The organism is Streptomyces fulvoviolaceus (genome assembly GCF_000718165.1).
GTDB classification, from domain to species: domain Bacteria; phylum Actinomycetota; class Actinomycetes; order Streptomycetales; family Streptomycetaceae; genus Streptomyces; species Streptomyces fulvoviolaceus.
Map to the genome: position 1 here is coordinate 1 of NZ_JOEY01000021.1, position 57,671 is coordinate 57,671.

At 70.4% G+C, this 57,671-nt stretch carries 48 protein-coding genes (1 of these 48 running past the window's edge); 35 read left to right on the forward strand and 13 right to left on the reverse strand.

Going from position 1 to position 57,671, the window contains the following annotated elements; all coding sequences use genetic code 11:
• The coding region (locus IG08_RS0122440) for a helix-turn-helix transcriptional regulator (RefSeq protein ID WP_043454906.1) at nt 1–790 on the forward strand (790 nt) is incomplete at its 5' end.
• 31 nt (nt 791–821) lie between these two features.
• Here IG08_RS0122440 and IG08_RS0122445 read toward each other — a convergent pair.
• Nucleotides 822–1,487, reverse strand: a complete 666-nt coding sequence (locus tag IG08_RS0122445) for an SDR family NAD(P)-dependent oxidoreductase (RefSeq protein WP_030605361.1) — start codon at nt 1,485–1,487, stop codon at nt 822–824.
• 284 nt (nt 1,488–1,771) lie between these two features.
• On the opposite strand from IG08_RS0122445, the gene IG08_RS0122450 reads away from it, so the two are divergent.
• Entirely contained in the window at nt 1,772–2,164 is a 393-nt protein-coding gene (locus IG08_RS0122450; protein ID WP_052424831.1) for a nuclear transport factor 2 family protein, read from the forward strand.
• Between the two features lie 86 nt (nt 2,165–2,250).
• Nucleotides 2,251–3,159: a helix-turn-helix transcriptional regulator gene (locus tag IG08_RS0122455; RefSeq protein ID WP_030605366.1), complete on the forward strand. Its 909-nt coding sequence runs from the start codon at nt 2,251–2,253 to the stop codon at nt 3,157–3,159.
• Here IG08_RS0122455 and IG08_RS0122460 read toward each other — a convergent pair.
• Together IG08_RS0122460 and IG08_RS60200 are read right to left on the reverse strand one after the other, a co-directional pair.
• Complete coding sequence (locus IG08_RS0122460) at nt 3,128–3,523, reverse strand: Lrp/AsnC family transcriptional regulator (RefSeq protein ID WP_078655689.1); 396 nt, start codon at nt 3,521–3,523, stop codon at nt 3,128–3,130. The two genes, IG08_RS0122455 and IG08_RS0122460, sit on opposite strands and share 32 nt — an antisense overlap.
• Before the next feature lie 133 nt (nt 3,524–3,656).
• Entirely contained in the window at nt 3,657–3,872 is a 216-nt protein-coding gene (locus IG08_RS60200; protein WP_030605371.1) for a hypothetical protein, read from the reverse strand.
• 59 nt (nt 3,873–3,931) lie between these two features.
• Between IG08_RS60200 and IG08_RS0122470 the strand changes: the two genes are divergently transcribed.
• The 4 genes from IG08_RS0122470 to IG08_RS0122485 are packed head-to-tail and all read left to right on the forward strand — an operon-like array spanning nt 3,932 to nt 6,765.
• Complete coding sequence (locus IG08_RS0122470) at nt 3,932–4,147, forward strand: hypothetical protein (RefSeq protein ID WP_199820889.1); 216 nt, start codon at nt 3,932–3,934, stop codon at nt 4,145–4,147.
• Nucleotides 4,148–4,183: 36 nt separating this feature from the next.
• Nucleotides 4,184–5,707 (forward strand): tRNA (N6-isopentenyl adenosine(37)-C2)-methylthiotransferase MiaB, encoded by a 1,524-nt coding sequence (miaB, locus tag IG08_RS0122475; protein ID WP_030605376.1) that lies wholly within the window; start codon nt 4,184–4,186, stop codon nt 5,705–5,707.
• Nucleotides 5,708–5,744: 37 nt separating this feature from the next.
• Entirely contained in the window at nt 5,745–6,041 is a 297-nt protein-coding gene (locus IG08_RS0122480; protein WP_030605379.1) for a hypothetical protein, read from the forward strand.
• A gap of 10 nt (nt 6,042–6,051) precedes the next feature.
• Complete coding sequence (locus IG08_RS0122485; protein WP_030605382.1) at nt 6,052–6,765, forward strand: class III extradiol dioxygenase subunit B-like domain-containing protein; 714 nt, start codon at nt 6,052–6,054, stop codon at nt 6,763–6,765.
• A gap of 69 nt (nt 6,766–6,834) precedes the next feature.
• Here the strand turns inward: IG08_RS0122485 and IG08_RS0122490 are convergent, their stop codons facing one another.
• Together IG08_RS0122490 and IG08_RS0122495 are read right to left on the reverse strand one after the other, a co-directional pair.
• Nucleotides 6,835–7,104 carry an antitoxin gene (locus tag IG08_RS0122490; protein ID WP_030605385.1) on the reverse strand — a complete coding sequence of 90 codons (270 nt, stop codon included), beginning with the start codon at nt 7,102–7,104 and terminating at the stop codon, nt 6,835–6,837.
• Nucleotides 7,105–7,128: 24 nt separating this feature from the next.
• On the reverse strand, nt 7,129–7,398 hold the full coding sequence (locus tag IG08_RS0122495; protein WP_030605387.1) for a hypothetical protein: 270 nt from the start codon (nt 7,396–7,398) through the stop codon (nt 7,129–7,131).
• 182 nt (nt 7,399–7,580) lie between these two features.
• On the opposite strand from IG08_RS0122495, the gene miaA reads away from it, so the two are divergent.
• The 6 genes from miaA (at nt 7,581) to hflX (ending at nt 15,800) form a co-directional block, all read left to right on the forward strand.
• The gene (gene miaA / locus IG08_RS0122500) at nt 7,581–8,519 is read left to right on the forward strand and encodes a tRNA (adenosine(37)-N6)-dimethylallyltransferase MiaA (RefSeq protein ID WP_030605390.1); all 939 of its coding nucleotides are present in this window, start codon (nt 7,581–7,583) and stop codon (nt 8,517–8,519) included.
• A 108-nt stretch (nt 8,520–8,627) separates the two neighbouring features.
• Entirely contained in the window at nt 8,628–9,125 is a 498-nt protein-coding gene (locus IG08_RS0122505) for a hypothetical protein (RefSeq protein ID WP_030605392.1), read from the forward strand.
• Nucleotides 9,126–9,231: 106 nt separating this feature from the next.
• Nucleotides 9,232–10,125 (forward strand): diaminopimelate epimerase, encoded by an 894-nt coding sequence (dapF, locus tag IG08_RS0122510; RefSeq protein WP_030605393.1) that lies wholly within the window; start codon nt 9,232–9,234, stop codon nt 10,123–10,125.
• 288 nt (nt 10,126–10,413) lie between these two features.
• A complete protein-coding gene (locus IG08_RS0122515; RefSeq protein WP_030605395.1) occupies nt 10,414–12,573 on the forward strand; it encodes a RelA/SpoT family protein in 2,160 nt (719 codons plus the stop codon).
• 90 nt (nt 12,574–12,663) lie between these two features.
• Complete coding sequence (locus IG08_RS0122520; protein ID WP_030605398.1) at nt 12,664–14,169, forward strand: M1 family metallopeptidase; 1,506 nt, start codon at nt 12,664–12,666, stop codon at nt 14,167–14,169.
• Nucleotides 14,170–14,306: 137 nt separating this feature from the next.
• On the forward strand, nt 14,307–15,800 hold the full coding sequence (gene hflX / locus IG08_RS0122525; protein WP_030605400.1) for a GTPase HflX: 1,494 nt from the start codon (nt 14,307–14,309) through the stop codon (nt 15,798–15,800).
• Between the two features lie 66 nt (nt 15,801–15,866).
• Here the strand turns inward: hflX and IG08_RS0122530 are convergent, their stop codons facing one another.
• Together IG08_RS0122530 and IG08_RS0122535 are read right to left on the reverse strand one after the other, a co-directional pair.
• A complete protein-coding gene (locus IG08_RS0122530) occupies nt 15,867–17,063 on the reverse strand; it encodes a trypsin-like serine peptidase (RefSeq protein WP_030605402.1) in 1,197 nt (398 codons plus the stop codon).
• A 92-nt stretch (nt 17,064–17,155) separates the two neighbouring features.
• Nucleotides 17,156–18,379: a trypsin-like serine peptidase gene (locus tag IG08_RS0122535; protein WP_030605404.1), complete on the reverse strand. Its 1,224-nt coding sequence runs from the start codon at nt 18,377–18,379 to the stop codon at nt 17,156–17,158.
• 385 nt (nt 18,380–18,764) lie between these two features.
• Here IG08_RS0122535 and IG08_RS0122540 point away from each other — a divergent pair, with 385 nt between their 5' ends.
• The 4 genes from IG08_RS0122540 to IG08_RS0122555 all read left to right on the forward strand — a co-directional run bounded on the left by IG08_RS0122540 (nt 18,765) and on the right by IG08_RS0122555 (nt 25,917).
• The gene (locus tag IG08_RS0122540; RefSeq protein ID WP_043454913.1) at nt 18,765–20,306 is read left to right on the forward strand and encodes a diaminobutyrate--2-oxoglutarate transaminase family protein; all 1,542 of its coding nucleotides are present in this window, start codon (nt 18,765–18,767) and stop codon (nt 20,304–20,306) included.
• Nucleotides 20,307–20,587: 281 nt separating this feature from the next.
• A complete protein-coding gene (locus IG08_RS0122545) occupies nt 20,588–22,543 on the forward strand; it encodes an IucA/IucC family protein (protein WP_030605408.1) in 1,956 nt (651 codons plus the stop codon).
• A 133-nt stretch (nt 22,544–22,676) separates the two neighbouring features.
• Nucleotides 22,677–23,501 carry a GNAT family N-acetyltransferase gene (locus IG08_RS0122550; protein ID WP_030605409.1) on the forward strand — a complete coding sequence of 275 codons (825 nt, stop codon included), beginning with the start codon at nt 22,677–22,679 and terminating at the stop codon, nt 23,499–23,501.
• A 409-nt stretch (nt 23,502–23,910) separates the two neighbouring features.
• Entirely contained in the window at nt 23,911–25,917 is a 2,007-nt protein-coding gene (locus IG08_RS0122555; RefSeq protein WP_030605411.1) for an ATP-dependent DNA helicase, read from the forward strand.
• A 141-nt stretch (nt 25,918–26,058) separates the two neighbouring features.
• Here IG08_RS0122555 and lexA read toward each other — a convergent pair whose 3' ends face one another.
• The gene (gene lexA, locus IG08_RS0122560; RefSeq protein ID WP_030605414.1) at nt 26,059–26,838 is read right to left on the reverse strand and encodes a transcriptional repressor LexA; all 780 of its coding nucleotides are present in this window, start codon (nt 26,836–26,838) and stop codon (nt 26,059–26,061) included.
• Between the two features lie 573 nt (nt 26,839–27,411).
• Between lexA and nrdR the strand changes: the two genes are divergently transcribed.
• On the forward strand, nt 27,412–27,990 hold the full coding sequence (gene nrdR / locus IG08_RS0122565; protein ID WP_030605417.1) for a transcriptional regulator NrdR: 579 nt from the start codon (nt 27,412–27,414) through the stop codon (nt 27,988–27,990).
• Nucleotides 27,991–28,153: 163 nt separating this feature from the next.
• The gene (locus tag IG08_RS0122570; protein WP_030605418.1) at nt 28,154–31,048 is read left to right on the forward strand and encodes a vitamin B12-dependent ribonucleotide reductase; all 2,895 of its coding nucleotides are present in this window, start codon (nt 28,154–28,156) and stop codon (nt 31,046–31,048) included.
• 283 nt (nt 31,049–31,331) lie between these two features.
• Here IG08_RS0122570 and IG08_RS0122575 read toward each other — a convergent pair whose 3' ends face one another.
• Nucleotides 31,332–31,865, reverse strand: coding sequence for a TerD family protein (locus IG08_RS0122575; protein WP_030605422.1), 534 nt, complete (start codon nt 31,863–31,865; stop codon nt 31,332–31,334).
• A 147-nt stretch (nt 31,866–32,012) separates the two neighbouring features.
• Between IG08_RS0122575 and IG08_RS0122580 the strand changes: the two genes are divergently transcribed.
• The 3 genes from IG08_RS0122580 (at nt 32,013) to IG08_RS0122590 (ending at nt 34,338) form a co-directional block, all read left to right on the forward strand.
• A complete protein-coding gene (locus IG08_RS0122580; RefSeq protein ID WP_030605424.1) occupies nt 32,013–32,618 on the forward strand; it encodes a YdbC family protein in 606 nt (201 codons plus the stop codon).
• Nucleotides 32,619–32,760: 142 nt separating this feature from the next.
• Nucleotides 32,761–33,420, forward strand: a complete 660-nt coding sequence (locus tag IG08_RS0122585; protein ID WP_030605426.1) for a histidine phosphatase family protein — start codon at nt 32,761–32,763, stop codon at nt 33,418–33,420.
• Nucleotides 33,421–33,432: 12 nt separating this feature from the next.
• Nucleotides 33,433–34,338: an ADP-ribosylglycohydrolase family protein gene (locus tag IG08_RS0122590; RefSeq protein ID WP_030605428.1), complete on the forward strand. Its 906-nt coding sequence runs from the start codon at nt 33,433–33,435 to the stop codon at nt 34,336–34,338.
• A 439-nt stretch (nt 34,339–34,777) separates the two neighbouring features.
• Here the strand turns inward: IG08_RS0122590 and IG08_RS0122595 are convergent, their stop codons facing one another.
• Entirely contained in the window at nt 34,778–36,325 is a 1,548-nt protein-coding gene (locus IG08_RS0122595) for an MFS transporter (protein WP_030605431.1), read from the reverse strand.
• A 187-nt stretch (nt 36,326–36,512) separates the two neighbouring features.
• Here IG08_RS0122595 and IG08_RS0122600 point away from each other — a divergent pair, with 187 nt between their 5' ends.
• The 3 genes from IG08_RS0122600 to IG08_RS0122610 all read left to right on the forward strand — a co-directional run bounded on the left by IG08_RS0122600 (nt 36,513) and on the right by IG08_RS0122610 (nt 38,636).
• Entirely contained in the window at nt 36,513–37,136 is a 624-nt protein-coding gene (locus IG08_RS0122600) for a TetR/AcrR family transcriptional regulator (protein WP_030605434.1), read from the forward strand.
• Between the two features lie 82 nt (nt 37,137–37,218).
• Nucleotides 37,219–37,920, forward strand: coding sequence for a ribonuclease HII (locus IG08_RS0122605; protein WP_030605437.1), 702 nt, complete (start codon nt 37,219–37,221; stop codon nt 37,918–37,920).
• A gap of 68 nt (nt 37,921–37,988) precedes the next feature.
• A complete protein-coding gene (locus IG08_RS0122610) occupies nt 37,989–38,636 on the forward strand; it encodes a hypothetical protein (RefSeq protein ID WP_078655690.1) in 648 nt (215 codons plus the stop codon).
• Nucleotides 38,637–38,871: 235 nt separating this feature from the next.
• Here the strand turns inward: IG08_RS0122610 and IG08_RS0122615 are convergent, their stop codons facing one another.
• Both IG08_RS0122615 and IG08_RS0122620 read right to left on the reverse strand, forming a co-directional pair.
• Nucleotides 38,872–39,507 carry a hypothetical protein gene (locus tag IG08_RS0122615; RefSeq protein ID WP_030605441.1) on the reverse strand — a complete coding sequence of 212 codons (636 nt, stop codon included), beginning with the start codon at nt 39,505–39,507 and terminating at the stop codon, nt 38,872–38,874.
• Between the two features lie 294 nt (nt 39,508–39,801).
• Entirely contained in the window at nt 39,802–41,973 is a 2,172-nt protein-coding gene (locus IG08_RS0122620; protein ID WP_030605443.1) for a RecQ family ATP-dependent DNA helicase, read from the reverse strand.
• Nucleotides 41,974–42,117: 144 nt separating this feature from the next.
• Here IG08_RS0122620 and IG08_RS0122625 point away from each other — a divergent pair, with 144 nt between their 5' ends.
• The 7 genes from IG08_RS0122625 (at nt 42,118) to IG08_RS0122655 (ending at nt 53,621) form a co-directional block, all read left to right on the forward strand.
• The gene (locus tag IG08_RS0122625) at nt 42,118–43,731 is read left to right on the forward strand and encodes a DUF4192 domain-containing protein (protein ID WP_030605445.1); all 1,614 of its coding nucleotides are present in this window, start codon (nt 42,118–42,120) and stop codon (nt 43,729–43,731) included.
• 1,031 nt (nt 43,732–44,762) lie between these two features.
• Nucleotides 44,763–46,673 carry a glycogen debranching N-terminal domain-containing protein gene (locus tag IG08_RS0122630; RefSeq protein WP_234342943.1) on the forward strand — a complete coding sequence of 637 codons (1,911 nt, stop codon included), beginning with the start codon at nt 44,763–44,765 and terminating at the stop codon, nt 46,671–46,673.
• Nucleotides 46,674–46,803: 130 nt separating this feature from the next.
• Nucleotides 46,804–47,562 (forward strand): NUDIX hydrolase, encoded by a 759-nt coding sequence (locus IG08_RS0122635; RefSeq protein WP_030605449.1) that lies wholly within the window; start codon nt 46,804–46,806, stop codon nt 47,560–47,562.
• Nucleotides 47,563–47,722: 160 nt separating this feature from the next.
• Entirely contained in the window at nt 47,723–49,630 is a 1,908-nt protein-coding gene (locus IG08_RS0122640; RefSeq protein ID WP_030605452.1) for an ABC transporter ATP-binding protein, read from the forward strand.
• Nucleotides 49,631–49,791: 161 nt separating this feature from the next.
• Nucleotides 49,792–50,679 (forward strand): FadR/GntR family transcriptional regulator, encoded by an 888-nt coding sequence (locus IG08_RS0122645; protein WP_078655692.1) that lies wholly within the window; start codon nt 49,792–49,794, stop codon nt 50,677–50,679.
• Nucleotides 50,680–51,107: 428 nt separating this feature from the next.
• The gene (locus IG08_RS0122650) at nt 51,108–52,643 is read left to right on the forward strand and encodes an RNA polymerase sigma factor (protein WP_030605457.1); all 1,536 of its coding nucleotides are present in this window, start codon (nt 51,108–51,110) and stop codon (nt 52,641–52,643) included.
• A gap of 132 nt (nt 52,644–52,775) precedes the next feature.
• Nucleotides 52,776–53,621 carry a S1 family peptidase gene (locus IG08_RS0122655; protein ID WP_030605460.1) on the forward strand — a complete coding sequence of 282 codons (846 nt, stop codon included), beginning with the start codon at nt 52,776–52,778 and terminating at the stop codon, nt 53,619–53,621.
• 124 nt (nt 53,622–53,745) lie between these two features.
• Here the strand turns inward: IG08_RS0122655 and IG08_RS0122660 are convergent, their stop codons facing one another.
• A complete protein-coding gene (locus IG08_RS0122660; protein WP_030605462.1) occupies nt 53,746–53,976 on the reverse strand; it encodes a DUF7455 domain-containing protein in 231 nt (76 codons plus the stop codon).
• A 440-nt stretch (nt 53,977–54,416) separates the two neighbouring features.
• On the opposite strand from IG08_RS0122660, the gene IG08_RS0122665 reads away from it, so the two are divergent.
• From IG08_RS0122665 to IG08_RS0122675, 3 genes are all read left to right on the forward strand, one after another.
• Nucleotides 54,417–56,537 (forward strand): DNA gyrase/topoisomerase IV subunit B, encoded by a 2,121-nt coding sequence (locus IG08_RS0122665; protein ID WP_030605464.1) that lies wholly within the window; start codon nt 54,417–54,419, stop codon nt 56,535–56,537.
• 355 nt (nt 56,538–56,892) lie between these two features.
• Nucleotides 56,893–57,417, forward strand: a complete 525-nt coding sequence (locus IG08_RS0122670) for a CcdC protein domain-containing protein (protein WP_030605467.1) — start codon at nt 56,893–56,895, stop codon at nt 57,415–57,417.
• A protein-coding gene (locus tag IG08_RS0122675) for a sensor histidine kinase (protein ID WP_030605469.1) crosses the window boundary here: on the forward strand, nt 57,414–57,671 show its beginning. The gene runs 894 nt beyond the window's last position; only the first 258 of its 1,152 coding nucleotides appear in the window; it begins with the start codon at nt 57,414–57,416; its stop codon lies off the right edge, out of view. Before IG08_RS0122670 ends, IG08_RS0122675 begins: the two co-directional genes overlap by 4 nt.

Here is a 57,671-nt window from a genome sequence, read left to right on the forward strand (position 1 = left end):
CACGCCCGGGCTGCGCCGTGAGGAACTGGCCACCCTGGCCGGCATCAGCATCGACTACTACACCCGCCTGGAGCGCGGCAAGGAAACCCGCCCCAGCCCCTCGGTCGTGGACAGTCTGGCCCGCGCCCTGCGCCTGGAGGACGACGAGCACGAGCACCTGCGCAGCCTGGCGGTGCGCGCCGCGCGCACGGTGCCCGAGCAGCCGACCGCACCCAGCCGCACCGTCCGGCCCGGCGTGAAACTGCTGCTGGAGAGCCTGCGCCCCCACCCCGCACACGTCGTCAGCCGTACCAACGACCTGCTGGCCAGCAATCCGAGCGGTCTGCGGCTGCTCACCGGCATGGCGGAGTGGCCGGCCAGGCAGCGCAACATCGCCCGCTACGTCTTCCTCCACCCCGCCGCCCGGGACCTGTTCCACGACTGGAACATCCAGGTCCGCGGCTGCGTCGCCCGGCTGCGCGCCCTGGCCGGCACTGATCCGGACGCCCCCGACCTGACCCGGCTCGCCGGTGAACTCCTCCTCAAGAGCCCGGAGTTCGCCTGCCTCTGGGAGCGCTACGACGTCAAGGGCCACGCCCACGGCCGCAAGAGGTTCCACCACCCCGAGGTCGGCGACCTCACCCTCGGCTACCAGTCCATGGAACTGGAGGGCACCCCCGGACACCGCCTGGTCACCCACTACGCCGAACCCGGCACCCCCGAGTACGACGCCCTCGCCCTCCTCGACCTGCTCGGTTCCGAGCCGTCCACGTCCCGGACGGCCCCGGCCAGGGAAGCGTCAACGGGTTGACCACCGCTGCACACCCCTGACCCGACCGCCGTCAGGAGTCGAGCTCGTCGGCGAAGTGCCGGAACCCGTGCCGGTCCCGGTGGATCTTCCACAGGGTGTCCGCGAGGACGGCCGGATCCTTGCGGGGGTGCCCGGGGATGATCGCGCCGGGCACGACGAGCTGCGCGACGTGGATGCCGTCGGTGGCGAGGGTGTCGTGCAGCAGACGGCCGTACGCGCTCTCGGCGGCGAAGGCGATCGACGTCCCGGCGCGCTCGGGGTGCGGGACGACGGCGGTGCCGCCGTTGACGAACAGGACGGTGCCGCGGCCGAGTGCGCGCATGCCGGGCAGCACCTGCTGGACGGCGGCGACGGGGCCGTAGACGGAGAACTCGATCGGGCCGGTGAGGTCGGTGTGTGTGGTCTCCAGCACCGGCAACATGAAGTCCCGCTGCGGGACCGGGCTGTACTGCAGGACCTCGATCGGGCCGAGAGCCGTGCCCGCCGCGCCGAGGGCGGCCGCGAGGGCCCCGGGGTCGCGTACGTCGGCGGCGAAACCGCGTGCCGTGACGCCCTCGTCGGCCAGCTCCGCGGCCAGGCTGTCGAGCCGTTCCTGACGGCGGGCGACGAGGGCGACGGCGAAGCCCTCGCGGCCGAAGCGGCGGGCGACGGCGGCACCGAGGCCCGGTCCGGCTCCGATGACGGCGATGCTGGTCATGGTGATCCCTGCTGGTCGGGTTCGGGTTCGGTCGCTTCAGTCGTTCAGTCGTTCAGTCGTTCGGTTGTTCTGTCGGGTGGGCTGCAAGGCCGGGGCCGCCGCCGAGACTACGGCCAGTGGCACCGCGGAGATCGTCAGGCCGACCCGCATGGCGTGCGGGAAGCCGTCGGAGGGGCAGGGACGGCCCCGGCAGACCCTGCCGTGCCGGGGCGCCGTGTTCCGGGGTGTGACAGGGCCCCTCACTCCGCTGTCCCGCGGATCACCGGCTTGCCAGACTGGATCGCATGGCACATGGGCTCACAGCATCCGACCGGAGCACGGACGACGAGGTCGTCGAGGCGTACCGCGCCCACCTGAAAGCGATGACCGACGGCGACACCGACGCTCTCGACGACCTGCTCGACGACGGCTTCACCCTCACCCACATCACCGGGTACGCGCAGCCCAAGGCCGAGTGGCTGTCGCAGATGCGCGCCGGACAGTTCGTGTACCACGGGGTCGTGGAGAAGAGCGTGACCGTCGCGGTCGAGGGAGACACGGCCCGTCTGGTCGGCCGGATCGTCACGGACGCGACGGTCTACGGCGCGCATGCGGACTGGCGGCTGCAACTGGCCATGGACTACGCCCGGGAGGGAGACACCTGGACCGCGCTCCGCTCGGTGGCCACGACCTGGTGACAGCGTGGCGCGACTGGCGTTCGGGGGTGTGACAGGGCCCCTCACGTTACTGTCCCGCAGGTCACAGGGCTGCCAGACTGAACCGCATGGCACGTGAGCAGCACAGTGGCGGCAACGGCGGCAGCGAGCTGGGGCGGTTCCTGAGGGCCCGCCGGGCGCGGGTGACTCCCGCCGAAGTCGGCCTCCCGGAGGGGCCCGGGCTGCGCCGTACGCCCGGCCTGCGCCGCGAGGAACTGGCCACACTCGCCGGGGTCAGCATCGACTACTACACCCGGCTGGAACGCGGCAAGGAGACCAACCCCAGCCCGTCCGTCGTCGACGCCCTAGCCGTGGCCCTGCTGCTGGACGGCGACGAACACGAGCACCTGCGCGACCTCGCGGCCCGCGCCGCGCGCAGCGGCCCGGCCGAGCCCGCGGCGGCACCCAGCCGGACCGTGGCCCCCGGCGTCGAACTGCTGCTGGAGAGCCTGCGCCCCCACCCCGCCCACGTGGTCGACCGAACGATGGAACTGATCGCCTGGAACCCCGGCGGTCTGCACCTGATGGCCGGGATGGAGGACTGGCCGCCCGGCCGGCGCAACGTCGTGCGCTACGTCTTCCTGCACCCCATGGCCCGCACGCTCTTCGAGGACTGGGAGAACCAGATCCGCGGCTGTGTCGCCCGCCTGCGCACGCTCGCCGGCATCGAACCCGACGCCCCCGACCTCATCGGCCTCGTCGACGAACTCCTGCTCAAGAGCCCGGACTTCGCCCGGCTGTGGGAGCAGTACGACGTCAAGGGCAACACCACCGGCAGCAAGACCTTCCACCACCCCCGGGCCGGCGACGTCACCTTCGGCTACCAGATCATGGAGCTGGAAGGCACCTACGGCCATCGGCTGGTCGCGTACCACGCCGAGCCCGGGACGCCCGCGTACGACGCGATGCTCCTGCTCGACGCGGCCGCGGGCGAGCCCGCCCCTGTCAGGAAGCCGGCTTCACGGTCTTCATCGTGAAGTACGAGGTGACGTTCTTGACGCGCGGGATGGTCATGACGCGTGTGCCGAGGAAGGTCTCGCAGCCGGCCAGATCGCCGACGGCCACGCGGACGAAGCAGTCGGGGCTGCCGAACAGCCGGCGCAGTTCCAGGACCTCCTCGGCCGGTGCCAGGGTCTGCTCGAAGCGCTCGAAGCGCTCGAAGCGCTCGAAGCGCTCGACGGTCTCCGCGTCCTGGGATGCGAGGGTCAGGTCGATCAGCACCTCGAAGGACCGCCCGACGGCGGCCGCGTCGATGACGGCCCGGTAGCCGCGGATCACACCGTCCGCCTCCAGCCGCTGCACGCGCCGCAGGCACGGGCCGGTGGCACGGGCCGGTGGCACGGGCCGGTGGCACGGGCCGGTGGCACGGGCCGGTGGTGAATGGACAGGTGCAGCAACGCACTCCGACCCTTGTCACCGGTCCCCTCTCGGCCCTGGCCGCTGTCCGGCGGAAGCAGATGTCCGCGGGCCTGCGCTACTCCTTCTCCGTGTTCGCGTGCTCCCTGGAGCTGCTGCTGGTGGGCATGACGGCCACCGTCAGCCCGCTCGCGCCGATCGTCCTCGTGGTCGACTTCCGGCACGTCTTCTCCTGGACTGCGCCCTGTGCGTCCTGTTCACCGTGCTCGCCCTGGACGCGTTCCGCTCCCGCGCCGAGGTCGCCTCGGTGCCGTCGGCCCACCCGGGAGGCCACCGGTGCCTGGCACCTCGTAACTCATCGCCGTCCTCGGCAGGCTCCCCGACTCGGCGATCGTGCGGCAGCTGTCGGCGTGGCTGCCGGTGGGAGTCCTCGCGATCCTTGCCGTGACCGCTCTGCACGGCACGATCGAGTCCGCCCCGGACGCGACCGGGTACGCCCTGCTCGCGGTCGCCGCCACCGCCGGCGTCCACCGGGCCTTCGGCCGCCGCACGATCCTGGGCGTCGGCATCGGCACGGCGGTCCACGTCGTCCTCGTCAGCGCCCTGTGAGACAGGTGCTCTCCCGGGACCGCCTACCCTTGACCCATGACCAGCAGCGACCGGAGCCCGGCAGTGGATGTTCGATCATCTAAGACCTATGAAGTGCGCACCTACGGGTGCCAGATGAACGTCCACGACTCCGAGCGATTGTCCGGGCTGCTCGAGGACGCCGGTTACGTGAAGGCGCCCGAGGGGGCGGACGGCGACGCGGACGTCGTCGTCTTCAACACCTGCGCGGTGCGCGAGAACGCCGACAACCGGCTGTACGGCAACCTCGGCCGCCTCGCCCCGATGAAGACCAAGCGCCCCGGGATGCAGATCGCGGTCGGCGGCTGTCTCGCGCAGAAGGACCGCGACACCATCGTGAAGCGGGCGCCCTGGGTGGACGTCGTCTTCGGCACCCACAACATCGGCAAGCTGCCCGTCCTGCTGGAACGCGCGCGCGTTCAGGAAGAGGCGCAGGTCGAGATCGCCGAGTCGCTGGAGGCCTTCCCCTCCACGCTGCCCACCCGCCGCGAGAGCGCGTACGCGGCCTGGGTGTCGATCTCCGTCGGCTGCAACAACACCTGCACCTTCTGCATCGTCCCGGCCCTGCGCGGCAAGGAGAAGGACCGCCGCACCGGCGACATCCTCGCCGAGATCGAGGCCCTGGTCGGCGAGGGCGTCTCCGAGATCACGCTGCTCGGCCAGAATGTCAACGCGTACGGCTCCGACATCGGCGACCGCGAGGCCTTCAGCAAGCTGCTGCGGGCCTGCGGCACGATCGACGGCCTGGAGCGTGTCCGCTTCACGTCTCCCCACCCGCGCGACTTCACGGATGACGTGATCGCGGCGATGGCCGAGACCCCGAACGTCATGCCGCAGCTCCACATGCCCATGCAGTCCGGCTCGGACACGGTCCTGAAGGCGATGCGCCGCTCGTACCGGCAGGAGCGTTACCTCGGGATCATCGAGAAGGTCCGTGCCGCCATGCCGGACGCCGCGATCTCGACCGACATCATCGTGGGCTTCCCCGGCGAGACCGAGGAGGACTTCGAGCAGACCATGCACGCGGTCCGCGAGGCCCGCTTCACGAACGCCTTCACCTTCCAGTATTCCAAGCGCCCCGGAACCCCCGCGGCGACCATGGACGGGCAGATCCCCAAGGAGGTCGTGCAGTCGCGTTACGAGCGTCTCGTCGCCCTCCAGGAGGAGATCTCCTGGGACGAGAACAAGAAGCAGGTCGGCCGCAAGCTCGACCTCATGGTCGCCGAGGGCGAGGGCCGCAAGGACGGCGCCACCCACCGCCTCTCCGGCCGCGCCCCCGACAACCGCCTGGTCCACTTCACCAAGCCGGACCAGGAGGTCCGCCCCGGCGACGTGGTCACCGTCGAGATCACCTACGCCGCCCCGCACCACCTCCTCGCCGAGGGCCCCGTCCTCGACGTGCGCCGCACGCGCGCGGGCGACGCCTGGGAGAAGCGGAACGCCGCGGAGGCCGCGAAGCCGGCGGGCGTGATGCTGGGCCTGCCGCAGATCGGCGTCCCGGCGCCGCTCCCGGCGGCGACGGGCGGCTGCGCGGCGCACTGAGCGCACGCCGGTCACGGAGGAGAGGCGGGGGCGGGGCATGGGGCGCTGGGTGGTCGTCGTCGACCGCAGTTTCGGGGACCATCACGACGTGGACGAGGTGGATCACTTCGAGGGCACCCGGGAAGAAGCCCGCGCCCGCCTGTACGAGATCGCCTGCACCCACCGCCCGCGCCTCGGCCTGCGTCAGCAGCGTCGGCAGGTCTACCGGATCGGTGACGGCGACGCCTACTACGTGAGCATCGAAGGCCTGATGTCCACGCAGCGGGTGGTGTACCGGCTCGCCGAACTGGCGTGGAGCACCCATCCCGAGTCCGGGCCCCAGGCCTGGAAGTAGGCTGCCGATCATGCTTGTAGCAGCCGCCGTCTGCCCCTGCCCGCCCCTCCTCGTGCCCCAGGTCGCCGCGGGGGCCGCGCCCGAGCTGGACTCCGCACGTGCCGCCTGCGCGGACTCCCTGGGTGTGCTCGCCGCCGCCCGGCCCGACCTGCTCGTGGTCGTGGGGCCCGCCGAGCGCGACGGGCGCGGAGCGCACCCCGAGGGCACGCCCGGGTCCTTCCGCGGCTTCGGGGTGGATCTCGACGTACGGCTGGGCAGCGACGGCGGCGCGGGATCCGACCGCGAGCTGCCGCCCTCCCTCGCTGTTGCCGCATGGCTGCTGGAGCGCACCGGCTGGTCCGACGCCCCGATCGAGGGACTCGGCGTGGGGGAACCGCTGGCCGCCGAGCGGTGTATCCAAGTCGGGAGGGACATCGCCGCCCGGGCCGAGCGGGTGGCGCTGCTGGTGATGGGCGACGCCAGTGCCTGCCGCACGCTCAAGGCCCCCGGCTATTTCGACGAGCGGGCGGCGCCCTTCGACGCGGAGGTCGCGCGTGCGCTGGGGGCGGCGGACGTGGCGGCCCTCGAAGCGCTGGACACCGAGCTGGCGTACGAACTGAAGGCCTCCGGCCGCGCGCCCTGGCAGGTCCTCGCGGGCGCGGCCGAGGACGCGGACCTCGTCGGCGTGCTCCTGTACGAGAACGCGCCGTACGGGGTGGGGTATGTCGTGGCGACCTGGTCCTGACCCACCGATGAAACGGCGGACGGCCGGGAGCGTCGTGCTCCGCGGCCGTCCGTCGATGTGCCGTGCCGTTCAGGAAGCAGGCGGTGGTGAGGCAGGGGGCGTGGTGCCGCCCCCCGGTCCCTCCGTGCCGTCCTTGTGCGCGAGTCGGTCCATGGCGTGCTTGGCCTTGCCCGTGCCCGTCTGGATCTTGTTGCTGTACTTGCCCTTGGTCTTCTCGTCGACGACCTTCGCGGCCTTGTCCAGGCCGTGCTGGATCTTGTCTCCGTGCTGATGAGCGAGACCGGAGACCTTGTCCTTGGCCGGGCTGAGTTTGGCTTTCAAATTGTTCAGGAGACCCATCGTTCACCTTCCCGCGCGGGGCAGTTACGTGCGGGCGCCCTCGCCGGCCTCGCTGTCGGCCGCTTCCTCGGCGGACTGCTGCTTGGGGATCTCGACGCCTTCGGCGGCGGTGTCCTCGACGGCCTCCGTCGCCGTCGCCTCGACCGTGTCCTCGGCCAGGGCCTCGTCCGACCCCTTCGCCTCTGCCGCCTCCTCCGCCTCGGGCTCGGCCGTCGGTGTGACGGCCCCTGCCTCGGCGGTTGACGCCTCCTCCGTAGCCTTCGACCTCCGGAGAAGTCGTGCGAAAACGCCCATATCCACTCCATACGTTACTCGTGCGGGGGAAATCCCGCGTCGCCCGGTGCGTCCATTTGCGCCACTCGGATCGCCGCCTCTTCGAAACGGCGGCGGAAACCACGCAACAGGCAACGACCCCGCACCCGTGCCGTCACGTAACTCGTTCGAGGCCACGCCCTGAGGTTTGCGAGACTGGGGCGGTGAGCAGCGCACCCCCCGCCCCCCGCGTCATCGCCGTCGTCGGACCCACCGCGGCCGGAAAGTCCGATCTGGGCGTCTTCCTGGCCCGGCGTCTCGGCGGCGAGGTCGTCAATGCCGATTCCATGCAGCTCTACCGAGGGATGGACATCGGCACCGCCAAGCTGACGCCCGAGGAGCGCGGCGACGTCCCGCACCACCTCCTGGACATCTGGGACGTGACCGTCACGGCGTCCGTCGCCGAGTACCAGAAGCTGGCCCGCGCCAGGATCGACGCGCTGCTCGCCGAGGGCCGCTGGCCGATCCTCGTCGGCGGCAGCGGCCTGTACGTCCGCGGTGCCGTCGACAACCTGGAGTTCCCCGGTACCGATCCCGAGGTGAGGGCCCGGCTGGAGGAGGAGCTCGTCCTGCGTGGCTCCGGGGCGCTGCACGCGCGCCTCGCCGCCGCCGACCCCGAGGCGGCGCACGCGATCCTGCCCAGCAACGGCCGCCGTATCGTCCGGGCCCTCGAAGTGATCGAGATCACCGGCAAACCCTTCACCGCCAACCTCCCGGGTCACGACTCGGTCTACGACACCGTCCAGATCGGCGTCGACGTGGCGCGGCCCGAGCTCGACGACCGCATCGCGCGCCGGGTGGACCGGATGTGGGAGGCGGGCCTCGTGGACGAGGTGCGCGCGCTGGAGGCGCAGGGGCTGCGCGAGGGGCGCACGTCCTCGCGCGCGCTCGGGTATCAGCAGGTGCTTGCGGCGCTCTCCGGAGAGTGCACCGAGGACGAGGCGCGCGCGGAGACCGTGCGGGCCACCAAACGCTTCGCGCGCCGTCAGGATTCGTGGTTCAGGCGCGATCCCCGGGTGCACTGGTTGAGTGGGGCTGCGGCGGATCTCACAGAACTTCCGCAGGTCGCACTGGCGTTGGTCGAACGACCGGTTACAGCCTGATCACGTCATGGCATCGGGACGCTCCGGCCGCCATCCCGGCCTTCGGCGCCGTGCCATCATCGAGCTTCGATCGACCAAGTGGAGTCCGAGTTGGGAGGGCGCGTGGCGATGGAGGCCGGCCCTCGCGACACCGCACAAGGCACCGAGCCCCTCACTGCCGAGAGCGGTGAAACGGAGCAGGACGGGGACCGTCTGAGCCCCGACGGGCCCGACGAGGTGCAGGGCGGTGTGACCGCCGACGGCCCCGAGCCCGAGGAGATGTTCGCGGGCGAGGTCGAGGTCGAGCTGCGCCCACAGCGCCGCATGCGTTTCTGGCAGCTCGCGCCCATCGTCTCCCTGGCCACGCTCGGCTCCCTGATGTTCGCCTTCCCGCTGGCCTTCGACTTCGGCGACAGCGGAGCGGTGATCGCGATGCTGGGTCTGCTGATCTGCTCCTGCGCGGCAGGGTGGGGCATGATGGCGGCCCGCCGCGTTGGTTACACGTGGCCTGGGCTGCCGCAGCGGGGCTCGGGCCGCCGCCTGGACTGGCGGATCGTGCTCGGATACGTGCTGTTGGTGGCTGTGGTGGTGGTCCTCGCCGTGTGGCGAGTAGCAAGGCTGCGCTGAAGGCTTTCAGGGGCGCGGGGCTGTGTCGATATGCGGCTCCGCCTCGTGGGCGCGACCAGCCCCCACCGGCCCGCGGTCAAAGAACGACCTCACCTACCATCGAAGAATGAGCACGCGGATCCCCTTTCTCAAGGGTCACGGCACCGAGAACGACTTCGTGATCGTCCCGGACCCCGAGAACACCCTCGACCTGCCCCCGGCCACCGTCGCCGCCCTGTGCGACCGCCGCGCGGGCATCGGCGGCGACGGCCTGCTGCACGTGGTGCGATCCGCCGCACACCCCGAGGCCAAGGACATGGCGGCCGAGGCGGAGTGGTTCATGGACTACCGCAACGGCGACGGCTCCATCGCGGAGATGTGCGGCAACGGCGTACGCGTCTTCGCGCGCTACCTCCAGCACGCCGGGCACATCACCGAGGGCGACCTCGCCGTCGCCACGCGCGGGGGCGTGAAGACCGTCCACATCGCGAAGACTGTGTCCCATAGCGGCTCCGCCGCGGCTGCCGTCACCGTGGGCATGGGCAAGGCCCGCCTCCCCGAAGGCGACGTCACGGTGAGCGTCGGCGAGCGCAGCTGGCCCGCGCGGAACGTGAACATGGGCAACCCGCACGCCGTGGCCTTCGTGGCCGACCTCGCGCACGCCGGCGACCTGTACTCCCCGCCGCCCTTCAGCCCGGCGTCCGCCTACCCGGACGGGGTCAACGTCGAGTTCGTGGTCGACCGCGGCCCTCGCCACGTCGCCCTGCGCGTGCACGAGCGCGGCTCCGGCGAGACCCGCTCGTGCGGCACGGGCGCGTGCGCCGTCGCCGTCGCGGCGGCCCGCAGGGACGGCGACGACCCGACGGCCACCGGCACCCCGGTGACGTACACCGTCGACGTGCCCGGCGGCACCCTGGTGATCACCGAGCGACCCGACGGCGAGATCGAGATGACCGGCCCCGCCGTGATCGTCGCCGAGGGCGAGATCGACGCGGACTGGCTTGAAAACGCCGCCCGTTGACCGCGTGAATCGTGAGGGCAGGACGTCCCGGAGACCCGGAACCGCAGCCACAGACGCCCCGGCCGGTTCGAAATCACGGCCGACCGCTGGTCAGGTGGCGCGAAACCGTAAACCTACAAACCTTCGCTCGAATGGGTGATCCGTTTCACGCTCGACGAGAGGCGGTCAGCGGCACGTGGTGGGCTCGGTAGCATCAAGCACCGGCCCGGACGGGGAATCGATGCCATCCCCTGAGCCGTGTCCGCCATGGGGCACCCCGTCCGCCGGTCCACGCAGCCGGAGGTGCCCATGAGTGCGGAGGCCACGAATCCTGCGACGGCAGGGCCTGTGACCACAGGCCCTGTGGTGCCCACAGTGCCCCGCAGGAAGGCCCGCGCCCGGATCGACCTGCGCCGTCTGGGCCGCGCCGCGCTGCTCGGCCCTGCCGCCCGCGACCGGCTGCCCGACGCCATCGGCCATGTCGCCGAGGCCCATCGCGCCCACTACCCGGACGCCGACGTCGAACCGCTGCGCCACGCCTACGTCCTGGCCGAGGCCTCGCACCGCGGCCAGATGCGCAAGAGCGGTGAGCCGTACATCACACACCCGCTCGCCGTGACCCTGATTCTCGCCGAACTCGGCGCCGAGACCACGACTTTGACGGCCTCTCTGCTCCACGACACCGTCGAGGACACCGATGTGACGCTCGATCAGGTCGGCGAGCAGTTCGGCGCGGAGGTCCGCTTCCTCGTCGACGGCGTCACCAAACTGGAGAAGGTCGACTACGGCGCCGCCGCCGAGCCCGAGACCTTCCGCAAGATGCTCGTCGCCACCGGCAACGACGTCCGCGTGATGTCGATCAAACTCGCCGACCGGCTGCACAACATGCGCACCCTGGGCGTGATGCGCCCCGAGAAACAGGAACGCATCGCCAAGGTCACCCGCGACGTCCTCATCCCGCTCGCCGAACGCCTCGGCGTCCAGGCGCTCAAGTCCGAACTGGAAGACCTGGTCTTCGCGATCCTGCACCCCGAGGAGTACGAGCACACGCGGGAGCTGATCGTCGACAACGCCTCCCGCGCGGACGACCCGCTCGCCGAGATCTCCGACGAGGTGCGCGCCGTCCTGCGCGACGCGGGCATCCAGGCCGAAGTCCTCATCCGGCCCCGCCACTTCGTCTCCGTGCACCGCACCGCCCGCAAGCGCGGCCGGCTGCGCGGCGCCGACTTCGGCCGCCTGCTGGTGCTGGTCAACGAGGACGCGGACTGTTACGGCGTCCTGGGTGAGCTGCACACCTGTCTGACGCCCGTCGTCTCGGAGTTCAAGGACTTCATCGCCGTACCCAAGTTCAACCTGTACCAGTCGCTGCACACCGCCGTGGCCCGCGGCGACGGCCAGGTCGCCGAAGTCCTCATCCGCACCCACCAGATGCACAAGGTCGCCGAGGCCGGCGTGGTCGCGCTCGGCAATCCCTACGCTCCTCCTTCGGAGGAGCCCGTCGACGGCGAGCGGGCGGACCCCACGCGTCCCGGCTGGCTCTCCCGCCTCCTCGACTGGCAGGAAGGCGCGTCCGACCCCGACACCTTCTGGTCCACCCTGCGCGAGGACCTCGCTCAGGACCGTGAGATCACCGTCTTCCGGCCCGACGGCGGCACCCTGGGCCTGCCCGAGGGTGCGACCTGTGTGGACGCCGCGTACGCGCAGTACGGCGAGGACGCGCACGCGTGCCTCGGCGCCCGCGTCAACGGCCGCCTGGCGACCCTCAGCACGGTCCTGAGGGACGGCGACACCGTCCAGCTCCTCATGGGCCAGGACCCGGCCTCCGAACCCTCCAGAGAGTGGCTGGAGCACGCGCACACGCCCGCCGCGCGGATCGCCATCCAGCGGTGGCTCACCACGCATCCGGCATCCGCCGAGGCGCAGGAGGGGATCTCGGAAGCGGAGTCCCAGCCCACCGAGAGCTCCGCCCGGCCCGCCGCCGACGGCCCCGCCTCCCGGCCGGCCGACCGCCCCGCCGCTGCGCACGCCGTCGCCGACCAGCCCGGCACGACCGTACGCCTGGCCGGCTGCTGTACGCCCGTACCGCCCGACGAGATCACCGGCTTCGCCGTGCGCGGGGGAGCGGTGACCGTCCACCGCGTGGGGTGCGCGGCGGTGGCGCGCATGACGGACGCGGGGCGCGCGGAGGTCGGCGTGAGCTGGGGGGACACCACCGGGTGCCGGGTCACGCTGTTCGCCGAATCGTTCGGCCGCCCCCATCTGCTCGCGGACCTCACCGAGGCGATGGCTCTGGAGGGCGCGGAGATCGTCTCGGCGACCGTCGAGCCCCCGAGCCAGCAGCGCGTACGCCACACCTACACGGTCGAACTCCCGGACGCGGCGCACCTCCCCGCCCTGATGCGCGCCATGCGGAACGTGCCCGGGGTGTACGACGTGAGCCGGGCGCAGGCGCCGACCCCCGGGGACTGAGTCACCCGCCGGTCACCCGGCCTACCCGTTCGAGTGGGCCGGTCGCGCGCCGTCGCCGTACGGCCCGCGCGCGCTGGTAGCCGTGGTGCCATGCCGCTCACCCCCCGCACCCCGGCTCCCCGAGCCCGCGTCAGGACCCCCCGGCGCCGGAAGGCCGCCGCACTCCTCGCCTCCGCCGTCTCCGTCTGCCTCCTCGCCGCGAGCGCTCCCGCGACACCGCTGGGCGTCGGCGACCGCCTCTTCCCGCACCTGGGCAACCCCGGATACGACGTGGCGTCGTACGACCTCTCCTTCACCTATCCCGGCAGCAACACCAAGCCGCTGACCGCGGTCACCACGATCGACGCCTGGACGACGACCTCTCTGGACCGCATTAACCTCGACTTCGCACACGGCGAGGTCGACTCGGTCGAGGTGGACGGCGACCCCGCCACGTTCACCAGTGCCGGTGAGGACCTCGTCGTCACGCCGGACGAGGCGCTGCCCGCCGGCAGCTGGATGCGGATCACCGTCCGGCACACCAGCGACCCGGTGTCCGAGGAGGGCCGGGACGGCGGCTGGGTGCGGACCGCGGACGGCCTCGCCATGGCCAACCAGGCGGACGCCGCCCACCTGGTTTTCCCGTGCAACGACCACCCCTCCGACAAGGCGATGTTCACCATCCGGGTCACCGCGCCCAACGGCTACACCGCCGTCGCCAACGGCCTGCCGACCAACGTGGACAGGGCCGGCCGGGCGACCACCTGGACGTACCGCACCCAGCACCCCATGGCCACCGAGCTCGCCCAGGTCTCCATCGGCCGCTCCACCGTGCTGCGCCGCGAGGGCCCGCACGGACTGCCCGTCCGGGACGTCGTGCCCACCAAGGACCGGGCCGAGCTCGAACCGTGGCTCAGGAAGACCCCCGCCCAGATCGCCTGGATGGAGGGCAAGGTCGGGCCGTACCCCTTCGAGACGTACGGTCTGCTGATGGCCGCGGCGGACACCGGCTTCGAGCTGGAGACGCAGACCCTCTCTCTCTTCGAGAGAGACCTGTTCACCGAGCCCGCCTACCCCAAGTGGTACGTCGAGTCGATCATGGTGCACGAGCTGGCCCACCAGTGGTTCGGCGACAGCGTCAGCCCGCGCACCTGGTCCGACCTGTGGCTCAACGAGGGGCACGCCACCTGGTACGAGGCCCTCTACGCGGAGGAGAAGGCCGACAAGCCGATGCAGGCGCGGATGAAGGCGGCCTACGGCGCCTCCGACCGCTGGCGCGCGGCCGGCGGACCGCCCGCGGCCCCCAAGGCGCCCGACCCCGGCCAGAAGATCAGCATCTTCCGGCCGAACGTCTACGACGGTGCCGCGCTGGCCCTGTACGCCCTGCGCCAGGAGATCGGCCGCCCCGCCTTCGAGCGCCTGGAGAAGGCCTGGGTGAGCCGCCACCGGGACGGCATCGCCACGACCGCGGACTTCGTCGCGCTCGCCGAGGAGATCTCCGGACGCGACCTGGGCACGTTCTTCCAGGACTGGCTCTACGGCGAGAAGACCCCGCCGATGCCGGGTCACCCGGACTGGAAGTCGGCCGTGCCTGCCAAGGCGGCGCCCGCGAAATAAGGCGGTGACGAGACGGGCCGTGCCGTGCGACCATCATCGGGTCGGCGCGGCACGGGACACGGGAATCTCCCGGGGTACTCGTGCGTTGTTCCAAGTGACGGTCGCCGAATCGGCATCCCCATCGACGTAAGGACCCAATGACCTCCTCTTCATCTTCTTCCCAGGACACTGAGCGCTTCGCGCATGCCTACCCCGAAGGTCTTCGGGCCGATGCCCTGATGGAAGAGGACGTCGCCTGGAGCCACGAGATCGACGGAGAGCGGGACGGCGACCAGTTCGACCGCTCCGAGCGCGCGGCTCTGCGCCGCGTCGCGGGCCTCTCCACCGAACTCGAGGACGTCACCGAGGTCGAGTACCGTCAGCTCCGCCTGGAGCGGGTCGTGCTCGTCGGCGTCTGGACCACGGGGACCGCGACGGACGCGGACAACTCCCTCGCGGAGCTCGCCGCCCTCGCCGAGACCGCGGGCGCGCTCGTGCTCGACGGCGTGATCCAGCGCCGCGACAAGCCCGACGCGGCCACCTACATCGGTTCCGGCAAGGCCAACGAGCTGCGCGACATCGTGCTCGAGACGGGCGCGGACACCGTCATCTGCGACGGTGAACTCAGCCCGGGCCAGCTCATCCACCTCGAAGACGTCGTCAAGGTCAAGGTCATCGACCGTACGGCCCTGATCCTCGACATCTTCGCCCAGCACGCCAAGTCCCGAGAGGGCAAGGCGCAGGTCGCGCTCGCGCAGATGCAGTACATGCTGCCGAGGCTGCGCGGCTGGGGTCAGTCGCTGTCCCGTCAGATGGGCGGCGGCAAGGGCGGCGGCCTCGCCACCCGTGGTCCCGGTGAGACCAAGATCGAGACGGACCGGCGCCGGATCCGCGAGAAGATGGCGAAGATGCGCCGGGAGATCGCGGAGATGAAGACCGGCCGCGACATCCAGCGTCAGGTGCGCCGACGCAACAAGGTGCCGTCCGTCGCCATCGCGGGCTACACCAACGCCGGCAAGTCCTCGCTGCTCAACCGCCTCACCGGCGCCGGCGTGCTGGTCGAGAACGCCCTGTTCGCGACCCTCGACCCGACCGTGCGCCGGTCCGAGACCCCGAGCGGACGGCTGTACACCCTGGCCGACACCGTCGGTTTTGTGCGGCACCTGCCGCACCACCTGGTCGAGGCGTTCCGCTCCACCATGGAGGAGGTCGGCGAGTCCGACCTGATCCTGCACGTGGTGGACGGCTCGCACCCGAACCCGGAGGAGCAGCTGGCCGCCGTACGCGAGGTGATCAGGGACGTCGGCGCCACCGGCGTGCCCGAGATCGTCGTGATCAACAAGGCGGACGCGGCCGACCCGCTGACGCTCCAGCGGCTCATGCGGATCGAGCCACGCTCCATCGCCGTCTCGGCCCGCACCGGCCTGGGCATCGACGAACTGCTCGCGCTCATCGACAACGAGCTGCCGCGACCTTCGGTCGAGATCGAGGCGCTCGTGCCGTACACCCACGGCAAGCTGGTCGCCCGCGCCCACACCGACGGCGAGGTGATCTCCGAGGAGCACACCGCGGAGGGCACCCTGCTCAAGGCGCGGGTGCACGAGGAACTGGCGGCGGATCTCGCGCCGTACGTGCCCGCTCCGGCCCTCTGACCCGCAGAGTGAAGGCCCGCTCCCTGTCCCAGGGGGCGGGCCTTCGGCTTTCTTCGCGGGCGGGCGTCACCGACCGCCGTACGCCTCGCTCATGTTCTCGTAGAGCGTCTGGGCGGTCCGACCCAGCTGCGGGCCGGCCAGCCAGCGGTTGTCGGACGGGCCGATCGACGTGTTCGAGACCAGCTTGGTCTCGCCGTCCACCACCCGGAACCAACCGCCGCCTGACGAACCGCCGGTCATCGTGCAGCCGATGCGGTACATCGTCGGCAGGGACGGGCTCAGCGAGAGCCGGCCGGGCCGGTCGACGCACTTGAACATCTGCAGCCCGCTGTACGGCGCCGCCGCCGGGTAGCCCCAGGCGCCCATCGTGGCGACCTCGGTCGCGGACGGGGCGGAGAAGTCGACGGCGAGGGCGCCCGCGGCTTCTTCGAGGGACTGGGAACCCGACTCGGGCTTCACGTGCAGCACGGCGTAGTCGTACGCCGCACCCGCGCCGCCGCTCTCCGAGCCGCCCTCGATCCACTGGCTGGAGGTCGAGGCCCAGTCCGCCCACCAGGTCCCGTACGGCGCGATCTCCGCGGGATCCGCGTCGCTCAGCTCCGACGCGGGGCGGCCGAGGTCGTTGTACGACGGCACGAACGCGATGTTGCGGTACCAACCGCCGCCCTGCCCGGCGTGCACACAATGCCCGGCTGTCCAGACGAGGTTGGACTTGCCCGGGTGGTTCACGTCGGTGACGACCGTGCCCGAGCAGACCATCGAACCCTGGGGGGAGTCGAAGAAGACCTTGCCGACCGGGGCCGCGTTGTCGTGGTACGGCGTCTTCTCCGCCGTGGCCTCGACGGGCGCCGGCTCGGGGTCACTGACGCCCTGGTCGGCGGACGCGTCCTGCGTGGAGATCGTCTTGTCGGCCTCCTGCGCGGACTTCATCCGCTCGGGATTCCAGAGGCCCTCGATGATCGGGTTGACGAAGTCCTCGGCCGCGCTGAGCCATTCGTCCTTGTCCCAGTCCTTCCAGCCGCCGTCCGTCCACTCGTCGACGTCGATGCCGTGCTCTTCGAGCTGGCTCGCGATGTCGCTGGGGATCTCGAACGTGCCCTGGCCGGCGGACCGGGAGGCCGTGCCGTCGGCCTTGTCGTCCGCCCCCGAACCACCACAGGCAGTCGCGGTCAGGGCCATCGCGGCGACGAGCCCGGTGGCGGCGAGGAGAGTGCGGTTGCGTCGCCTACGGCGCGGCACTGCCGGCGCATGTGTGGAACGCATGCGCGGGAACCCCCGTTGGAGCGGGTGCGTGTGAAGGGTGAGGGTGAACGGCGGCGGAGAGGCACCCACCGCCGTTCGCACTCAGCAGCCGGTCACTGACCGGCGAACTTCTCGCTGACCGAGTCGTACACGCCCTTGGCCACCTCGCCCAGCCGCGGACCGGCCAGCCAGCCCGCGGTCACCGGGCCGATCGAGGTGTTGGACACCAGCGCGGGCTCGCCGTCCGAACCCGTCGCGACCCAGCCGCCACCCGACGAACCGCCCGTCATGGTGCAGCCGATGCGGTACATCGTCGGATCCGAGGCGCTGATCGACAGCCGCCCCGGCTTGTCCTGGCACTGGTACAGCGTCTCGCCGTCGAACGGCGCCGCCGCCGGATACCCGGTCGCCGTGATGCTCTCCACCTCGGCCACGGCCGGGGCCTCGAAGTCCACCGGCAGAGCCGAACCGACCGTCTCCTCCAGCGACTTGCCGTCACCGCCCTCCTCCGGCGTCACATGAATCACGGCGAAGTCGTACGAGGCCCCGTCCCCGCCCGTGGCACCGCCCTGCTCGATCCACTGGTCCGAGGTCTGCGCCCAGTCACCCCACCAGACACCGTACGGAGCGACCTCCTCCTTGGCGGCGGCCTCCAGCTGCCCGGTCGCCATGGCCTCGTTGTTGTACGACGGCACGAACGCGATGTTGCGGTACCAGCCGCCGCTCTTGCCGGCGTGCACGCAGTGACCCGCCGTCCACACCATGTTGGACTTGCCGGGGTGGGCCGGGTCCTCCACGACCGTCGCCGAGCAGACCATCGTGCCTTCGGGGGAGTCGAAGAACACCTTGCCCGCCTCGGGGGCGTTGTCGTGGTACGTAGCCGGCACGGCCTTCGCGTCCACCGGCGTCGGCTCCGGGTCGGTCACGCCCTGGTCGCCGGAGAGGTCGCTGTCGTCGACGCCCGTGTCCGGATCCTCCGCCTCCCGCATCCGGTCCGGGTCCCACAGGCCCTCGATGATCGGGTTGATGTAGTCCTGGGCCTCGCGCAGCCAGTCGTCCTTGTTCCAGTCCTTCCAGGCGCCGTCCTTCCACTGGTCGACGTCGATCCCGTGCTCTTTGAGCTTGTCCTTGATGTTGTCCGGGATCGTGATCTTGCCGTCGCCCTCGGCGGCCGCGGAGGCGGAGGCCTGCGCGTCCGCGTTGGTGTCGCCCGAGTTGCAGGCGGTGGCCGTCAGCGCGAGCGCCGAGGCGAGGGCGACTGCGGCCGGCACGGAGGAGGTTCTGCGCCGCGCGCGCCTTGCCCCGCGAGCGGTGAACGAAGGCCGTATGGATCGCATGGTGTGACTCCCCCTGGTGTGGACGAACCGGGTGCTGCCGCCGCCGACTTCACGTGCCGTCAAGGCGTCAGGGAACGGCATCAAACACTATGCACTCGCTGTGAGGGACTTCCGACGGGACGGCAACAGTTCCGTCACGGCAAGGATCTTGAGGCAACCCGTAACCCGGTGAACGGTCCGGGGTTGGTAGCGGTGGGGGGCGTGCTGCCCGTGGTCGCTCTGATCCCCCGTGCCCAATTCCCCGGAGTTTTCCGGACATCGGGATATGAGACATCGGGACGCCGGTTGTCGAGATGTCGAGCGAAGACTCACGGGGTTTCGTATGTCGGGGTGAGTGAGGACGCGAGGACCGCTCGCCCCTGGACAGCGGGAGGACGGGAGAACCGTGGCCGTAACCGAGACCGCGTCGGGAGCGCGCTCCGCGCACGAGGGGATCCTGCGGCGCCAGTCGGCGCGCGAGTCGGCGGCGCGCACCTACGCGCGTGCCCTGCCGATCGTGCCGGTGCGGGCGCGCGGACTGACCATCGAGGGCGCGGACGGCCGCCGTTACCTCGACTGCCTCTCGGGCGCGGGGACCTTGGCCCTCGGGCACAACCATCCCGTGGTCCTGGAGGCGATCCGCAAGGTCCTCGACTCGGGCGCGCCCCTGCACGTCCTCGACCTGGCGACACCCGTCAAGGACGCCTTCACCACCGAGCTCTTCCGCACTCTGCCGCCCGGTCTCGCCGACCGCGCACGCGTGCAGTTCTGCGGACCGGCCGGCACGGACGCGGTGGAGGCCGCCTTCACCCTCGTCCGGGCCGCGACCGGGCGCGACGGCATGCTCGCCTTCGCCGGCGCCTACCACGGGATGACCTCCGGCGCGTTCGCAGCCTCCGGGGACGCCTTCGACGTACGGGTCGCCCGTCTGCCCTATCCGCAGGACTACCGCTGCCCGTTCGGCGTCGGCGGCGCGTACGGTGCCGAACTCGGCGCCCGCTGGACCGAGTCCGTCCTCGACGATCCCAAGTCGGGGGTGCCGCTGCCCGCCGGGATGATCCTCGAGCCCGTCCAGGGGGAGGGCGGGGTGATCCCGGCGCCGGACGAGTGGATGCGGCGCATGCGACACGTCACGGAGAGCCGGTCGGTCCCGCTGATCGCCGACGAGGTCCAGACGGGGGTCGGGCGCACGGGCGCCTTCTGGGCGGTGGACCACAGTGGCATCACGCCCGACGTGATGGTGCTCTCCAAGGCCATCGGCGGCAGCTTGCCCCTGGCCGTCGTGGTCTACCGCGACGACCTCGACGTCTGGCAACCCGGCGCCCACGCAGGCACCTTCCGCGGCAACCAACTCGCCATGGCCGCGGGTACGGCCACGCTGGCCTACGTCCGTGAGAACCACCTTGCCGAACGCGCCGCCACACTCGGCTCCCGCATGCTGACCCAACTCCGGCAGCTGTCCCGGGAGTTCCCCATCGTCGGTGACGTGCGTGGGCGGGGCCTGATGATCGGCGTCGAGATGGTGGAGCCGGAGGGGGGTGTCGAGGGCGCCGAAGGGGCGGGTGCCTCGGAAGGACACCTCGGTGGTGCTGGTGGGTTGGACAGCTCCGTAGGCCTGGGTCCTGCCGGAGATCGAGCCAGTCTCGCCGCGGGTTCGACGGCGGCCCGGGACCTCGCTCGCGGTCCTCGCCCCGCCGCCCCCGAGCTCGCCGCCGCCGTCCAGCGGGAATGCCTTCGACGTGGCCTGATCGTCGAACTCGGCGGCCGCCACGCGAGCGTCGTGCGGCTGCTCCCGCCGTTGACGATCAGCGACGAGCAGGCGGCCGCAGTGCTCGACCGACTTGCCGACGCCGTCGAGGCGGTGGCCCGAAGCCGCACCCGCGAGGACCGACCGCAGCAGCGCCGCCGCCCGAGCGGCCAGGGCGACCGCGCCGAACGAGCGGGTTAGAGACGGCAGCCCGAGCCCGAGCCCGAGCCCGAGCCGCAGTCCCAGCGGTGTGCCGCGCGCCTGTGTGTCCCCGCGAGCGCCGTCACCGCGCCACTCGCCGACTGACTCGCTCCCGAACACCACGCACCTCCCTGTGCCTAGTCGACCCCAACTCCATCCCAACTCCATCCCACCGAACCGGTGGACCTCCGCCGGAAACCCCGGTCCAGCGCCCGCAGCCCGAGGCAGAGCCACGCGAGACAGAGCCACCCCGCGCAGATCCACCCCCGAGGAACACGCACTTGAACACCACCCCCACTCCCGACGACCGCACCCACACAGACCCCCGCGGCTCCTCCGACACACTCGCCTCCCGGCAACGACCCAAGGTCCCGGCCCCTCACCGGCAGGGCACGACTCCGGCACAGGCCGGCGCCCCGGAGGCCGAACAGCTGCGTGGTGTCACGGCCGACCTCCTGGAACATCCCGACCCACGCACGGCTGCCGAGGCAGCGACCGTGGAGAACCTGCTGCGCTGCTGGGTACGCGAGACCAAGCTCTCCGCCCCCGACAACGGCACCCTCCGCATCCCCCTCCCCGCCAGCGGCACGGCCCTGCTAGCCCCGGTCCACTACTGGTCCCCCACGGGATGGCACCGCTTCGGTCCTCCCTCCCTCGCCGACGCCCCGGAACAGTCCCCGCCGGCCGACGCCGTCACCGTCGCGGCACTGCTCACCAGAGAGTCGCTCGGGGAACGGAGCACCGACGACAGGCCCGCGGCCGGAGGAGGTGCCGAACTCGTCGCGCGCGTGGCCGACTCCGCCCGCCGCACCGTCACCTTCATCAGCGAGCGGCGGAAACGCCCCGAGGATGGCCCCGACCTCTTCCGCACCGCCGAACAGGCACTCGTACTCGGACACCCACTGCACCCGGCCCCCAAGAGCCGTGAAGGTCTCTCCGAGGCCGAAGCATCGCTGTACTCACCCGAGTTGCGCGGCTCCTTCCCCTTGCACTGGCTCGCTGTCACCTCCTCTGCACTCGCCACCGACTCGGCCTGGACCGAACGTGGCCGTCCCGTCACCGCGGCCCAGCTCACACAACGGCTCGCCGAACCCGGACTGCCACTGCCCGACAACCACACGGCCCTGCCCCTGCACCCGTGGCAATGGCGCGAGGTCCGACACCGCCCCGAGATCGCGGCCCTGCTCGACGCCGGACTCCTCCAGGACCTCGGCGCGCACGGCTCCCCGTGGCACCCCACCTCCTCCGTACGAACCGTTCACCGCTCCGGCGCCCCCGCCATGCTCAAGCTGTCGTTGGGCCTGCGCATCACCAACTCCCGTCGTGAGAACCTCCGCAAGGAACTCCACCGCGGCGTCGAGGTGCACCGTCTGCTGCGCAGCGGCCTGTCCAAGCAGTGGCAGGCGGCCCACCCGGGGTTCGACATCGTCCGTGACCCGGCCTGGCTCGCCGTCGACGGACCGGACGGCAACCCTGTGCCCGGACTCGACGTGATGATCCGGCACAACCCGTTCAGCCCCACGGACGACGTGTCCTGCATCGCCGGACTCGTCTCGCCCCGACCCCAGGTCCAAGCCGATGCCGCCACGGGCCGCCAGGAGGGAGACCGGCCGGCATGGTGGTCCCGGCTGGCCGAGGTCGTCACGCGCCTCGCCGCCCGGACCGGCCGTCCCCGTGGTGCCGTCGCCGCCGAGTGGTTCCTGCGCTACCTCGAACAGGTCGTCCGCCCTGTGCTGTGGCTGGACGCGGAAGCGGGGATCGCCCTGGAAGCACACCAGCAGAACACCCTGCTCCTGCTGGACAGTGATGGCTGGCCCACCGGCGGTCGCTACCGCGACAACCAGGGCTACTACTTCCGCGCGTCACGACGCACGGAACTCGACGCCCGGTTGCCCGGCATCGGCGAACACAGCGACACCTTCGTCTCTGACGAGGTCACCGACGAGCGCTTCGCGTACTACCTCGCGATCAACAACGTCCTGGGCCTCATCGGAGCGTTCGGCTCCCAGCACCTGGCCGACGAACAGCTGCTCCTCGCCGCCTTCCGCCGCTTCCTCGACGACGTGGCCTCAGGCCCCGCCCGGTTGCGCACCTCGCTTCCCGCCCACCTGCTCGACTCACCCGTCCTGCGCTGCAAGGCCAATCTGTTGACCCGCGTGCATGGCCTCGACGAACTCGTCGGCCCGGTCGACACCCAGTCCGTCTACGTCACCATCGCCAACCCCCTCCACTCCTGACCGACCCGTTCCTGACCGACCTGCTCGTCGGCCCACCTATCGCCCTCACACCCGACCAACACCTCCAGTCCTCACCAACTCCCTTCATCCCTGAGGAACATGACCCACCCCGCCTCCTGAGAGGAGCGTCGCCGTGTCTCCCACCGACGCGAGTGCCAACGCCGGTACCGCCCCCATCGCCGACATCGGTAGCGACCCCAGCCCCGGTACCAGCGAGAACAGCACCAACACGGGCGTCGGCCTGGGAGCGTGCAGCGAGGACACGCTGGAACTGCGCCTGCCCGAAGAACTCCTCGCGCTCTTCGAGGAAGAACGGGCCGGCACCGGTGGGGAACAGCACCAGGCCGAAGGCACGGCGCAGCTCTCCTCAGCCACCTCGGCCGGTGACGACCTGCTCGATCGCGTCGCCGACTGGGGACCGACCGCCACCCCGGCGGGCGTGTTCCACCTCGTCCCCGTGTGCGTCGAGCGCGACGTTCCACTCGTCGGCCGTTGGATGAACGACCCGGCCGTCGCTGCGTTCTGGGAGCTGGCCGGACCCCAGAACGCGACGGAAGAGCACCTGCGAGCCCAACTCACCGGTGACGGACGCAGCGTTCCGTGCCTCGGTGTGCTGGAGGGCACGCCGATGAGCTACTGGGAGATCTACCGGGCAGACCTCGATCCACTGGCCCGTCGCTATCCGGCAAGACCTCACGACACCGGAATCCACCTCCTTGTCGGCGGTATCACCGACCGTGGGCGAGGCCTCGGCAGCACTCTGCTGAGAGCCGTCGCCGATCTCGTGCTCGACAAGCGGTCCGCCTGTACCCGCGTCGTCGCGGAACCCGACCTTCGCAACATTCCCTCCGTCGCCGCCTTCCTGAGCGCCGGTTTCCGCTTCTCCGCCGAGGTGGACCTGCCCGCCAAGCGGGCTGCCCTCATGGTCCGAGACCGGTCCCTGCGCGATCTGCTGTAGCACCGTGTCACTGAGTCATCACTTTTGGTACACCGCTCGTGCCGGTCCGGTTCCCACTCACGGCGAGATGATTCGAACCGGCCCCGCGGCCACGCACGTCACTGCCGCCGCTGGGTGAACCGGCCCCGATCGGGAACCGGCCATCCCTCGTCCGAGACGAACCGGCCCATCCCCGGAACCGGCTGTCCCCGACCTCGACAGAGTCGGCTCGCACAGTGAATCGGTCACCGTCGACACCGAATGAACCGATTCCGCAGCCGAACAGATCACCCCCGGTCAATGGCGAACCGATCCGATTCGATCCGATATCCACTGGCCACGCACCCGAGGAGCACCCGGTCTTGATCCCGCCCCTCGTCCCCGCCTTGATCACCCGCTTGTCAGTGCCGGGCCGTAGGGTGGTCGAGCTATGACGAAGCCCTCACTCCCCGAACTCCTGCATGCTGCCGTCACTGCCGTGGGCGGCACGGAGCGCCCCGGCCAGGTGACCATGGCCGAATCCGTCGCGAACGCGATCGACGACGGTTCCCACCTGCTGGCACAGGCCGGCACCGGTACCGGAAAGTCGCTGGGCTACCTCGTGCCTGCGCTCGCGCACGGGGAGCGAGTCGTCGTCGCGACGGCCACCCTTGCCCTGCAGAGACAACTCGTGGAGCGGGACCTGCCGCGTACGGTCGAGGCGCTCCATCCGCTGCTGCGCCGCCGCCCGGAGTTCGCGATGCTCAAGGGCCGGTCGAACTACCTGTGCCTGCACCGCCTTCACGAAGGCGTCCCGCAGGACGAGGAAGAGGGCCTCTTCGACCAGTTCGAGGCGGCCGCGCCCACCAGCAAGCTGGGCCAGGACCTGCTCCGGCTGCGCCACTGGTCGGACGAGACCGAGACCGGTGACCGCGATGGCCTCACGCCTGGTGTCTCCGACCGGGCCTGGGCCCAGGTGTCGGTCTCGTCGCGGGAGTGCCTGGGAGCCTCGAAATGCGCGTACGGCGCCGAGTGCTTCGCCGAGATGGCCCGCGAGCGCGCCAAGCTCGCCGAGGTCGTCGTGACGAACCACGCGCTGCTCGCCATCGACGCCATCGAGGGCGCTCCGGTGCTCCCGCAGCACGAGGTACTCATCGTCGACGAGGCGCACGAACTGGTCTCCCGGGTCACCGGCGTCGCCACCGGCGAACTCACCCCCGGCCAGGTCAACCGAGCGGTGCGCCGGGCCGCGAAGCTCGTCAACGAAAAGGCCGCCGACCAGCTCCAGACCGCCGCCGAGGGCTTCGAGCGGCTGATGGAGCTGGCCCTGCCGGGCCGCCTGGAGGAGATCCCGGAGGACCTCGGCTACGCGCTCATGGCATTGCGCGACGCCGCCCGCACCGTCATCTCCGCGATCGGCGCGACCCGCGACAAGTCGGTCCAGGACGAGGACGCGGTCCGCAAACAGGCACTGGCCTCCGTGGAGACGGTGCACGACGTGGCGGAGCGGATCACGAACGGCTCGGAGTGGGACGTCGTCTGGTACGAGCGACATGACCGCTTCGGTGCCTCCCTGCGCGTCGCCCCCATGTCGGTGTCCGGCCTGCTCAGGGAGAAGCTCTTCGCGGACCGCTCCGTGGTCCTGACCTCCGCGACCCTGAAACTGGGCGGCGACTTCAACGGCGTCGGCGCCTCCCTGGGGCTCGCCCCCGAGGGAACCGAGGGCGACGACCTGCCCCAGTGGAAGGGTGTCGATGTCGGTTCGCCGTTCGACTACCCCAAGCAGGGCATCCTGTACGTCGCCAAGCATCTGTCGCGCCCCGCGCGGGACGGCGACCGCGCGGACATGCTCGATGAGCTGACCGAACTGATCCAGGCGGCCGGTGGCCGCACCCTGGGGCTGTTCTCCTCCATGCGGGCCGCCCAGCTGGCCGCAGAGGAACTGCGGTCCCGTGTCCCCGAGTTCCCGATCCTCCTCCAGGGCGAGGAGACTCTCGGCGAGCTGATCAAGAACTTCGCGGCCGACCCCAAGACGTGCCTCTTCGGCACGCTGTCCCTCTGGCAGGGCGTCGACGTCCCCGGCCCCAGCTGCCAGCTGGTCGTCATGGACAAGATCCCGTTCCCGCGCCCCGACGACCCGCTGATGAGCGCCCGCCAGAAAGCGGTGGAGGACGTCGGCGGCAACGGCTTCATGGCGGTCGCCGCCACGCACGCGGCCCTGCTCATGGCCCAGGGCGCCGGCCGCCTCGTACGGGCATCAGGGGACCGCGGTGTGGTCGCCGTTCTCGACCAGCGGCTGGCCACGGCCCGGTATGGGAGCTATCTGAAGGCGTCACTGCCCGACTTCTGGTACACCACGGACCGTAACCAGGTCCGGAGGTCGCTGGCGGCGATCGACGCGTCCGCGAAGAAAGCGGAAGCGGAAGCCGAGGTCGAAGCCGAGGTCGAAACCGAATGATCGCGGGTTGGCCTGTCCCGGCACCGGGACAGGCCAACCCGCGATCCGAAGCCACCCGGCACCGGGACCGGACAGCACAGGGCCCCGGAACCGGCGCAGGGGTCCCGGGGCCCGGTCGATCGGCGAGGCCGACCGCGGCGGTCAGACGCGCCGCAGCACTGCCACCACCTTGCCGAGGATGGTCGCGTCGTCGCCGGGGATCGGCTCGTACGCCGAGTTGTGCGGGAGAAGCCAGACGTGGCCGTCCTCGCGCTTGAAGCGCTTGACGGTGGCTTCGCCGTCCAGCATCGCGGCGACGATGTCGCCGTTCTCCGCGACGGGCTGACGGCGGACGGTGACCCAGTCTCCGTCGCAGATCGCGGCCTCGATCATCGAGTCGCCGACGACCTTCAGGACGAACAGCTCACCGTCGCCCACCAGCTGCCGGGGGAGGGGGAACACGTCCTCGACGGACTCCTCCGCGAGGATCGGGCCACCGGCGGCGATACGGCCGACCAGCGGGACGTACGACGCGGCCGGCTTGCCTGCGGTGTCCGTGGGCTGCGCCGAGGCGCCCTGGTCGGAGCCGCGTACCTCGTACGCGCGCGGGCGGTGCGGGTCGCGCCGCAGGAAGCCCTTGCGCTCCAGCGCCATCAACTGGTGTGCGACGGAGGAGGTGCTGGACAGGCCGACGGCCTGGCCGATCTCCCGCATCGACGGCGGGTAGCCGCGCCGCTGCACGGAGTCCCTGATGACCTCGATCACCCGGCGCTGCCGGTCGGTGAGTCCGGAGCTGTCCGCCCGGATGCCTGGAGGTCGGCCCGGCAGGGAGCGCTTGTGCCCCTCGGGATTCGTGGCTTCGTTCATCGCATGCACCGGCTCGAGTCGGCCCTGGGAGCGGTCCTGGGCAGTGATGGTGGCACTGTCTGCGGTGGTGGTCACGTCGGCCCCTCTCGATGGTCTCCCTGCTGGACAACGGTAGTTGCTTTCGAAAGGTTGCGCCAAACACACGTTCGAGTGAAAAATTCTGAAGCGGCTGTCGCGATCATGTGTCTGGGTGTATGGCTAACGTGGCGCCTGCCGGGCAAATGGGTCCATTGCTGTACTCTTCACCGCCGGGGCGCCGTCCCCTGGGTTGCCGCCCCAGTCTGCCATCCGGCATCCCGTCAACCGGGAACCGGCCCCCATCTGTGCGGGAATCCCACGTCCCCTCCCTGCGGCGCCCACGGTATCTCCGCATGTGTCGCAGCGATATGGCCGTGCAGTGCGTGTGTCGGCGCGGCGCGTGCGGCGGTGTGGCCGCACGGCACATGCCAACGCATGCGCGACACGCGCGTACAGCGTGGATGTATGAGCCAAGCCCCACATCTAGTGGTTGGATTGCAGCAGCAGCCCAGAAGTTGTGGTCCCCCGGGTCTTTAGGACCGTGGCGATCGCCTATGCTTGGGGCTGCTTCGAGGGGCCCATGAGGTCCAACGAGGCTATTGAGTCTGCTGTGAGGAGGGTTGGGAGTTCATGCACTGCCCCTTCTGCAGGCACCCCGACAGCCGCGTCGTCGACAGTCGTACGACCGACGACGGCACGTCGATCCGCAGGCGCCGCCAGTGTCCGGACTGCTCCCGTCGTTTCACGACCGTGGAGACGTGTTCGCTCATGGTGGTCAAGCGGTCCGGAGTCACCGAGCCTTTCAGTCGTACCAAGGTCATCAACGGCGTGCGCAAGGCATGCCAGGGACGGCCTGTCACGGAGGACGCGCTCGCCCAGCTCGGCCAACGGGTCGAGGAGGCGGTGCGGGCCACCGGAAGCGCCGAGCTGACCACCCATGATGTCGGGCTGGCCATACTCGGCCCGTTGCAGGAGCTCGATCTCGTCGCCTATCTGCGATTCGCCTCCGTCTACCGGGCGTTCGACTCGCTCGAGGACTTCGAGGCCGCGATCGTGGAACTCAGGGAACAGACGGGACCCCCAGCCGCGGACGACGATGACCGCGAGGACGTTGTGGACGGCGAAGGCGCCGTCGGGGGGAGCCAGGAGGACGACCGCGGGTCCGGAGGGACTGCTCAAGTCCCGGTACCCGCACGCGCCGCCGACTGATCGGCGGGCCGGACCCGGGCGGAGACCCCGGACCCGGCCGGACGGCGGCGAACCAAGACCTGTTGCGGGCGTAGCGAGTGGGTGCCCGCAACATCAGACAGAACACCGTGCCACGGGAACATCGGGGCACTTCAGGGCGTTTTAGCCCGTACAGGGAGGCGGCATGACAGAGACGGCGAGCGGTCCGGCACGGAGTTCCCGAACCAAGGGCACCAAGGCGACCAAGGGCCTGCGTATCGAGCGCATCCACACCACCCCCGGCGTGCACCCGTACGACGAGGTGGCCTGGGAGCGACGTGACGTCGTCATGACCAACTGGCGCGACGGCTCGGTCAACTTCGAGCAGCGTGGCGTCGAGTTCCCCGACTTCTGGTCGTTGAACGCGGTCAACATCGTCACCAGCAAGTACTTCCGGGGTGCCGTCGGCACCCCGCAGCGCGAGACCGGCCTCAAGCAGCTGATCGACCGCATCGTGAAGACGTACCGGAAGGCCGGCGAGGACTACAAGTACTTCGCCTCGCCTGCCGACGCCGAGATCTTCGAGCATGAGCTGGCGTACGCCCTCCTGCACCAGATCTTCAGCTTCAACAGCCCGGTGTGGTTCAACGTCGGTACGCCCCAGCCCCAGCAGGTCTCCGCCTGCTTCATCCTGGCCGTCGACGACTCCATGGAGTCGATCCTCGACTGGTACAAGGAAGAGGGCATGATCTTCAAGGGCGGCTCCGGCGCCGGCCTGAACCTCTCCCGGATCCGCTCCTCCAAGGAGCTGCTGTCCTCCGGTGGCAACGCCTCCGGTCCGGTCTCCTTCATGCGCGGCGCCGACGCCTCCGCAGGAACGATCAAGTCGGGTGGCGCCACGCGCCGCGCCGCCAAGATGGTCATCCTCGACGTCGACCACCCGGACATCGAGGGCTTCATCGAGACCAAGGTGAAGGAAGAGGAGAAGATCCGCGCCCTGCGCGACGCGGGCTTCGACATGGACCTGGGCGGCGACGACATCACGTCCGTCCAGTACCAGAACGCCAACAACTCGGTCCGTGTGAACGACACGTTCATGAAGGCGGTCGAGGAGGACGGCAAGTTCGGCCTGACGTCCCGCATGACCGGTGAGGTCATCGAGGAGGTCGACGCCAAGCAGCTCTTCCGCAAGATGGCCGAGGCGGCCTGGGCCTGTGCCGACCCCGGCATCCAGTACGACGACACCATCAACCACTGGCACACCTGCCCGGAGTCCGGCCGTATCAACGGCTCGAACCCCTGCAGCGAGTACATGCACCTGGACAACACGTCCTGCAACCTCGCCTCGCTGAACCTGATGAAGTTCCTGAAGGACGACAGCAAGGGCCACCAGTCCTTCGACGTCGAGCGCTTCGCGAAGGTCGTCGAGCTCGTCATCACCGCGATGGACATCTCCATCTGCTTCGCGGACTTCCCGACCCAGAAGATCGGCGAGAACACGCGCGCGTTCCGCCAGCTCGGCATCGGCTACGCCAACCTCGGCGCCCTGCTGATGGCGACCGGCCACGCATACGACTCCGACGGCGGCCGCGCCCTCGCCGGCTCCATCACCTCCCTGATGACCGGTACGTCGTACAAGCGCTCCGCCGAACTCGCCGCGGTCGTCGGCGCGTACGACGGCTACGCCCGCAACGCCCAGCCGCACCTGCGCGTCATGAAGCAGCACTCCGACGCCAACACCGAGGCCGTCCGCATGGACGACCTGGACTCGCCGATCTGGGCCGCCGCAACAGAGGCCTGGCAGGACGTGCTGCGTCTCGGCGAGAAGAACGGTTTCCGTAACTCCCAGGCGTCCGTCATCGCCCCGACCGGCACCATCGGTCTCGCGATGTCCTGCGACACCACCGGTCTTGAGCCCGACCTCGCGCTGGTCAAGTTCAAGAAGCTGGTCGGCGGCGGCTCGATGCAGATCGTCAACGGCACCGTCCCACAGGCCCTGCGCCGCCTGGGTTACCAGGAGGAGCAGATCGAGGCGATCGTCGCCCACATCGCCGACCACGGCAATGTGATCGACGCTCCGGGCCTCAAGCACGAGCACTACGAGGTCTTCGACTGCGCCATGGGCGAGCGCTCCATCTCCGCGATGGGCCACGTCCGCATGATGGCCGCGATCCAGCCCTGGATCTCCGGCGCGCTCTCCAAGACGGTCAACCTGCCGGAGTCGGCGACCGTCGAGGACGTCGAAGAGGTCTACTTCGAGGCCTGGAAGATGGGCGTCAAGGCGCTCGCCATCTACCGTGACAACTGCAAGGTCGGCCAGCCCCTCTCTGCCAAGACCAAGGAGAAGGAGAAGGTCGAGGTCACCGAGAAGGCCGAGGCGACCATCCGCGAGACGGTCGAGAAGGTCATCGAGTACCGCCCGGTCCGCAAGCGCCTCCCCAAGGGCCGTCCCGGTATCACGACGTCCTTCACGGTCGGCGGCGCCGAGGGCTACATGACGGCCAACTCCTACCCGGACGACGGTCTCGGCGAGGTCTTCCTGAAGATGTCCAAGCAGGGCTCCACCCTCGCGGGCATGATGGACGCCTTCTCGATCGCCGTCTCGGTGGGTCTGCAGTACGGCGTGCCGCTGGAGACGTACGTCTCGAAGTTCACGAACATGCGCTTCGAGCCGGCCGGTATGACGGACGACCCGGACGTGCGGATGGCGCAGTCGATCGTCGACTACATCTTCCGCCGCCTGGCGCTCGACTTCCTGCCCTTCGAGACGCGCTCCGCGCTCGGCATCCACTCCGCCGAGGAGCGTCAGCGCCACCTGGAGACCGGTTCGTACGAGCCGTCCATCGACGATGTCGACGTCGAGGGCCTGGCCCAGTCGGCGCCGCGCGCCCAGGAGCTCAAGGCCGTCGCCACCCCGAAGGCCGAGGTCGAGGCGGCCAAGCCCGCCCCGCAGCAGGCCCACACCAGTGCCGAGCTGGTGGAGATGCAGCTGGGCATCCAGGCCGACGCCCCGCTGTGCTTCTCCTGCGGTACGAAGATGCAGCGGGCCGGTTCCTGCTACATCTGCGAGGGCTGCGGTTCGACCAGCGGCTGCAGCTGATTCTGGGCACCCTCTGGGGTGAACCCACTGCTCAGGGCGGTGGTGCCGGGTTTCCGGCGCCGCCGCCCTCGGCGTATGGGGTAGCCCGATGCAACGGGGCGCCCAGCTAAGAGACTTGCCGCGACTGCGCGGGCTGGTGTGACGTGCTGAGGGCCGGACTGGCGCCCGGAGACGGCCGGCTGAGGTGGCTTGCCGACTCCATGACGACAGGCCGGCAGGTAGCTCTTGAGGAGGGGCGCCTGCCTTGCGGCGGCGCCCCTTCCTGTCGTACGACCGTCGAGAGTCAGGGCTGGTGCGCGCGGCCCATGGTCGCCGTGAAGGTCGCGGGGTCGTCCTCGAAACCGTGGATGCCGGGGTGGAAGTCCCAGGTGCCGGCCCCCTCGCGGACGAACTCCCCGACCGTCGCCGCCGTCGCCCCGAGGACATCGCCGAACTCGTCCTCGGCCAGGACGGTGTAGCCCTCACGGATACGCAGAGCCGGGTTGACCACGCTGACGAAGGTCCGGTGCGTGGAACGCTGCTGGATCACGGTTCCGACCACCACGCGCGCGTACCGGCCGTCGAGGCGGTCGAGCTCCAGCGTCATGACCTCGTCCCAGCCGAAACCCTTGCCGTCCTTGCTGTCCCGGTTGAGATAGATGGTGCCGTCGGGGGAGCGGCTGTCGAAGTGCACTACATAGGCGGGAGCACCGTACGGATCGCTCGCCAGATAGGTCGCGGCGACGATGTCCAGATCGGTGGGCGGCTGCCCTGCAGGACTCGGGTCCCACTTGAGTGCGACTTCGACCTTGCGGATCCCCTTGTTGATGCCGTTCACCAGACTTCCCTTCCCCCTGTGTCCTTGGTCCGAACTGCCGGGCGGGCGAGGCCGGTTGCCTATCCTGTCACGTGAGCGGGGCGTTTGCGGGAGAGCTCTGCGCCCGAGCGTGACCGGCGCCACGCTCCGTGGCCTTACGATGGCGCGGTGCTGGTCAAGTGGATTCGCTGCACCGTGGTGGACCGCCGCGGCTTCGAGCGGGGGCAGCGAAAGTGGGCGGGGCTTCTGGGGGAGCCGGGGTTTCGGGGACAGGGCGGAGGCTGGAGCCGGGGACGGCCGGGAGTGGCGCACATCTTCGCCTTCTGGGAGAGCCGCGCCTTCTACGACTCCTTCATGGCCCGCTCGCACGACCGGCTCGCGTCGGCCCAGTCGGGCACCTTCAAGGATTCCCAGGTCAGGCTCTTCGACCACCGTTTCGACGTGAAGACCGGCTTCGAACCCCGTTTCACGGACGCCGACCTGCTGCGCGTCGCCCTCTGCCGTGTCCACGAGGAGCGCGCCGAGCACTTCACCCTCATGCAGGAGAAGGTCTGGAACCCCGCGATGGCCGGCTCGCCCGGCATGATCCGCGGACTGTTCGGTGAGGCACCGGGGAGTGAGTTCCTGGTGCTGTCCATGTGGCGCTCGGCCGCCGAGCACGGCAAATACCGGACGGAGCGCGTGGAGCGGCTCGCCCTGCGGGCCCAGACGGAGGCGGACGTCGCGGCCCTCACGGGCGACATCGTGGACCTGGAACCGACCTGGACGGTTTGAAATCCGGACCCACTAAACGTGCGCCTAATGTCCTGCTAAACGTGTGTCCTGGTGTGATCCCTGGTGCGGGAAGTGTGTGACCTACGCCGTATGGAGCGCGTACGAGTGCTCGGTAGGCCTTCACTCGATCTAGGGTTTTGGCATGGCACGACCACGGCGCATCGTCCTTGTCCGGCACGGCGAGTCAACGGGCAATGTTGATGACACTGTGTACGAGCGTGAACCCGACCATGCCCTGGCTCTGACTGAGCGGGGCTGGCAGCAGGCAGAGGAGACGGGAAAACCGCTGCGCGAGGTGTTCGGCCGCGAACGCGTCAGCGTGTACGTCTCCCCCTACCGCCGTACGCACGAGACCCTGCGGGCCTTCCACCTGGACCCCGAGCTGATACGCGTACGCGAGGAACCCCGGCTGCGTGAGCAGGACTGGGGAAACTGGCAGGACCGCGACGACGTACGGCTCCAGAAGGCGTACCGGGACGCGTACGGCCACTTCTTCTACCGATTCGCCCAGGGCGAGTCCGGGGCCGACGTGTACGACCGGGTCGGAGGCTTCCTGGAGAGCCTGTACCGCAGCTTCGAGGCCCCCGACCATCCACCCAACGTGCTGCTGGTCACCCATGGCCTTGCCATGCGGCTGTTCTGCATGCGCTGGTTCCACTGGACGGTCGCGGAATTCGAGTCGCTGTCCAACCCGGGGAACGCCGAGATGCGGATGCTCGTTCTCGGAGACGACGGCAAGTACGCACTTGACCGGCCTTTTGACAGCTGGCGAGATCCGGAACCGTACGGGATCACCGGATAGAGTGGCAGATCGATGACCCCTGATTCCTCTCCCGACGGGCGCCTGGAACGCGCCCTGGCCTGCCTGCGCGGACTAGCGGTGGGGGACGCGCTGGGTTCACAGTTCTTCGTTCCGGTGAACTACCCGTTGCTGAAGCGCCGCGAGCTGCCGCCCGGCCCCTGGCAGTGGACCGACGACACCGAGATGGCCTGCTCCGTGGTCGCAGTCCTGGCTGCGCACCGGCGCATCGATCAGGACGCACTGGCCCATTCCTTCGCCCACCATCACGACTTCGACCGTGGCTACGGCCCCGCGGTCAACCGCCTGCTGCGGCTGGTCCGGGAGGGCGGCGACTGGCGTGAGCTGGCCGCGGCCCTCTTCGACGGGCGGGGGTCCTGGGGCAACGGCGCCGCGATGCGGATCGCGCCCCTCGGGGCCTGGTACGCGGACGACCCGGAGCAGGCGACCCATCAGGCGGAGATCTCGGCGTATCCCACGCATCAGCACCGTGAGGCCGTCGTCGGCGCCATGGCCGTCTCCGCGGCCGCCGCGCTGGCCGCCGGCCCCGGCGGTCCGCCCAGCCCCGAGGCGCTCCTCGACGGTGTCATCGCGCTCGTTCCCAAGAGCGCCGTCGGCGCGGGGCTGCGGCGCGCCAGGGACATGCTGGACTACGGAGACGCGTCCACCGTCGCGGCCGTTCTCGGCTGCGGGCGGCGCACGACGGCCCACGACACCGTGCCCTTCGCGCTCTGGTCGGCCGCGCGGTCCCTGGGCGACTACGAGCAGGCGTTCTGGACGACCGCTCAGGTCGGCGGCGACGTGGACACGACCTGTGCCATCGTCGGCGGGGTGATCGCCGCCGGTAAGGCCGGGACGCCGCCCGCCTCGTGGGTGGAGCAGACGGAGGCCGTTCCGGGCTGGGTGACTGCGGTTCCCTGAACGGAGTGGCTGCACATCCGGTCGGGCCTGGCCTCGCTCGCCGTCCGTCGGCCGGAGCCTTGGCCTTTGGGAACTCTCTGTGCATGTCGGGAACTCTGCGTGACCACTCGGGCGTTGTCGTGGCATCCGCTGTGTGAGGCGTGGGTTCGCACAGTCGGATGACACGCGAGAGGCACAGGGGGTGGTCATGCGAGTGGTGCTGGGATTCGTGATCGTCGCACTGGCCGCGATCGCGGTGATGACCGTGATGGCCGGGGTGTGGTGCGTGCCCCGGCCACGGTACCTCCGCGTGATCTCTGCGCCCTGGCTGTCGTACGCCCGCGGGGGCTGTGTCCTGCCGCGTCCCGCTGGTGGTGGGCGGATGGCCGGACCGTCGTCCTCGCCGTCGGTTTCCCGGACCTGGTCCGGCCATCCGCGGCTCCTCGCAAACCGGGGTGGATCAGCCGAGGCCCGGACCCGCCGTGCCGGCCAGTGCCTCCAGGTCGCTCTTGCGGACCCTGATCACCAACCAGGCGGTGGCCAGCGCGAGTACGGCCATCGCCGCGGCCGCGATGAAGCCGGTGGAGATGCCCTGGGCGAGCACCTCGTGCCCCCAAGGGGACGGCAGCTGTTGCGTCTTGGCGAACTCCGCCTTCTGTTCCGCCGAACCGTCGGCGAGGAAGTTCGGCATCTGCTTCTCCGCCTCGTCCTTGCTGGCCGATCCGAACACCGAGGTCAGGATGGACAGACCGAGCGAACCGCCCACCTGCTGCGTCGCGTTGAGCAGGCCGGACGCGGCCCCTGCCTCGTGTTGGGCGACTCCGGAGACCGCGGTGACGGTCAGCGTCACGAAGTTCAGGCCCATACCGAAGCCGAACACCAGCATCGGCCCGAGGACTCCGCCCACGTACGAGCTGTCGGAACTGATGAGGGCCTGCCAGCCCAGTCCGATCACGGCGAGCGCGGAGCCCGCGAGCATGAATGGCTTGGGACCGAGCACCGGAAGGAACCGTTGCGACAGCCCCGCGCCGGCGGCGATCACGACCGTCACGGGGAGGAAGGCGAGACCGGCCTTGATCGGGCTGTACCCCAGCACGTTCTGCACGAAGAGCACGATGTAGAAGAACATGCCGAACATCGCCGCGGCGAGGCTCAGCATGATCACATACGTGCCCGAGCGGTTGCGGTCGGCGAACATCCTGAGCGGGGTGATCGGCTCCTTGGCGCGCGATTCGATGAACGCGAAGGCCAGCAGCAGCACCACGGCGGCACCGAAGGATCCGATGGCCAGGCTGTCCCGCCAACCCTCGTCCGCGGCGCGGATGAAGCCATAGACCAGCAGGGCCATGCCTGCCGTCGAGGTCATCGCGCCCGCGATGTCGAACCGGCCCTTGTGCCGCTCGGAGTCGCTGATGTACAGCGGTGTGAGCACGGCGATCAGCACGCCGATCGGCACGTTGACGAAGAGCACCCACCGCCAGTCCAGCCATTCGGTGAGCATGCCGCCCGCGAGCAGGCCGATGGCACCGCCGCCTGCGGAGACGGCGGCGAAGACGCCGAAGGCCCGGTTCCGCTCGGGTCCTTCGGGGAACGTCGTGGTGATGAGCGCCAGCGAGGTGGGCGATGCGATCGCGCCCCCCACGCCCTGAAGGACGCGTGCAGCCAGCAGTTGCCAGGGCTCCTGGGCGAGTCCGCCGAGCAGCGAGGCGAAGGTGAACAGGAGGATGCCGGTCATGAAGACCCGGCGGCGACCGAGGATGTCACCTGCCCGGCCGCCGAGAAGCAGCAGGCCGCCGAAGGTGAGCGTGTAGGCGCTGACGACCCAGGTGAGGTCGGTCGTGCTGAACTTGAGCGCTTCTTGAATGTGCGGGAGGGCGATGTTCACAATCGTCGCGTCGAGTACCACCATGAGTTGGCAGGCCGCGATGACGGTGAGCGCGATGCCGGGATGTCCCTCCCGGCGGGCCGCACCTGGTTTCTGGTCCTTAATCAACTGAGAGGTTGTCACTATGGGTCCCCCACAAGTGCGTTAGTGAACGATCGCGTTCACTGTCGCGTCAACCGTAGTGAGTCCCCACTAGTGAACGCAAGCGTTCACTTACGTCGTTGTCGCGTGGCGTGTCCCCCCGTGTCGCCGCGCGGTACGTCCCCCATCCCCGGAATCCCCGCTTCCTCTGTTCGCTGGAGACAGTCAGATGGTTACCTCGCGCTGGACGGCCGCCCCCGCTCAGACGGCCTCCCTCCGTCGACGCGGCGCCGTGCTCGAGCATGCGATCCTCGACGCCGCGCTGGAGCAGCTCAGCACGGTCGGTTGGAACGGCCTCACGATGGAGGGCGTCGCCGCCGGCGCCCAGACGGGCAAGGCGGCGGTCTACCGTCGTTGGCCGTCCAAGGAGGACCTCGTCGCGGACGCGCTGCAGGCCGGACTGCCGCGCTTCGAGGAGGCGCCGGATCTGGGTGGCGTGCGTGAGGATCTGCTCGAGTTGTGCCGGCAGGCGCGTGAGGCGATGTTCTCGCGCCCCGGATTCGCGCTGCGCGCGGTAATTCACGAGTGCGATCCAATCCAGGCGGAACGCTTCCATGCCGTGATCTTCGAAGGGGTCGTGGAGCCCACCGTCAAGCTGCTCCGCGAGGTCATCACCCGTGGAATCGAGCGGGGCGAGGTGCGATCCGATGCGGCGAACAGCTATGTCTTCGACGCCATCCCCGCCATGATGATGTACCGATCGAAGATGCGCGCATGCGAATGGAGCGATCTGGATCTCCAGGAGATGATCGACCAGTTGGTGCTTCCGCTGCTGCGCCCGAGCGGTGTGTGATCGAGGGTCGTGGGGCTCCTGACGCGACTCGGGGAAACCGGGGTGTCGCAGCGTGATCCAGGCGGCGTACGCTAAGGGCGCCATGCCGTACGAACCACCCACACACGCCGTCGAGCGCTCCCTCCGCGCCACGACCGGAGCGAAGATCATTGCCGGTGTCGACGAGGTGGGGCGCGGCGCGTGGGCCGGCCCCGTCACCGTCTGCGCGGCGATCACCGGACTTCGCCGGCCTCCCGAAGGTCTCACCGACTCCAAGCTGCTCACGGTCAAGCGGCGCACCGAGCTTGCCGGGATATTGCAGACCTGGGTGACGTCGTACGCCCTCGGGCACTCCTCCCCGGAGGAGATCGACGATCTCGGCATGACAGCCGCGCTGCGCCTCGCGGCGGTGCGTGCCCTGGAGTCCCTGCCGGTCCGCCCCGACGCGGTGATCCTCGACGGGAAGCACGACTATCTCGGAGCGCCCTGGCAGGTCCGTACGGTCATCAAGGGGGACCAGTCGTGTGTGGCGGTCGCGGCGGCTTCGGTGATCGCCAAGGTTCAGCGCGACAAAATGATGGCCGAACTGGGTATCGACCATGCAGACTTCGCTTTTGCGGCCAACGCCGGGTATCCCTCGCCCGTTCACAAGGCCGCGCTGGAGGTGCGGGGCCCCACTCCGTATCACCGGTTGTCGTGGGCGTATCTTGATGCGCTGCCCCAGTGGCGGCACCTCAAGAAGGCCCGCAGCTGGGCGGAGGGAAGCGTTCCGGCGATCGAAGGTCAGCTCGGCTTCGATTTCTGACGATCCCGCTCGCACTCATGTGCCACCCGCTGACGCGAGCCGTGCCAACGTTTGATAAATATCAGCTCATGCCTCTCATTCCCGAGGAGCCTCAGATTCACGAGAGTGCCCAGGGTCCCCGCGCCACTCCGGCCAGCGGCCGCACCGCGCCGACCCCTCGCCCCGTACCCGGCCCCCGCCCTGCGGCCCCGCCGCGCCCCGGTCGTCACGGCCCACTGCGGCCCGCGCCGCCGGTGCAACGCGCGCCGCGTGATGTGGCCGTGGCTCAGCCCGGACCGTCGGGCCCTGATGCCCCTGCTGCCTCCGCTTCGGCTCCGGCTTCGGCGACCCCGCAGATCCAGCTGATCCCGGCCTCGGCCGAGGGTGCGCTCGACGCTGCCGAGGAAGCCGTCGACCTGCTGCTGGATTCGGGTCGTGCCCCCGGTGACGTGCTGGTGATCACCACCGGCGAACACCACCCGTGGGCCGCCCACGAACTGTCCTTCGGCGAAGCCGCCTACTGGGCGCAGCACGAGGCGGGCGACGACGTCTTTTACGCGGACGCCGCCGTGGCCTCCCGTGCCGCGTCCCGTCCCGTGGTCGTGGTCGCCGTCAACGGAGGCCCCGCCGCCGCTGCCGCCGACGCCCTTCCGCTGGCCCTGGCCAGAGCCGGTGCCCTGTTGATCGTCTGCGGCGACCCGCAGCAGATCAACTCGGTACTGGGCGCAGGCGTCTGAGTCAGGTCAGGTACGTCCGAGGGGACGCCGGCGGGTGACGAGAGGTGCCGCTGTGGCGGCACCTGCACGGCGGACATTCCGGCGTGCGCGCATGTGCACGGGCGCCCTGTTCGCCGGTGTGGTGCCGAGGTCCGCTTTCCCGCGGCTTCGGTGCGTGCGTTGTGTGCCGAAAGGCGTCGTAGCCGTACGACACAGGGACGTACGGCCAGGAGTTACGACGCTCGGTCGATGCGTGTCAGCGGGCCGCCGCGCGGCGCAGGACGTCCGAGGCGGCACCGCCGGTGCGCGGTAGCGGGGGCGGCGCCTCGGACAGGCCGAAGGGCTCCGGCGCGGAGTCCGAGTTGGGGCGGCGTCCGCCCCGGCCCTCACCGAGGACCTGCCAGCCGTCCCGGGTCAGCGTGATGTACGCCCCGCAGCGCAGCCCGTGCAGGGTGCAGGCGTCACGCAGGCCCCACATCCATGCTCCGTCCTCCTCCGTCCAACGCGCGTCGCCCTCACGGCAGTAGAGCAGCACGGCGGTGCGGACCGGGGTGCGGCGCCGCAGATCGTGCGGGATCACCCGACGCAACTGGGCGAGCAGTGCGTTGCGGAACATCCAGCCGTCGGCCGGGGCCGGACGGCGAGCGAACGAGGCGCTTGCCTGCAGGCGTTCGTCCGGGTCGAGGACCGCCACGATCGCGGTCGCCGGTTTGGGGCGGTGCCGGGAGTGCAGCCCGCTGACTACCTCGCGAGGGTTGCGCAGCAGGGGGATACCGGCTGCGGCCCACTCGGAGGGCTCGAGCAGGCGGGCCAGAGGGTTGGAGGATGCGGCGGACAGATCGGCTGACGACGACGTGGACGCCGCGGAGGACGGAGCGAATCCGAAGGACACGGTCCTCCCTTCGGCTACGCGCCCACACTGCGGGCGGGGTCGGATTCGGGGGAGCGCACACCGCAGCAGAGCCCTACCGGACCACGGGCGAGCCGTGCGGGGAGCGGACTTCGATTCTTCCTGTCGAACTTGGTTGCGGCAACGAGCAATTGGGCCCGCCGACCCTAATCGGGCGGTTCGTGGCTTATATCCTTACCCACTGTTTTGCCGGGCGACGCGTGAGACCTCCGAGCGTGACACGTGGGACTTGGAAGCGCCACGTGCGCGTGGCGGCGCATCACGTTCGGTGCCTGTTCAGCCGCGTACGGCCAGCACCAGTGGCAACACCCCCTGCGCACCGGACCGCAGGAGCAGCCGGGCGGCGACCGCGAGGGTCCAGCCGGTCTCGGTCATGTCGTCGACGAGCAGTACGGGGCCGTTCGCGGCCTGAAGCGCGTCCCGCAGTGCCGGAGGCACGGTGAGTGCTCCGTGCAGTGCACGGAGGCGTTGGGCGCTGTTGGAGCGGGGCACGGACAGGTCGTCGGAGTGGTCCGTGTACGCGAGTGAACCCAGCATCGGGAGACGGCCGACGGCGGAGATGCGGGCGCCGAGCGACTGAATCAGCTGGGGCCGGGTGCGCGAGGGCATGACGACCACCCCTGTGGGGCGGGCCGGCGCGTCCGGAGCGCCGGATGCCCAGCCGTCCGGTGCCTTGGCCCAGTCGGCCAGCACTGTCACGACGGCGCTCGCCACGTCGTCGGGGGCGGGAGCGTCCGGGGCGTGCGGAGCGAGCAGTGGGCGGAGCCGGTTGCCCCACCCGATGTCGGACAGGCGCCCGAGCGCCCGGCCCGGGGTGGCCTGTTCGGCGGGCGGGATTCGGCCCTTGAGGTCGACGCCGATGGCCGGAAGCCCGGTCGGCCACATCCTGCGGGGCTCCACCACGACGCCGGCACGGGCGAGCGAGCCACCGGCGGTGTCCAGGGCGCCGGCGGAGACGTCGGCCGTGAAACGGGGTCCGGCGCAGTTGTCGCAGCGGCCGCAGGGCGCCGCCTGCTCGTCGTCCAGCTGCCGCCGTAGGAACTCCATGCGGCAGTCCTTGGCGGCGGCGTAGTCGCGCATGGCCTGCTGCTCGGTGGCGCGCTGCTTGGCGACCCAGGCGTAGCGCTCCGTGTCGTACGACCAAGGCGCGCCGGTGGAGACCCAGCCGCCCTTGACGCGGTGGACGGCGCCGTCCACGTCGAGGACCTTGAGCATGGTCTCCAGGCGTGTGCGGTTCAGCTCCACCAGAGGTTCGAGCGCGGGCAGCGACAGCGGCCGGTCCGCGCGGGCGAGGATGTCGAGAGTGCGCCTCACCGCTTCTTCGGGTGGGAACGCGACAGAGGCGAAGTACGCCCAGATCGCCTCGTCCTCGCGGCCGGGCAGGAGCAGCACCTCGGCGTGTTCGACGCCGCGTCCGGCGCGGCCCACCTGCTGGTAGTAGGCGATGGGGGAGGAGGGCGAGCCCACGTGGATGACAAAGCCCAGATCAGGCTTGTCGAACCCCATGCCGAGCGCGGAGGTGGCCACCAGCGCCTTGACGCGGTTCGCGAGGAGGGCTTCCTCGGCCTGCTGGCGCTCGGCGTTCTCCGTCTTGCCCGTGTACGAGGCGACGGTGTGCCCGCACTGTCGCAGGAAAGCGGTGATCTCCTCGGCGGCGGCCACGGTGAGGGTGTAGATGATGCCGGAGCCCGGCAGGTCGTTCAGATGGTCGGCTAGCCAGGCCAGCCGGTGGGCCGCGTCGGGCAGTTGGAGCACGCCCAGGCTGAGACTCTCGCGGTCCAGCGGCCCGCGCAGGACCAACGCGTCCGAGCTGGTCCCCGTGCCCAGTTGCTCGGCCACGTCCGCGGTGACACGCGCGTTGGCGGTGGCCGTGGTCGCGAGCACCGGAACGCCGGCCGGCAGATCGGTGAGCATGGTGCGCAGCCGCCGGTAGTCGGGGCGGAAGTCGTGGCCCCAGTCGGAGATGCAGTGGGCCTCGTCGACGACGAGGAGTCCGGTGGCGGCGGACAGTTCGGGCAGTACGTTGTCGCGGAAGTCCGGGTTGTTGAGCCGCTCGGGGCTCACGAGCAGCACGTCCACCGTGCCCTCGGCGACCTCGGCCCGGATGGTCTCCCACTCCTCGGTGTTGGAGGAGTTGATGGTCCGGGCCCGGATGCCGGCGCGGGCGGCCGCCTCGACCTGGTTGCGCATGAGCGCGAGCAGCGGAGAGACGATCACGGTCGGGCCGGCGCCGCGCTCACGCAGCAGGGCGGTCGCCACGAAGTACACCGCGGACTTGCCCCATCCCGTGCGCTGGACGACGAGGGCACGGCGCTTGTCCGCGACCAGTGCCTCGATGGCCCGCCACTGGTCCTCGCGCAGTCGCGCCGACCCGGTGTTGTCCCCGACCAGTCGGGCGAGGACCGTGTCGGCCGCCGTGCGAAGCTCCGCGTTGCTCGTGTGCGTCATGCGTCCCATACAACAGGACGCCTCTGACAGTCGGGGCACACGCCGGACCGGCCGAGTCGACAGCCGACAGTGCGTTGATGTGGGCATGGTCGGACTTATCCACAGGTCGAAGCGGAACTTCGCAATCCGCGAGATCGTCGGCGCATGACGAATCACAGCGAAACGACTGGATCCTCCGGGAACGGTGACATCGGCGGACGAGACGGGTGCGAGGAGCAGGACGGACTCGGCGGGGGCGACGGGCAGGCCGGGACCGGCGAGCACGTCGAATGCGTCACGTACGACGCACACGAGAGCGAGCACCAAGTCACCCTGCGCACCCCGTCCGAACTGGCCGACGCCCTGCCGTATCTGCTCGGGTACCGCCCCGAGGACAGCATCGTCCTGGTCGCCCTGCACGACCGGAGCGGACGCGGCCGGTTCGGGGGCCGGGCCCGGCTCGGTATTCCCACGAACAAGGACGACTGGGCCGCAGTGGCACGGCAGTTGGCCCACGGCCTGATCACCGGAAGCGAGCGCAGAGGAGCCAAGCCCGAGCAGATGGTCGCCTACCTCTGTCAGGAACCGGCGGCAGGCGAGTCCGGGAAGCAGATCATGGAGCGACTGGCTCCCCTGGCCGCGTTGCTGCGTACGGAGTGCGGCCGGCTCGATGTGCCCGTGATCGAGGCGCTGTGCATCTCCGACAGCCGATTCTGGTCCTACTGCTGCCCGAGCGAGGGATGCTGTCCCGTCGAGGGACTGCCGATGGGGCTGCCCGGCACCTCCGTGCTGGCCGCCGCGGCGACCTACGCCGGGCTGCAAGTCCGGGGCACACTGCGCGAGTTGCGGGCCAGGCTGCAGCCCTGGGAAACCGCAGCCGCGCTGGAACAGGAAGTCGCACTGGACGCGACGAGCATGGCGCTGGTCCCCAGGATGCTCGAGGGAACGAGCCGGCTGGATGTGGCCGAGGAGACGCTGGCGCTCGCCGAGCGGATCCTGGGTCGGTTCGCCGGAGCACCACCCGTCGCCGGCACCTTCCAGGCGGACCTGCGCGACGACGAACTGCTCGGACACGAAGAAGCTGCGGCCCTGATCCTCGGCCTGCAGGACCGAGTGACCCGCGACCGCGCGGCCGAGTGGATGGAGGCAGATGAGGCCTGCCTGGCCCTGCGGCTGTGGCGGGCGCTGGCCCGTCGTTGCGTCGGACCGTACGGCGAACACGCTGCGGCGCCGCTCACCCTGGCCGGCTGGGTCGCGTGGTCGGCAGGCGACGACATCGAGGCCAGGGAAGCCTTGGCCATGGCACTCGGCGCGGATCCCGGTTACCTTTTCGCCCGTCTCCTGCACCAGGCCTGCAACGAGGGACTGGATCCGGAGTCGATTCGTCTGTGTCTGCGCGCGGAACGCGACGGACGTGCACCGTCGGGGGCCGGACGAGCGCGCGACGAACAGGAAGCCGAGGTGTCGGCGCAGCAGGACACGGCCGATGCAGGTGGGGCTCGGTCGGTGCCCTTGTCCGACACGGCCTCCCGCCGTCGACGGCGGACACGTTCAGGCACTCGCCCCGACGCCCGCTCGCACCCCGCGGAGGCGGAAGGAGGACCGTCCGGAGCGGATGAATCCCGCCCCCGCACACGGGCGTCGGGCAGTACACGCCCCGCTCCTCAGCGGGCAGGAGGCACACGTTCGCGGACTTCGGGCAAGGAAGGCACGCGTCGGCGCGGGACCTGCTCCGGCGGCGCGCGGGCCGGGGGTGACGCTGTTGAGGGGGAGGGATGAGCAGTTGTTGGGGGAGTAGTGGTCCCGTGTGGGAACGCGGTGCGCCGGAGTGGTCGGTCTTTCGTCGCCGGGGCGCTGATGGGGCGACGCGGGCGGTGGTCCGGTTCCTCAGGTCGGTCGGCGAGTGGGTGCGGCGTGAGGTCGGCCGCCGGTGGCCGGACAGTGGGCGAAGCCAGGGCACGGCGGCGGTCCCGGTCGCCGTCGGGGGTGCCTGCCGGCGCGCGGTCGATGGGTCGGCCAGGGACATCGCCGCACGCCGGGCAAAGGGTGGCGACCAGAGAGAGGCGACAGGCGTCGCGGACCGGCACGCCCAGCCGCGCGGCCATTCGGTCGGCTTCCGTACCCGCGGGCGTGACTCCGAAGAGGTCCGCCCCGTTCACCTGAGTGGCGGAACGCCTGGACGGGCTGTGCCGCCGGACCACCCTTGTCCCTCAGGAGCCCCGCACCCGGCGCCGAACACGCCCGAGGCGCACAGAGCGCAGAGGAAGCGCCCCTTGCACCAGCCGACGCCGCCCTCCGCCGCCGACGACCGTCCAGCCCTCGACATGCCTGCGCCGCCCTGGAGCGGTGATGCCGGCCCGCTGCCGCGGGCGGCGGACGCGAGCACACCCGAGCCGAGGTTCCCGAACGGCACAAGCCGGACGTCCGCGGAGGCCGAGCCCGCCGCGTACCCGTCCTCGCAGACGGTCAGGGATGGCCGCAGCCCGTTACTCACGGAGCGGGACCGGCCGGCGTCTCGCTCCACGGAGCCGAAACGACGTCCGTCTGGGCCCACGGGGCACGAGCAGCCCTCGGCCACGAGCACATCTCGACCCCTGTCCATGGACCTGAACCGGCCCTTGCCTCCGGACCAGAGCCGAAGCCCCTCCTCGCCGGGGGCCCAGGGCCGACCTCTGCCCTCCAACACCGGCCGTCTTCCTCGCCCGTCCTCGCCCGCTCCCCACAACCCCCTGCCACCGTCCTCGCCAACCCCGTCCCCGGGCCCACGACGTTCCGTCGACCTGCCTCCCGCACACACCGCCATCATCTGCGTGGCGCTCCCGGGCCTCGCCATCTCCACGGATCAAGGGCAGCTGACGGGGCAGGGGCTGGAGGGTTTCTACCGTGCCGGCCGGCGCGTGCTCTCCCGCTGCCAGGTCCGGGTCGCAGGCCGCGAACCCGTCGCCGTCCAGGCCTGGACGACCGCGGCGGACCGTGCACGCTTCGTGGGAACCCTGCACGCCTCCCCAGGATCCGGTCCGGACCCGGACGTCGTCGTCGAACGAACACGTCATGCGGACGGGACGGAACGCATCACGCTGCGCAGTGCGGCTCCCCGTCCGCTGCGCCTGCCGGTCGAGGTGGCCCTCGGCACGGACCTCGCGGACCTGGGCGCGATCGCGTCAGGCCGTGCGGGGCCCGAACTGGCCGCGAGCGTCCACGACTCCGGCCTGCGCTGGTCCTGCGCGGCCGGCAGCGCATCGGTCACGGCCAATCCGCCGCCCGCCGACGCACTGGCGTCGGCCGGCCTGCTGCGCTGGGAGTTCGACCTTCCCCCGGGTGGCACGGCGAGCCTGGAGTTGCGGGTGCGCCCGGACGGCGCGGGCCCCGTCCGGGCCGCGGGACGCGCCTCGACGAGTCCCCTGGCCCCGGCGCGGGCTACGGGCGACCACCCCGGAGTCCAGCCGCTGCTGAGCACGAGCATCGACGACCTCCAGGCCCTGCTGCTGCGCGACCCGGCCCATCCCACCGACACGCACCTCGCGGCAGGCGTCCCCTGGCGCTGCGGCCTGGCTCCGGCCGAGGCGCTCGTCGCCGCCCGGATGGCGCTGCCGCTCGGCACCCGGCTCGCCGCGGCAACGCTCCGCACACTCGCGCGTACCCAACTCCGGGGCCCTGCGGCGCAGTCCGGCATGATTCCCGGGCCGCGGAGGGACGCGGGGCCGCATCTCCCGCCCGGCTGCACGGGCACGGAAGCCACCCTGCTCTTCCCCGTGCTCCTCGCGGAGGCTCACCGCTGGGGGCTCCCGCAGGAGGAGGCGGAGGAGCTGCTGCCGACGGCCGAGCTCTGTCTGAGCTGGTTGCGGACGGCCGTGGGGGAGGGGACGTACCTGTGCGATCCGCAGCCCGGCGGCCCCCTCCGCTGCGAGACGCAGGCGCATGCCCACCGCGCGGCGGTGCTCGGCGCGGACCTGCTCGACGCGTTCGGCAGACCCGGCGGTGCAGGGCTGCGGCAATGGGCCCGGGAGCTGCGGACGGCCTTCCGCGAGGACTTCTGGGTCGAGGACCGGGGCGGCGGTCGACCAGCGGCCGCCGCCGCCCCGGACGGACGCCTGGTGCCGCAGCTCGCTGCCACCACCGTCCATCTGCTCGACACCGGGCTGGTGGGCGGGGGCGAGCAGGCGCCCGGGCTGCTCGACAGAGTGCAGACCGAACAGCTCGCCCGGCTGCTCGGCAGCCCGACCATGGATTCCGGTTGGGGACTGCGCGGACTGGGCGCGAAGGAGGCGGGATACAACCCGTTCGGTCACCGCACCGGCTCCGTACGGGTCCATGAGACGGCGGTCGCCGTCGCGGGCCTGGCCGCCGCCGGCTATGAGAAGGAGGCCGGTTCCCTGCTGCGGGGCCTCCTTGCCGCGGCCGACAGCTTCGGCCACCGGCTCCCCGAGATGTACGCGGGGGAGCAGCGCACCGACGGGAGCGCTCCCCTGCCCCATCCGGCGGCCTGCCGCCCCTCGGCCACGGCAGCGGCCACCGGGGTCCTCCTGCTGACCGCCCTCGCGGGAATCCGCCCCGACGCCCCGGCCGGAACGGTCACGCTGCGCCCCGTGCGCAGCGCACCGCTCGGCGAGATCGGCCTGACAGGACTCAGAGTCGCGGGCGCCCCCTTCTCCGTAAGGGTCAGCCGACTCGGTCTGGCCATGGTTGAAGAGGCGGCCGACGGCCTGCAACTGGGAGCGTGACCTCGTACGACGTCGCGCCCGACGGTGTCGGGAGCGCATCGAACGACCCCTGCCGGACCGACGTGGATCAGCTGCCGATGCGGCCGACGAAGGGAGTGTTTATCGTCAAGCAGACGACTATGATCGCCGCATGCCCTACGACCCGTCAGCTTTTCCGCCCTTCGCCGTCACCGTGGATCTGGTCGTGCTGACCGTGCGCCGCCATGCCCTGTGTGCGCTGGCGGTGCGCAGGGGAGAGGCGCCGTTTCAGGGGCGCTGGGCACTTCCCGGCGGTTTCGTACGGGCAGACGAGGATCTGGCACAGGCGGCGGCACGTGAACTGGCCGAGGAGACCGGCATGCGCGCCCACGATCCGGCCGTCCCCGTCCAGGACAACGGCGCCCACCTGGAACAACTCGCGACCTACGGCGACCCCAAGCGCGACCCCCGGATGCGTGTGGTGAGCGTCGCCCATCTCGCACTCGCCCCCGACCTGCCCGCTCCCCGGGCGGGCGGCGACGCCAGCAACGCGCGCTGGGCCCCCGTCGAGGAGCTGTTGGAGCAGGGCGGTTACGGCCGCAACGGCGAACCGGTCGCGCCGCTCGCCTTCGACCATGCGCAGATCCTTTCGGACGGTGTGGAGCGCGCCCGCTCGAAGATCGAGTACTCGTCGCTGGCGACCGCCTTCTGCCCGCCCGAGTTCACGGTCGGCGAGCTGCGCCGTGTCTACGAAGCGGTCTGGGGCGTGGCGCTCGATCCGCGCAACTTCCATCGCAAGGTGACGGGCACCCCGGGCTTCCTGGTTCCCACAGGCGGTACGACCACCAGGCAGGGCGGCCGCCCTGCCCAACTCTTCCGGGCCGGTGGCGCCACCCTGCTCAACCCTCCGATGCTGCGCCCCGAGGTGTGACGCCGGGGCCCAGGAGACGGGTGCGGAACCAGCCCGGGGCCGAACCATGTTCGGCCCCTGTTCCGAACGGCGAACACTGGTCCGAGCAGTTGATCGCCCCGCTGTGGGGCGAGCCTTGCGGTGCCCTAAAAACCGGACATAGCGCGCTATCTTGCTGCGGGTGATCGAGGCCTTCGGACTGACCAGCAACTCCCGCAAGGACGTTCCGCCCGCCGTCGACGACGTGTCCTTCGAAGCGCGCGCAGGCCGTGTCACCGCGCTTCTCGGAGCGCCGGGTGCGGGCAAGACGACGGCGCTCAGACTGATGCTCGAACTCCAACAGGGCCGTGGCATCACTTACTTCAGAGGCCGCCCCCTGCACCGCATCGCCCATCCCTCGCGGGAGGTCGGCGTGCTCATGGGCGATGTGCCGGGCCATCCCGCCCGCACGGTCCGCGGCCACCTGCGCATGCTGTGCGCCGCGACGGGCGTTCCGGTCCGGCGCGCCGACGAAGTCCTCGAAGTCGTCGGCCTGGTCAGTCTGCGCGACGAACGGCTCGGCACCCTCTCGCGCGGCATGGACCGCCGCCTCGGCCTCGCCTGCGCCCTGCTGCCGGACCCTCACACCCTGCTGCTCGACGATCCCGCCGACGGGCTCTCCACTCGCGAAAGCCACTGGCTGCACGGCATGCTGCGGGCGCACGCGGCCCAGGGCGGCACGGTCCTGTTCACCACGTCCGAGCCCAAGGAAGCCGCGCGCACCGCCGACCGCGTCGTCACGCTCGAGCAGGGCAGACTCGCCGCCGACCAGGAGGCCGCGGAATTCGCCCGCACCCGACTGCGCCCCCGAGTCGCCGTCCGCAGCCCTCATGCCGGTCGCCTTGCGGCCCTGCTCGCCAAGGAGGCCCGAACCGCGCAGCGCTCCGTGGAAGTCGTCCGGGAGGACGGCAACCGTCTCTCCGTGTACGGCAGTACATGTGCCGACGTCGGCGAGACCGCCTTTCGCCACGGCATCCTGGTCCACCAACTCGCCGACGAACTCGGGGACATGGGACCGGGTGCGGGGCTGCTTCCCGCGGAGGCGCCCCATGGGTCCGAGGGCACGCAGCCGGACGGCACGGCATCGGACTCCGCCGAGCCCGAGAGGGCAGGGGAAGCCGGCCCGTCGGCCGGTGCGGTCGAGAGAGGCATTCCCGCCGGCCAGGGAACGGGCAGTGGTCCGGAAGTCGGCGGCGGTCACGCAGCTCTCCGCTCCGCCGCGGCCCTCAAGGCCACCGATCCCTTGTCCCCCCTCCCACCCCCCATCTCCGTCCGCCCCGCACCCAGCCCCCTGCGTCCGCTTCGCTACGAGCTGCGCCGCGCCGCCGGCATCGGGACGGGGTTTCTCACCGCCGCCGCAGTCCTCGTCACGTCCGCCCTCACCGCCGTATTCCTGGCCCGTGTCGGTCACACCCCGCAGCCGCGTCTGCTGGCCGCGTGGCCCCGGGAAATGCCGCTGCCGCCCGCAGCGCTCGGTGCGGGACTGCTCGGCGCGCTCGCGTTCGGGGACGAGTTCCGCCACCCCGCCCTGGCAGCGGACCGCGGCACCGTGCCCCGCCGGCTGGGGCTGCTCGCCGCGAAACTCGTCGTCGCCGCTGCCACCGCTCTGGTGCTGGCCTTCCTCACGGTGGGCTGCGACGCCGAAGTGCTCTATCTCGTCTACGGACGGGAGCTCACGGAAGTTCCGGCCGACTGGTTGTCGTTGAGCGCGAGTTGGCTCGGGCTCGTCGTCGGGTGTGCCTGGGCCGGTGTCCTGGCCGCAGGCGTCTTCCGGTCCACCACGGCGGGGCTCGCTGCGGTGGTCGCCGTACCGATTCTTGTCGTACCCCTCGTGCAAAAGGCGTTGGAGGGGGCGTCCGTGCGGGCGGCGGCCGGGTTTCCCGCACGGCTGCGCGAGGTGTTCCTGCTGCAGTGGCCCTTCGGTGGAGAGCGCTATCTGACCGGCGTCGCACGTGTGCTCGTCCAACCCGTGGGCGGTGCGCTGACGTTGTCGCTGACCACCCTGCTCTGTGCATATCTGCTCACGACCCTCCGGAGCAGGGTCCGATGACGACCGTCCGTGCCCTTCCGGTTCCGACCTGCGCACAACTCCCCGGGAAAGCCCATTTCTTTCCGATAAGGCGTCAATTGCGACGGGGTGAGCGATCACCCTTTCGTGTGCTTTTCACCAAAGACCTCAAGGGAGTTGAGAACGGCGCCGACAAAGGATCCGTGAGTACCCTTGCGCACACCATGATGACCGCCGCCCGCTCCGCCGACTCCGGTCTGGCCGGCCCGGGCGAACTCGACCGCTACCCGTATGCCGAGGCCCCGGCCGCCGACCGCGTCGGCGCCCCCATGTGGGACGGCTCGGACCCTGAACTGGGCCGGATGGGCCGACGCGCCGCCGGCAGTCGCGGACGCGGGCTCCACGGCCAACTCGTCCAGCAGCTGGGCCAGATGATCGTCTCCGGTGACCTGGGCGCCGACCGCCCGCTGGTGCCCGAGGAGATCGGCCAGCGTTTCGAGGTCTCCCGCACCGTCGTCCGTGAGTCGCTCCGAGTCCTGGAGGCCAAGGGCCTGGTCAGTGCCCGCCCGAACGTCGGCACGCGCGTGCGCCCCGTCAGCGACTGGAACCTCCTCGACCCGGACATCATCGAATGGCGGGCCTTCGGGCCGCAGCGCGACGACCAGCGCCGCGAGCTGAGCGAGCTGCGCTGGACGATCGAGCCGCTGGCCGCGCGCCTGGCCGCCGGACACGGCCGCGAGGACATCCAGCAGCGCCTCGGCGACATGGTCGAGATCATGGGCCACGCCATGGGGCAGGGTGACGCGCTCACCTTCTCCCGGGCCGACGCCGAGTTCCACTCCCTGCTCATCCAGGTCGCTGGCAACCGCATGCTGGAGCACCTTTCCGGGATCGTCTCGGCCGCCCTTCAGGTCTCCGGCGGCCCGGTCACCGGCTGTGACCGGCCGACCGAGGCGTCGCTGGCGCACCACGGCCGGATCGCCGACGCCCTCGCCGCGGGGGACGGCATGGCTGCCGAGAACGCCATGCGTCAGCTGCTCATCGTCCACCCCGAGGTGGAGCGCGTGGTGCCCGCGCCGCGCGAGCACTGACTGCACACCGCGGGCGGTGCGGCCGAGGATGTCTCCCCCCTCCTGTGACATCGCTCGGTCGCCGAACCGCCTCCGTCGGACCCCGCAGGACCCTCCCGGGGATCCTGCGGGGTCCGACGGTGCATGAGGTGACAGATCTGTTGAAGCGCCCCGGCCAGGGCTACTGGTGACCGCCTCTGCCCGTGTCTGACCGTTTTTGAGCGCTTACGGGGTGTGACTCGGGCCACGCAGATTGGGCGTAACGCTCGTGGGAACAGCGCGATGACCTAAGAGGTGACAGCCGCGGAGGGAATACGGACGCCGATTCAGGCGCTGTGTATCTTCCCGGCCCCCGCCCGCGCCGTCGGTCCTTTTCCAGGCCGGTGGTCGGCTCCTGTCCGCCGTGGACGGGGCCGGAAGCCGTTTTCCAACGTTCCGAGAGGTTGTTCGTGTCGGCCAGCACATCCCGTACGCTCCCGCCGGAGATCGCCGAGTCCGTCTCTGTCATGGCGCTCATTGAGCGGGGAAAGGCTGAGGGGCAGATCGCCGGCGATGACGTGCGTCGGGCCTTCGAAGCTGACCAGATTCCGGCCACTCAGTGGAAGAACGTACTGCGCAGCCTCAACCAGATCCTCGAGGAAGAGGGTGTGACGCTGATGGTCAGTGCCGCGGAGCCCAAGCGCACCCGAAAGAGCGTCGCAGCGAAGAGTCCGGCCAAGCGCACCGCCACCAAGACGGTCGCGGCCAAGACGGTGACCACCAAGAAGGCCACCGCCACCGCCACCCCGGCGGCGCCCGCGGCGGAGCCCGCCGTCGAGGACGAGGCGCCCGTGACGAAGGCCGCCGCCAAGAAGACGACGACCGCCAAGAAGGCGGTCGCGAAGAAGACCGTCGCCAAGAAGACGGCGGCCAAGAAGACGACCGGCGGCAAGGACGACGCCGAGGTCGCCGAGGACGAGGTCCTCGAGGATGCCAAGCCCGGCGAGGAGGAAGAGGAAGGGGCCGAGAACAAGGGCTTCGTCCTCTCCGACGACGACGAGGACGACGCGCCCGCCCAGCAGGTCGCCGTGGCCGGTGCCACCGCCGACCCGGTCAAGGACTACCTCAAGCAGATCGGCAAGGTCCCGCTGCTCAACGCCGAGCAGGAGGTCGAGCTCGCCAAGCGCATCGAGGCCGGTCTGTTCGCCGAGGACAAGCTGGCCAATGCCGACAAGCTCGCCCCGAAGCTCAAGCGCGAGCTGGAGATCATCGCCGAGGACGGCCGCCGCGCCAAGAACCACCTTCTGGAGGCCAACCTCCGTCTGGTGGTCTCCCTGGCCAAGCGCTACACCGGCCGTGGCATGCTCTTCCTGGACCTCATCCAGGAGGGCAACCTCGGTCTGATCCGCGCGGTCGAGAAGTTCGACTACACCAAGGGCTACAAGTTCTCCACGTATGCCACCTGGTGGATCCGTCAGGCGATCACCCGAGCCATGGCCGACCAGGCCCGCACCATCCGTATCCCGGTGCACATGGTCGAGGTCATCAACAAGCTCGCGCGTGTGCAGCGCCAGATGCTCCAGGACCTGGGCCGCGAGCCCACCCCGGAGGAGCTGGCCAAGGAACTCGACATGACCCCCGAGAAGGTCATCGAGGTCCAGAAGTACGGCCGCGAGCCCATCTCGCTGCACACCCCCCTGGGCGAGGACGGCGACAGCGAGTTCGGTGACCTCATCGAGGACTCCGAAGCCGTCGTCCCGGCCGACGCGGTCAGCTTCACGCTCCTGCAGGAGCAGTTGCACTCCGTCCTGGACACCCTGTCCGAGCGCGAAGCGGGCGTCGTCTCCATGCGCTTCGGTCTCACCGACGGTCAGCCGAAGACCCTCGACGAGATCGGCAAGGTGTACGGCGTCACGCGTGAGCGCATCCGCCAGATCGAGTCCAAGACCATGTCGAAGCTGCGCCACCCGTCGCGTTCCCAGGTGCTGCGCGACTACCTCGACTAGGCCACGGTTCTACGACGTCGAAGGCCCGGTTCCCGCCAGGGAGCCGGGCCTTCGTGCTGCGCGCGGGGGCGCTCTGCATGACTCTGGGTTTCCGATCGTCACCCGATCGTCACCCCGGAGTGAGGAGCATGCATGCGTCGTCCCATTGCCCGGGCGCTGGCCCGGCCGCTGGTCATGGCGGCCGTGGCGGCCGCCATACCGTTGGTGTCCGCGGCCCCTGTGGCCGCCGACAGCATCGTCGTCGGCAGTTTCCCGGTAGACGTGTCCAGGAGCCCGTGGACGGTGGCGCTGTCCAGCCGTGACCGGTTCGGAGGTACGCGGGCCGGGCAGTTCTGCGGCGGTGTCGCGGTCGGCCGGACCACCGTGCTCACCGCGGCCCACTGCCTGGGCGACGACGTCCTGGGAGCGCCGCCGAACCGGGTCCGCGACCTCAAGGTCATCGCGGGCCGTACGGATCTGCTGTCGGACCAGGGCGAGGAGATCGCCGTACGCGACTCCTGGGTGAACCCGGACTACGACGGCGGGACCAACGCAGGGGACTTCGCCGTGCTCACGCTCACCGAGCCGCTGTCGCAGAGCTCGGTCATCGGAATGGCGGCCGCCGGTGACCGGGCCTACGAACCGGGGACCCGCGCCACGGTCTACGGCTGGGGCGACGTCACAGGCGCCGGTGACTACGCGCGCGGGCTACGGGCGGCACGCGTGCACGTGCTGCGCGACGCGCTCTGCGAGGAGGCCTACCCGGGCAGCGCCGACGGCACCTACCTCGCCGACTCCATGCTGTGCGCCGGAGAGCGGCGGGGTGGGCGAGACGCCTGCCAGGGGGACAGCGGGGGGCCGCTGGTCGCCCGGGGGAAGCTGATCGGGCTCGTGTCCTGGGGGAGCGGCTGTGGGCGTGCGGGCAGTCCAGGCGTCTACACGCGTGTGTCGGACGTCATGCGGACGTTGGAGTGGGGAGGCGCCCCCAGGGCCACCTGAGGGCGCCTCCCCGAGGCCGAGAGGCCTCGTCGGGTACGAGTAAGGGCGGCTTTGCCCCTGGGAGCAGGGACAGCCGCCCTTGTGCCGGCCTGTGCCGGAGCTGGCTCGTCGTGGAACGCGAGTGTCAGCGCTCTTCTTCGGAGGCGGCTGCAGGAGCGGTCGTCAGTCGCTCCGTCTCGTCCTGTATTTCAGCGGCGATCTTCTTGAGTTCCGGCTCGAACTTGCGGCCGTGGTGGGCGCAGAAGAGCAGTTCGCCGCCGCTGAGCAGTACAACGCGCACGTATGCCTGTGCGCCGCAGCGGTCGCAGCGATCGGCGGCCGTCATGGGGCTCGCGGGGGTCAGAACAGTAGTCACGTCGCCTCTTCTCTAGCTCGACGAGCTGTCGTACCAGGGTCAACATCCAACCAGCCCTAAAACGTTCCCGCTCGGGGCTTTCACTCGAAAAAATCTTTCGAGGCCGGCTGTCTGCTGCCGGTTGGCGGCGAATGTGCCGTATTGCTTGTCTGTGTGTCGTACGGTTTCGCGCTGTCGGTCAAGGTTCGTCCTCCCGGCTGGGTTGCCGGTTGTTCATGAGGACGTGCCCGGAGCCTAAATGGTTCATGCCTGGAAGGGAACGTGATATGTACTTCACTCCATCGAGGGATCGAACATGCATGCGACTCTGGACTAGTCTGCGTTCAGACGAGGGTGGCGTTACAACGGCTCTACCAGGCCTCGGTACCCTCTGAGCGGCAACCCAAGCCGTGCCCTTACCCAGAAGGGCCCCACCTGAAATTCAGCGAGGAGCGAACCGCGTGACCGCCGAGACGTCCGTGCCGTCCACAGCTCTGCTGGCAGGAGCAGACCGGGACGGGTCCAACTACACCGCGCGGCACCTGCTCGTCCTCGAAGGGCTCGAGGCCGTACGCAAGCGCCCGGGCATGTATATCGGCTCGACCGACAGCCGTGGTCTGATGCACTGCCTGTGGGAGATCATCGACAACTCCGTCGACGAGGCCCTCGGTGGTTACTGCGACCACATCGACGTGATCCTCCATGACGACGGCTCGGTGGAGGTCCGGGACAACGGCCGTGGCATCCCGGTCGACGCCGAGCCCAAGACCGGCCTCTCCGGTGTCGAGGTCGTCATGACCAAGCTGCACGCCGGCGGCAAGTTCGGCGGTGGCTCGTACGCGGCCTCCGGCGGTCTGCACGGCGTCGGCGCCTCCGTGGTGAACGCCCTGTCCGCCCGGCTGGACGTCGAGGTGGACCGCAGCGGGCACACACACGCGATCAGTTTCCGGCGCGGTGTCCCCGGAGCCTTCGCCGCCGCGGGCCCGGACGCCAAGTTCGAGACCGGTGGCCTGCGCAAGGCCAAGAAGATCCCCAGGACCCGCACCGGCACGCGCGTGCGCTACTGGGCCGACCGCCAGATCTTCCTCAAGGACGCCAAGCTCTCCCTGGATCACCTGCACCAGCGGGCCCGCCAGACGGCGTTCCTGGTGCCCGGCCTGACCATCGTCGTCCGCGACGAGTTCGGTCTCGGTGAGGGTGGCAGCAAGGGCGAGGAGTCGTTCCGTTTCGACGGCGGCATCAGCGAGTTCTGCGAGTACCTGGCCACTGACAAGCCTGTCTGTGATGTCCTCCGCTTCTCCGGCCAGGGCACCTTCAAGGAGACCGTCCCGGTCCTGGACGACCACGGCCAGATGACGCCCACCGAGGTCACCCGTGAGCTCGGCGTCGACGTCGCGATGCGCTGGGGAACCGGCTACGACACGACGCTCAAGTCGTTCGTCAACATCATCGCCACGCCCAAGGGCGGCACCCACGTCGCCGGCTTCGAGCAGGCGATCGCCAAGACGATGAACGAGGTGCTGCGCGCCAAGAAGCTGCTGCGCGTCGCTGAGGACGACGTCGTCAAGGACGACGCCCTGGAGGGCCTCACCGCGGTCGTCACGGTCCGCCTCGCCGAACCGCAGTTCGAGGGGCAGACCAAGGAGGTCCTCGGTACCTCGGCGGCCCGCCGCATCGTGAACACCGTGATCTCCCAGGAGTTCAAGGCGTTCCTGACGTCCACGAAGCGGGATGCCGCGGCTCAGGCCCGGGTCGTCATGGAGAAGGCGGTCGCCGCCGCCCGTACCCGCATCGCGGCCCGCCAGCACAAGGACGCCCAGCGCCGGAAGACGGCCCTGGAGTCCTCGTCGCTGCCCGCCAAGCTCGCCGACTGCCGCAGTGACGACGTGGACCGCAGCGAGCTGTTCATCGTCGAGGGCGACTCCGCGCTCGGTACGGCGAAGCTCGCCCGGAACTCCGAGTTCCAGGCGCTGCTGCCGATCCGCGGCAAGATCCTCAACGTTCAGAAGTCGTCCGTGACGGACATGCTCAAGAACGTCGAGTGCGGCGCGATCATCCAGGTCATAGGAGCGGGCTCCGGTCGGACCTTCGACATCGACGCGGCCCGCTACGGCAAGATCATCATGATGACCGACGCCGACGTGGACGGCTCCCACATCCGTTGTCTGCTCCTGACCCTGTTCCAGCGCTACATGCGCCCCATGGTCGAGGCCGGCCGGGTGTTCGCCGCGGTGCCGCCGTTGCACCGGATCGAGCTGGTCCAGCCGAAGAAGGGCCAGGACAAGTACGTCTACACGTATTCGGACCGTGAGCTGCGCGAAAAGCTCCTGGAGTTCCAGAGCAAGGGTGTCCGGTACAAGGACTCCATCCAGCGCTACAAGGGTCTTGGTGAGATGGACGCCGACCAGCTGGCCGAGACGACGATGGACCCGCGGCACCGCACCCTGCGCCGGATCAACCTCGCCGACCTGGAGGCCGCTGAGCAGGTCTTCGATCTGCTGATGGGCAACGATGTGGCGCCGCGCAAGGAGTTCATTTCCGGGTCGGCAGCGACGTTGGACCGGTCGCGCATCGACGCGTAGCCGCTGCGCTGGGCTGGGGCCGGGGGTTTCACCGGCCTCGGCTTCGCCTTCGGCCGGGCTTGTGTTCCCACCCGCACCGCCCGTGCGGCATTCGTCGTCGGGTGCGGGTGGCCTCTGTGGGGCGGGTGCGCCGTTGGCGGCTGCGGGCTGCGGGCTGCGGGCTGCGGGCTGTGTGGGTGCGGGTCGCTCGGAGCCTGCCGGGGGTGTCTCCACCCGTGGGTGGAGGTTCCGCCCGCTCGGGGATCCACCCGTGATCCACCCCGGCTCCGATCTCCCGGCCTGCGGATTTCCGTAGCGTCGAAGGCGTCGGCAGCGCTCGCTGTCGGCAGACCCTTCCTCGCTCACGGAGGCTGTGATGTCCGGGCTCGTCGACGTGTTGGTGATCGTGGCCGTAGCTGCCCTCGTGATCGTCCGGCAGCTGCGCGCAAGCCGGATCGACACCGGGCGGCGCTGGTGGCTCCTGCCCGCGATCCTGGCCGTCGTGGCACTCCGAGAGCCCGGCCTGGTGGACGCCCACCACCACACGGCATCGGTCGTCCTGCTCACCGCCGAACTGCTCACCGGTGTCGCCATCGGAGCCGGCTGGGCCTGGACGACCCGAATATGGGCCGAGCCGGACGGCGCGGTGTGGAGCAGGAGCACCAAGGCGAGCGTGGCTGTCTGGGTCGTCGGCATCGGACTGCGCGTCGGCCTCTTCGCGCTCGGAGCGATGCTCGGCGTCCACCAGGACTCCTCCGCACTGCTGCTCGCCCTGGCGGCCACCTTGCTGGTCCGCTCCGGGATCCTCGTCTGGCGCGCTCACTCCCTCCGCCCGGCTGCCGTACCGGCCACGGCGTACGGTGACCTCATGTTCCGGTCCACGGGGAAGGAACGCGTGTGACGGAGAACGCCTGGACACGCTGGCCCTCCCGGGAAGCGCTCGGGCGTGCGGAAGTATCACGTCCCCGGCGCATGCTCGGGTGGGTCGTGCGGGCGGTGGTACTCGGCATGCTCCTCTGGAGCGCCTTCACCGACAGCCATGTTCGCGGCTGGGGCGCGGTCGGGGCGGCGGCGGGTGTCCTGCTCGCCGCGTTCGTCGCCTGGGCCCTCTTTCGCACCACTCTCGCGCACCGGCTCTGGCCGTCCATGGCGCTC

Excerpts from the sequence above, each read along its gene's own strand:
- IG08_RS0122445 (WP_030605361.1), bottom strand. The coding sequence starts at position 1,487 with ATGACCAGCATCGCCGTCATCGGAGCCGGACCGGGCCTCGGTGCCGCC.
- IG08_RS0122450 (WP_052424831.1), top strand. The coding sequence starts at position 1,772 with ATGGCACATGGGCTCACAGCATCCGACCGGAGCACGGACGACGAGGTC.
- IG08_RS0122455 (WP_030605366.1), top strand. The coding sequence starts at position 2,251 with ATGGCACGTGAGCAGCACAGTGGCGGCAACGGCGGCAGCGAGCTGGGG.
- miaB (WP_030605376.1), top strand. The coding sequence starts at position 4,184 with ATGACCAGCAGCGACCGGAGCCCGGCAGTGGATGTTCGATCATCTAAG.
- IG08_RS0122480 (WP_030605379.1), top strand. The coding sequence starts at position 5,745 with ATGGGGCGCTGGGTGGTCGTCGTCGACCGCAGTTTCGGGGACCATCAC.
- IG08_RS0122485 (WP_030605382.1), top strand. The coding sequence starts at position 6,052 with ATGCTTGTAGCAGCCGCCGTCTGCCCCTGCCCGCCCCTCCTCGTGCCC.
- IG08_RS0122490 (WP_030605385.1), bottom strand. The coding sequence starts at position 7,104 with ATGGGTCTCCTGAACAATTTGAAAGCCAAACTCAGCCCGGCCAAGGAC.
- IG08_RS0122495 (WP_030605387.1), bottom strand. The coding sequence starts at position 7,398 with ATGGGCGTTTTCGCACGACTTCTCCGGAGGTCGAAGGCTACGGAGGAG.
- IG08_RS0122505 (WP_030605392.1), top strand. The coding sequence starts at position 8,628 with ATGGAGGCCGGCCCTCGCGACACCGCACAAGGCACCGAGCCCCTCACT.
- dapF (WP_030605393.1), top strand. The coding sequence starts at position 9,232 with ATGAGCACGCGGATCCCCTTTCTCAAGGGTCACGGCACCGAGAACGAC.
- IG08_RS0122515 (WP_030605395.1), top strand. The coding sequence starts at position 10,414 with ATGAGTGCGGAGGCCACGAATCCTGCGACGGCAGGGCCTGTGACCACA.
- IG08_RS0122520 (WP_030605398.1), top strand. The coding sequence starts at position 12,664 with ATGCCGCTCACCCCCCGCACCCCGGCTCCCCGAGCCCGCGTCAGGACC.
- hflX (WP_030605400.1), top strand. The coding sequence starts at position 14,307 with ATGACCTCCTCTTCATCTTCTTCCCAGGACACTGAGCGCTTCGCGCAT.
- IG08_RS0122530 (WP_030605402.1), bottom strand. The coding sequence starts at position 17,063 with ATGCGTTCCACACATGCGCCGGCAGTGCCGCGCCGTAGGCGACGCAAC.
- IG08_RS0122535 (WP_030605404.1), bottom strand. The coding sequence starts at position 18,379 with ATGCGATCCATACGGCCTTCGTTCACCGCTCGCGGGGCAAGGCGCGCG.
- IG08_RS0122555 (WP_030605411.1), top strand. The coding sequence starts at position 23,911 with ATGACGAAGCCCTCACTCCCCGAACTCCTGCATGCTGCCGTCACTGCC.
- nrdR (WP_030605417.1), top strand. The coding sequence starts at position 27,412 with ATGCACTGCCCCTTCTGCAGGCACCCCGACAGCCGCGTCGTCGACAGT.
- IG08_RS0122570 (WP_030605418.1), top strand. The coding sequence starts at position 28,154 with ATGACAGAGACGGCGAGCGGTCCGGCACGGAGTTCCCGAACCAAGGGC.
- IG08_RS0122585 (WP_030605426.1), top strand. The coding sequence starts at position 32,761 with ATGGCACGACCACGGCGCATCGTCCTTGTCCGGCACGGCGAGTCAACG.
- IG08_RS0122590 (WP_030605428.1), top strand. The coding sequence starts at position 33,433 with ATGACCCCTGATTCCTCTCCCGACGGGCGCCTGGAACGCGCCCTGGCC.
- IG08_RS0122600 (WP_030605434.1), top strand. The coding sequence starts at position 36,513 with ATGGTTACCTCGCGCTGGACGGCCGCCCCCGCTCAGACGGCCTCCCTC.
- IG08_RS0122605 (WP_030605437.1), top strand. The coding sequence starts at position 37,219 with ATGCCGTACGAACCACCCACACACGCCGTCGAGCGCTCCCTCCGCGCC.
- IG08_RS0122610 (WP_078655690.1), top strand. The coding sequence starts at position 37,989 with ATGCCTCTCATTCCCGAGGAGCCTCAGATTCACGAGAGTGCCCAGGGT.
- IG08_RS0122620 (WP_030605443.1), bottom strand. The coding sequence starts at position 41,973 with ATGACGCACACGAGCAACGCGGAGCTTCGCACGGCGGCCGACACGGTC.
- IG08_RS0122625 (WP_030605445.1), top strand. The coding sequence starts at position 42,118 with ATGACGAATCACAGCGAAACGACTGGATCCTCCGGGAACGGTGACATC.
- IG08_RS0122635 (WP_030605449.1), top strand. The coding sequence starts at position 46,804 with ATGCCCTACGACCCGTCAGCTTTTCCGCCCTTCGCCGTCACCGTGGAT.
- IG08_RS0122655 (WP_030605460.1), top strand. The coding sequence starts at position 52,776 with ATGCGTCGTCCCATTGCCCGGGCGCTGGCCCGGCCGCTGGTCATGGCG.
- IG08_RS0122670 (WP_030605467.1), top strand. The coding sequence starts at position 56,893 with ATGTCCGGGCTCGTCGACGTGTTGGTGATCGTGGCCGTAGCTGCCCTC.